Source organism: Pseudomonas sp. Mn2068 (assembly GCF_049319725.1).
GTDB classification, from domain to species: domain Bacteria; phylum Pseudomonadota; class Gammaproteobacteria; order Pseudomonadales; family Pseudomonadaceae; genus Aquipseudomonas; species Aquipseudomonas gingeri.
Genome location: NZ_JBMOUG010000005.1, coordinates 113,302 through 168,751 on the forward strand (window position 1 = coordinate 113,302; position 55,450 = coordinate 168,751).

The window sequence follows — 55,450 nt, forward strand, 5'->3', positions numbered from 1 at the left end:
GGAGATCAGCGCCATGGCGCCCTCGTAACTGACGTAGGATTTGTATTCCTCGAACTTGGCCTTGGCCTTGGCGTCGGTTTCGCCGAGGATCACGGTCTGCAGGTTGAAAATCAGGATGCTGTGGGGATCCCGGCCCGCCTCGGCCGCGCGCCGACGGATATCGGCCACGACCTTCTTCAGCAGCACCTTGGACGGCGCGGCGACGAACACGCATTCGGCATGCTCGGCGGCGAACTGCTTGCCCCGGCTCGACGCACCGGCCTGGTAGAGCACCGGTGTACGCTGCGGCGACGGCTCGCACAGGTGAATGCCGGGCACCTGGAAGTGTTTGCCCAAGTGCTGGATCTCGTGGATCTTGCTCGGATCGCTGAACAGCTTGCGCTCGCGATCGCGCAGGATCGCGCCGTCTTCCCAACTGCCTTCCCAGAGCTTGTAGCAGACCTCCAGGTACTCTTCGGCGTAGTCATAACGCGCGTCATGTTCGGTCTGGGCGCGCTGGCCGAGGTTCTTCGCCCCGCTCTCCAGGTAGGAGGTGACGATATTCCAGCCGGCACGGCCCTTGGTCAGGTGGTCGAGGGTCGACAGGCGACGGGCGAACGGATACGGATGCTCGAACGACAACGAAGCGGTCAGGCCGAACCCCAGGTGCTCGGTCACCAGCGCCATCGGCGGGATCAGTTGCAGCGGGTCGTTGACCGGCACCTGCGCCGCCTGGCGGATCGCCGCGTCACCGTTGCCGTTGTAGACGTCGTAGATACCCAGCACATCGGCAATGAACAGGCCGTCGAACTTGCCGCGCTCGAGGATTTTCGCCAGGTCGGTCCAGTACTCCAGGTCCTTGTACTGCCAGGAGCGATCCCGTGGATGGGCCCACAACCCCGGGGACTGGTGCCCCACGCAGTTCATGTCGAAGGCATTGAGACGGATTTCACGGGACATCGACAGCACTCCTGGAACGGTCAGGCACCACGCCGTTGAGGCGGAAGTTGCCAATCAGCGTGTATTTCAGATGCAGGGGGTCTTGCAGCGGATCATGGCCGGGCGTCAGTTGCGCCCGCTGCCCGGTCAGCGCCCATTCGACATTGCCGACCTGCTGCAGGGCATCGGCACTGGCAATCGCCGCTTCGGTGGCGGCAATGATCTTCTCGGCGTCGTCCTGCGGGCCGACGGCAAAGCGCTCGGCGCGCTCGATCAGCGCGGTGGCCACCTCGATGCGAATCTGCAGGTCGCCGAACTGGCCGATCACCTGCGGGTCTTGTGCCTGCCGCGGCTGGGCACGCACGGCGGCGAGGGTACGCTCGAGCCCGGCGCGGGCCGCCAGCAGGTCATCGCCGGCACGGGTCAGCGATGCATCATGGGCAATCGAATGATTCAATGCGTTCATCACGAACTCCTAGTTCCAGGCATGCCGGGCCGGCTTGACGCCGTTGAGCAGGTAGTTGCCGATCAGGTGGTATTTCCAGCGCGCCGGATCATGCAGGGTGTGGGTCCGGGCGTTGCGCCAGTGGCGATCGAGGTTGTGCTTGCCGAGCACCGAGCGGGTCCCGGCCAGTTCGAACAGCTTGCTGCTGGCGAGCAAGGCGGTTTCGGCCGAGAGCACCTTGGCCTGGGCCACCACCACGGAAGCCTGCGCCACACTGTCCGCACTCGGCTGTGCGAGCGCGTGGTCCACCGCCCGCCCGGCCTTTTCCAGGATCGCTTCGGTGCCGTGCACCCGCCATTCCAGGTCGCCGATGGCCGCGAGGCTGAACGGATCCTGCCAGCCATGCTCCTGCTGGCTGTCGATCCAGGGCCGGGCCTGGCGGGCGTGACGCTTGGTTTCTTCGAGGGCACCGAGGGCGATGCCGGTGTCGACGGCGGCCTGGATGATCTGCGAGATCGGGCCGTTGGCGGTCGGCTGGTCAAAGGCCTGATGGGCCGGGATGACGCTGCTGCGCGGCACCCTGACGTTGACGAACAAGGCATTGCCGCTGGCGGTGGTGCGTTGGCCGAAACCGTCCCAGTTGTCGACGATGGTCAGGCCCGGGGCATTGCGTTCGACAAAGGCGATCTGTGCGTTGCCCGCTTCGTCCAGACCGACCACCGGGACGATATGGGCGAACAAGGCGCCGGTGCAGTAGAACTTCTCGCCATCGATATAGGCCGTGTCGCCCTCGAAGCGGATACGGGTATCGAAGGTCCCGGCATTCTTGCTCTTGGCTTCGGAGAAGGCATTGCCGAAGCGGTAGCCCTCCAGCACCTTGGCGAAGTAGTGACGCTTCTGCTGCTCGCTGGCGGTCTGCAACAGGATGTCGAGTACGCCGAGGTGGTTCTGCGGGATCTGGCCGAGGGACGAGTCGGCTGCCGAAATGATCTTGATCACTTCGGCCACCGTTACATAGGACACCCCGGCACCACCGTAGGCCTTGGGCACGGTGATGGCCCACAGGCCGCTGGCGGCGAATTCATCGAGTTCGGCAGCGGGCAGGCGTCGTTCACGGTCGCGTACGCCCGCCTCGACGGCGAAACGCGCGGCGAGGGTCCTGGCGGCGGCAATCGCCTCTTCATCCGAACGGATGACATGGGCGGTGTAGGTGGGTTTGGCGGCAGTTGTCATAGACCGACTCCAGAGTCCTGGTGAGTGCGAAAAACGCATGCACAGGACATAGCAGGAGCCATGCCATAACAAATAATCAATAAAAATCAGCTAGTTACAATTAAAACCTAGAAACCACTACAAGCAAAAAACAGCAAACTGTCCATCAACTGTTGCTGGGCCAACAGCACCCGCGGTCTAGATCACCACATTGCGCACAAACCGCGCTGCCACCTCGCTATCGTTGCGATAGCCATGGGGTTGGTTGCTGGCGAACATGAAGAACTCGCCGGCATGGATCTGCTGCTCCTGTTCGCCGAGCAACAGTGTCAGGCATCCCTCGAAAACGTACAGTTGCTCGCTCCAACCATCGCCGTCGGGCTCGGAGTGGTAGCGTTCGCCCGGTTCCAGGCGCCACTCCCAGAGTTCCACCTCGCGACTGGCCACCGCCTTCGCCAGCAGTACCGCCTTGCTCCCGGGAATCAGTCCGGCCCACGCCAGTTCGTTGATGCGGCTCGGGTCACGGGCCTCCGGGGCCTGGATCAGGTCGCTGAAGGCCACGTCGAGGGCTTCGGCCACCCGGTCGAGGGTGGTCAGGCTGACGTTCTTTTCCCCGGCCTCGATGGCCACCAGCATCCGCCGGCTGACCCCGGATTTCTCCGACAGCGCGGTCTGGCTCAACTGGGCCTCATGCCGCAGGCGTCGCACATTCTGACTGACGTGCTGCAGGACCGAGGCGCGTTGCGAAGTTTCTTTGTGCACTATATTGCTCACTTAGTGGGTTTGCGCAGTATACTGCCCAGCTCCGGCGCATTGTGCGTCTCACCCAGGTAGCGCGCAAGGCCATGACTCCGGTGAAATCCAACAGCTTGTTACCTTCGACCCTGCGGTTCAGCAAAGCCGAGTGCGTGCTGATCCTGATCACCATGATCTGGGGCGGCACTTTCCTCCTGGTACAGAACGCCATGACCGTCAGCGGGCCGATGTTTTTCGTCGGCCTGCGGTTTGCCGCGGCGGCCTGCATCGTCGCCCTGTTTTCGGCGCGCAGCCTGCGGGGCATGACCGCTTTCGAGATGAAGGCCGGGATCTTTATCGGCACCGCGATCATGCTCGGCTATGGCTTGCAAACCGTGGGCCTGCAGAGCATTCCCAGCAGCCAGTCGGCGTTTATCACCGCGCTCTACGTGCCTTTCGTGCCGCTGCTGCAATGGCTGGTGCTGGGCAAGCGACCGGGGCTGATGCCGAGCATCGGCATCATGCTGGCCTTTACCGGGCTGATGTTGCTGTCCGGGCCGAACGGCGCCCAGCTGAAGTTCAGCCCGGGGGAAATCGCCACCATCATCAGCGCCATCGCCATTGCCGCCGAGATCATCCTGATCAGCAACTATGCGGGCAAGGTCGATGTGCGTCGCGTCACCGTGGTGCAACTGGGCACCGCCTCGGTGCTGGCGTTCCTGATGATCGTCCCGACCCAGGAGCAGTTGCCGCAGTTTTCCTGGCTGCTGCTGGTCAGCGCGGTCGGCCTGGGCGCGGCCAGCGCGGCGATCCAGGTGGCGATGAACTGGGCACAGAAGAGTGTTTCGCCGACCCGCGCGACCTTGATCTATGCCGGCGAGCCGGTCTGGGCCGGGATCGCCGGGCGCCTGGCGGGCGAGCGCCTGCCGGGGCTGGCGCTGGTCGGGGCGGCCCTGATCGTCGCAGCGGTGATTGTCAGCGAGCTGAAGACCAAGGGCAAAGCGGCCGAGCCAGCCGAGGACGAGGTCGAGAGCGAGGCGCTGGACTCGAACAACCCCTAGTGTTTGATCGTTCCCACGTCGAGGCGTTGGCGTGGGAATGCCTCACTGGACGCTCCGCGTCCGCCCTTGAGGTGACGCAGAGCGTCACAGGCTGCATTCCCCCGCAGCGCGTGGGAACGATCAGTTGCATGTAAGTGATTTCGACCATGCATATCAGGCATTTACCGCCTACCTTGTAGGATTCTGCGACAGCTTGTGGGTTGGTGATCCGGAGCCAGCCACGTATGATCCTTCGCAAACTCCTGCAGATTAGAAGCCTATGTCCCTGATAGTTCTACTGCTTCTGCCTTTTGTCGGCAGCTGTCTGGCGGCCTTGCTGCCGCATAACGCACGCAACAGTGAATCGATCCTGGCCGGTGTGGTTGCCCTGGTCGGCACGATTCAGATGGCCTTGTACTACCCGCAGATCGCCCATGGCGGCGTGATCCACGAGACCGTCACCTGGCTGCCCAGCCTGGGCCTGAACCTGGTCCTGCGCCTGGACGGTTTCGCCTGGCTGTTCTCCATGCTGGTGCTGGGCATCGGCACGCTGGTGTCGCTGTACGCCCGCTACTACATGTCGCCGGAAGACCCGGTGCCGCGCTTCTTCGCGTTTTTCCTGGCGTTCATGGGCGCGATGCTCGGCCTGGTGCTCTCGGGCAACCTGATCCAGATCGTGTTTTTCTGGGAACTGACCAGCCTGTTCTCGTTCCTGCTGATCGGCTACTGGCACCACCGCTCCGACGCCCGCCGCGGCGCCTACATGGCGCTGACGGTCACCGGTGCCGGCGGCTTGTGCCTGCTGGCGGGGGTACTGATCCTCGGCCATGTGGTCGGCAGCTATGATCTGGACGCCGTGCTGGCAGCGGGCGACCTGATCCGTGCCCACACCCTGTACCCGATCCTGCTGCCCCTGATCCTGATCGGCGCCCTGAGCAAGAGCGCGCAGTTCCCCTTCCACTTCTGGCTGCCCCATGCCATGGCGGCACCCACCCCGGTTTCGGCGTACCTGCACTCGGCGACCATGGTCAAGGCCGGGGTGTTTCTCCTGGCCCGGCTGTGGCCGTCGCTGTCCGGCAGCGAAGAGTGGTTCTGGATCGTCGGCGGCGCCGGTGCCGCGACCCTGTTGCTCGGCGCCTACTGCGCCATGTTCCAGAACGACCTCAAGGGCCTGCTGGCCTATTCGACCATCAGCCACCTGGGCCTGATCACCCTGCTGCTAGGCCTGAACAGCCCCCTGGCCGCCGTCGCCGCGGTGTTCCATATCCTCAACCACGCGACCTTCAAGGCCTCGCTGTTCATGGCCGCCGGCATCATCGACCATGAAAGTGGCACCCGCGATATCCGCAAGCTCAGCGGCCTGATCAGGCTGATCCCGTTCACCGCTACCCTGGCGATGGTCGCCAGCGCCTCGATGGCTGGTGTACCGCTGCTCAACGGTTTCCTGTCCAAGGAAATGTTCTTCGCCGAAACCGTGTTCATCAACTCCACCGCCTGGGTCGAGATGGCCCTGCCGATCATCGCCACCATCGCCGGGACCTTCAGCGTCGCCTACTCCCTGCGCTTCACCGTCGATGTGTTCTTCGGTCCGCCGGCCACCGACCTGCCCCACACGCCCCACGAACCGCCGCGCTGGATGCGCGCGCCGGTGGAGCTGCTGGTGTTTACCTGCCTGCTGGTGGGGATCTTCCCTGCCCAGGTGGTCGGCTCGATCCTCGCCAGCGCCGCCCTGCCGGTGGTGGGCGGAACCCTGCCGGAGTACAGCCTGGCGATCTGGCACGGCCTCAACGCGCCGATGATCATGAGCCTGATCGCCATGTCCGGCGGCGTGCTGCTCTACCTGCTGCTGCGCAACCAGCTCAAGCGCGGCCGCTTCAGTCGCCCGCCGCTGATCGGCCGTTTCAACGGCAAGCGCCTGTTCGAACGCAGCCTGGTGATCATGATGCGTTGTGCCCGGCGCCTGGAGCGCCGCATCAGCACCCAGCGCCTGCAACCGCAGCTGTTCCTGCTGGTGCTGGCGGCCGTGGTGGCCGGGATGATTCCGATGCTGCACAGCAGCCTGAGCTGGGGCGACCGGCCGAAGATCCCCGGCTCCATCGTCTTCGTCACTCTCTGGCTGCTGGCGATCGCCTGCGCCCTGGGCGCCGCCTGGCAAGCCAAGTACCACCGGCTGGCGGCCCTGACCATGGTCAGCGTCTGCGGCCTGATGACCTGCATCACCTTCGTCTGGTTCTCCGCGCCGGACCTGGCCCTGACACAACTGGTGGTCGAAGTGGTGACCACCGTGCTGATCCTGCTCGGCCTGCGCTGGCTGCCCCGGCGGATCGAAGAGGTCTCGCCGCTGCCCAACAGCCTGCGCAAGGCACGCATCCGCCGCCTGCGCGACCTGTTGCTGTCGGTCCTGGTCGGTGGCGGCATGGCATTGCTGTCCTACGCCATGCTGACGCGCCAGACGCCCAACGACATTTCCTCGTTCTACCTCAGCCGCGCCCTGCCCGAAGGTGGCGGCAGCAACGTGGTGAACGTGATGCTGGTGGACTTCCGCGGCTTCGACACCCTCGGCGAAATCACCGTGCTGGTGGCCACGGCGCTGGCGATCTTCGCCCTGCTGCGTCGCTTCCGCCCACCCAAGGAAAGCCTGCAGTTGCCCAACCAGCAGCGCCAACTGGCCAGCGACGTGGTCACCGACCTGGTCAACCCGCGCAGCGCCAGCGACACCGCGCTGGGCTTCATGATGGTTCCGGCGGTCCTGGTGCGGCTGTTGCTGCCGATCGCCTTCATGGTCTCGATGTACCTGTTCATGCGCGGCCATAACCAGCCCGGCGGCGGCTTTGTCGCCGGCCTGGTGATGTCGGTGGCGTTCATCCTGCAATACATGGTCGCCGGCACCCAGTGGGTCGAGGCCCAGATGAGCCTGCGACCGCTGCGCTGGATGGGCACCGGGTTGCTGTTCGCCACGGTCACGGGGCTTGGGGCCATGGCTTTCGGTTATCCGTTCCTGACCACCCACACCGCGCACCTGCACCTGCCGCTGCTGGGCGATATCCATGTCGCCAGCGCGCTGTTCTTCGATATCGGCGTGTACGCGGTGGTGGTCGGTTCGACCCTGCTGATCCTCACGGCCCTGGCGCACCAGTCGGTCCGCGCCCATCGGCCAAGCCAGCTGGCCCTGCCGCACGCCAGGCCACAGCCGCAACCCACGCCAGGAGCCGCCTGATGGAAGAAGTCATTGCAATTGCCATCGGCGTGCTCGCCGCCTCCGGTGTCTGGCTGATCCTGCGGCCACGGACCTTCCAGGTGGTGATGGGCCTGTGCCTGCTGTCCTATGGGGTCAACCTGTTCATCTTCAGCATGGGCAGCCTGTTTATCGGCAAGGAGCCGATCATCAAGGACGGCGTGCCCCAGGACCTGCTCAACTACACCGACCCGCTGCCCCAGGCCCTGGTGCTGACGGCGATTGTCATCAGCTTCGCCATGACCGCGCTGTTCCTCGTGGTGCTGCTGGCCTCGCGCGGTTTGACCGGTACCGACCATGTCGACGGCCGGGAGCCCAAGGAATGAACCTGATGCCGCACCTGATCGTCGCCCCCATCCTGCTGCCGCTGCTGACGGCGGCCGTGATGTTGATGCTCGGCGAGAAACACCGCCCGCTCAAGGCCCGCATCAACCTGGTGTCGAGCCTGCTCGGCCTGGGTATTTCCGTGCTGTTGCTGATCGGCGCGCAACAAACCTCGGAGCCGGCCTCCATCGGCGTGTACCTGCCGGGCAACTGGCAGGCACCGTTCGGCATCGTGCTGGTGGCCGACCGCCTGTCAGCATTGATGCTGGTGCTCACCGGGATCATCGGCGTCAGCGCCCTGCTGTTCGCCATGGCCCGCTGGGACCGCGCCGGCGTCAGCTTCCACGCGCTGTTCCAGATCCAGCTGATGGGCCTCTACGGGGCCTTCCTGACCGCCGACCTGTTCAACCTGTTCGTGTTCTTCGAAGTGCTGCTGGCGGCTTCCTATGGCCTGATCCTGCACGGTTCCGGCCGGGCACGGGTGTCTTCGGGCCTGCACTACATCGCGATCAACCTGCTGGCCTCGTCGCTGTTCCTGATCGGCGCGGCGATGGTCTATGGCGTCACCGGCACCCTGAACATGGCCGACCTGGCTCTGAAGATCCCGCTGGTGCCGGAAGCCGATCGCGGCCTGCTGCATGCCGGCGCGGCGATTCTTGCCGTGGCGTTCCTGGCCAAGGCCGGAATGTGGCCGCTGAACTTCTGGCTGGTGCCGGCCTATTCCTCGGCCAGCGCGCCAGTGGCGGCGATGTTCGCGATCATGACCAAGGTTGGCGTCTATACCCTGCTGCGCCTGTGGACCCTGCTGTTCTCCGGCCAGGCCGGGGCCTCGGCGTATTTCGGCGGCGACTGGCTGATCTACGGAGGCATGGCGACCATCGCCTGCGCCGCCGTGGCGATCCTCGCCGCCCAGCGCCTGGAACGCATGGCCAGCCTGAGCATCCTGGTATCGGCGGGAATCCTGCTGTCGGCGGTCGGTTTCGCCCAGCCGAGCCTGACCGCGGGCGCGCTGTTCTACCTGGTCAGCTCGACCCTGGCGCTGAGTGCGCTGTTCCTCCTGGCCGAACTGATCGAGCGCTCGCGCTCGGCCAACGAGCTACCGCTGGACGAGGATATCGACCCGCTGCCGCGGCCACTGGAGTCCCTGCATCCACGCCCCGGCACCAACCTCGACGACGAACAGAACGTGGTGGTCGGCCAGGTGATTCCGTGGACCATGGCCTTTCTCGGCTTGAGTTTCATCGCCTGCGCGCTGCTGATCATCGGTATGCCGCCGCTGTCCGGCTTCATCGCCAAGCTGAGCCTGCTCAGCGCCCTGCTCAACCCGCTGGGCCTGGGTCATGAGGCGCCGATCTCGCCAGCAGCCTGGGGCCTGCTGGCGCTGCTGGTGTTGTCCGGCCTGGCCTCGCTGGTGGCCTTCTCGCGCATGGGCGTGCAACGTTTCTGGACTCCGGCGGATCGTCCGTCGCCGACGCTGCGACGCTTCGAGTGCCTGCCCATCGTCGCCCTGCTCGGTCTGTGCATCCTGCTGACGGTCAAGGCTGAACCCCTGTTGCGCTACACCCAGGCCGCCGCCGACAGCCTGAACAACCCCGAGCAGTATGTCATGGCGGTACTGGCGACCCGTGCGGTGCCCAGTCCGCAAAGCCAGGCCGCGACGCTGGAGGTGCAGCCATGAAACGCCTGTTCCCCGCGCCCTGGCTGTCCCTGGCGCTGTGGCTGCTGTGGCTGGTGCTGAACCTGTCGATCAGCCCCGGCAACCTGCTGCTCGGCGCCGCCCTGGGCTTCTGTGCGCCACTGATGATGGCGCCGCTGCGACCGCTGCCGATCCGTATTCGCCGGCCCTGGGTGATCCTGCGCCTGTTCCTGCGGGTGGGAGTCGATGTGATCGCCTCCAACCTGGCCGTCGGCTGGGGCGTGCTGAATGCCGGACGGCGTCCGCCACGCTCGGCCTTCATCAAGGTGCCGCTGGACCTGCGCGATGCCAACGGCCTGGCCGCGCTGTCGATGATCTGCACGGTGATTCCCGGCACGGTGTGGTCCGAACTGGCGCTGGACCGCAGCGTCCTGCTGCTGCATGTGTTCGACCTGGACGAAGAGACGGCGTTTATCCGGCACTTCAAGGCCACCTACGAACGCCCCCTGATGGAGATCTTCGAATGAGTGACTTGCTCGCCAACGCGATCCTGTTCAGCCTGTTCATCTTCAGCGTGGCCCTGGTCCTGACCGTGGTCCGGCTGTTCAAGGGGCCCTCGGCGCAAGACCGGGTCCTGGCCCTCGACTACCTGTACCTCATCGCCATGCTGATGATGCTGGTGCTGGGCATCCGCTATGCCAGTGACACCTACTTCGAAGCGGCGCTGCTGATTGCCCTGTTCGGCTTTGTCGGCTCCTTTGCCCTGGCCAAATTCCTCCTGCGCGGCGAGGTGATCGAATGAACGAATTGTCCCTGTGGATCGAGATTCCGGTGGCCGTGCTGCTGGTGCTCAGCAGCCTGTTCGCCCTGTGCGGGGCCATCGGCCTGCTGCGCATGAAGGACTTCTTCCAGCGCATGCATCCGCCGGCCCTGGCCTCGACCATCGGCGCCTGGTGCGTGGCCCTGGCCTCGATCCTGTACTTTTCGGCGCTCAAGTCGGAACCAGTGATCCACGCCTGGTTGATCCCGATCCTGCTGTCGATCACGGTGCCGGTGACCACCTTGCTGCTGGCCCGTACCGGACTGTTCCGCAAGCGCATGGCCGGCGACGATGTGCCAGCGGAAGTCAGCAGCGGCCGTACCGAAGGCGGCAGCTGATTTGTCGACTCCCTCCCTCTTCCCTGCGGCACCTGGGTTATCGATGCAACACCTGCCCCTGTGGGAGCGGGCTTGCCTCCCACAATAAGGTCGATGCAAAGAACCATCGACCTTCGAACTTTACTCCGCAGAGCCATAGATATTTACCGCGCAGTTCTCGCAATGCTCTACCGCACGGGCGCCGGCGGGATCGGAAGTGGCGGGAACACGCCCGCCTTCCAGCAGACGCCGCCGATGGGACTCGGCATAGGCCGCGCCCCGCGCCAGCAGCAGCGGATCGTTGGACGGCTCGATGCCGGGCGGCAGCATCAGCGGGTTGAAATCGACGTCACGACAGGCACCGTCGACCTGGGACTCGACCTTGTCGATCACCAGCACGCCCGCTTCGATATGCGTGCGCCGGGCCGGCCACTGGCGGGTGGCATCATCGGTCGGATCGCCCGGCTCGGCCAGGGTGATGATCAGGTGCCAGCGCACCGGCCCCTGGGCCAGCCGGGTAGACAGGCCGTAGGAAAGAAAGTCGGGGTCGCCGCCGCCGGCCTGCTCGGCACTGACGGGCTGGTAGGTCGACTCCGGGACCATGGCCCAGCGCACCGCGCGAACCTGCTGGTGGCGGTCGATGAAATGAAAGGCATTGACGCTATAGAAGGTGCTGTTATCAAACCCCGAGGACGGCGGGTGGTTCGCCAGCCAGCGGGCAAAGGCCCGGTCTTCCGGATGCGCCTGTCGGAAAGCCTCGACCTTTTGCGGATCGACATGGCCCGTGGACTTGTCCGGCATGAAGGCCTGCATCTGTTCGAACAGGGCCCGGGGCGTGCGTACCGGAAACACTGGCGTCGAGTTCATCGCCAGGCGCCAGAGTTCCCCGTTCTCGGTCTGCAGGCTCAGGGACAGGCTACGTACATCGCCCCGCGCATCGTTCAGCGTCGGGTTACCCCCGGCGATCGACAGACGGCCGATCACCGGCACCACGCCCGGCCTGAAGGCGCTGGCCAGCGATAACTCGCTGACATTGCCATTGCCCTGGAAGTAACCACTGATGCAGGTGCCCTTGGCGTGGTTGCGGCGAAATCCCGGATGCGGGCCGGCGGACGCCTCGAACTCGTCAACCATCTGCGCGGCCGTCGGCGGCGCCGAGGAGGATGACGCGGTAGAGGCGAAGTCACGGGCTTGAAAGAGCAAGGTGCCGACGCAAACGATTGCGACGACAAGGGGAGCGATACGCCAGCGATGGTGGTAATTCATTGAGCCTACCCGGAATGACGAGGCATCGGTTTCGCAATGCCTGCCCGCTCCCGCCTGATTATTGCTGGAGAGCGGCGATCCACAGCGGCGCGGGGGATCCGGCGAACAACTGACCGGTGCTACGGTTGGCGACCAGCCGCGCAACGGCATTCAAGTCCACGCCCTTGGGCTCGCCGATCAGCGCGTAGCCCAACTCGGACTGTCGCCAGGTCACAACGTTCATCCCCGACACCTGCTGTTGCGCAGTCGATTGATCGGGCATCAGTTCCTTCATCACGCACAGGGCGACGGGTGCCCCGTTTGCGGGCAGGTAGACCAACTGGATCAGCGCTTTGTCATTGAAACGCAGGCGCTGCACTCTTTTGAACGTCAGGCCGACGGATGTCAAGTCGGGAATACGCAACGACAGGCCATCTTCCGAACGTATATCGGCGAGGGTCTTTTTCACCACTTCCGAATCCGGCGTGATGTAACTCACCGTATCGCGGGTATACAACTGCTGATAATTGGCCGCCTGCCGAACCCAGGGAGATGCCTGTACAACTGTTGGGCCACGCAACTCGGTTTCGCCATGTAACAAGACGGTGACAATTCCACTCTCTGCAACCAGGCCATAACACACTGCGCCCGCGGCAAATGTTGTTATCATCCAGGCAAACCTGGGTCGACCCTGACCGAACACACGGGTAAAAAAACTGTCTGCTCCAGGCACCGGCTGAGCCTTGAATGCCTGGGACGGATTCGCCGCACCAGCAGCGGCACGCTGTCCGGTCAACGCTTCGATCTTGTGCACGAGACTCTCGGGCACCGGCGGCAGGCTTTGACGAGCAAAGGCCTGATCGTAGGGGAGGCAGGAAGCCATCAAGTGCGAGACGCGCTCGGCCAGGTCCGGCGATGCGTCCATGAGACGCTCCAGTTCCTGGCACTGCTGCGGTGACAACTCACCGTCAACGTAGGCCATCAGCAGGGCATCATCCACCACCATGGAATCGAGTCTCCTTTAAAGATTCATTGTGCACTTTGGGGAACAGGCCTTGTGGGCCAGAGGGGCGACTTGAGCGGGTAGAAAAGCTGCCACTATATTGACATTATCGCATTCATTAAAACAGCCATAACATACTGATGCTGAAGCAATACCGAAATCAATTCAGATACATTATAAGTCTTTTTTTCAGTGCAGTATCACCGTAGGTTTTTATCGACTCGAGTGGCACAATACTTGTCTGCGCCATTGTATCCATTCTGCTACAACGGAATATGAAGTACGTAATACATCCCAGGGATTGGCACCGGTCACGGGATGACCTCGCAACTCGACGCTGTATTTCAGGCTGGCATGTTAATAAAAAGAGGGAATATGTCGATCACCGGTGCAGATTTACCCGCACTGCTTCCTGGGCTGCTACCGCGCCTGTGGGCATTTGCGCTGCGGATTTCGGGCGACAGGCACGACGCCGAGGACCTCGTGCAACTGGCCTGCGTGCGCGCCCTGGAGCGAGCCCATCAGTTGCAGCCGGATACTTCGGTGCTGAGCTGGATGTTTTCCATTGTCCATTCCACCTGGATCAACGAGCTGCGTTCACGCAATGTGCGCAGCCGCTCGCGCCAGGACTGGAACGACGAACTTCTCGAGACCGTCAGCGACCCGAACGCACAGACGCCGGAAACCGACCTGCTGCACCATCAGATCCTCACGGCAGTCGAGCAGTTGCCCGACACCCAGCGTGAAGTGATGCTGCTGGTGGGCGTGGAACGCTTCAGCTACAAGGAAGCCGCGGAGATTCTCGACCTGCCCATCGGCACGGTGATGAGTCGCCTGTCACGTGCCCGCCAGGCCATCGGCGCCCTCTTCGGCGCGGAAAAATCCGCCGCGGCCAAACGCAGCGCTCCCCCACTGCGCACACGCCCCGTGCCGCAACCGCAGTTCAGTCACCCCGGCAGCACCTCGATCTCCTGACACGGACAGACACGCGACCGCTCCCGGATGGATGGATCTGAAGGTATTCAGGCCCCGACCCAGGCCCCGCGCAGTCGATTGTGTTGCTGCTCCGCGAGCAACTTCGCTTCAGGCAGTGGCTGGACGCACCAGCGGCCGCCGCACGACATACAGCAGCAGGCTGACCGCCACCACTTCGCAACAGGCCGCCACCCAGCCCAGGTCAGCCGAGGTCCCGGTCACCAGGGTAAAGGAACCCAGCGCGGCCCCCAGGGAGATCCCCAGGTTGAGAAACGAAGCATTCAGCGACAGCGCCACCGGTGCCACCCGCGGACCAGCCGCCTCCACCAGGCGCGACAGCTGCGACGGGAAGAACGCCCAGCCGGCCAGTCCCCAGCACATGAGCACCAGCAACACTGGCACCAGGGCCTCGCCCGGTGGCAGCCAATGGGCGATCAGCGACAGGCTCGCGAAGCTGGCGACCAGGACCAGCAAGGCCGCCACACCGACCTTGCGATGCCCCAGCCGATCGGTCAGGTAGCCGCCACCGAACATGCCGATGGCCGCCGAGATCCCCCAGACAAACAGCACCTCGCTGATGCTCGAACCGGAAATCCCGGTGGTCCTGGTCAGGTAGGACGCTAGGTAGGTGTAGTTGCAGAACGCGCCGGTGGTCCACAAGGTGGTGACCAGGATGATGCGCAACACTGCCGGATCCTTCGCCACGGCGATGCGTTCCGCGAGGCTGGCGGTGGGCATGCCCCGCCCGACATGCTGGTGCAGCCCCAGCAGCAAGCCGCCGAGTGCGATCACCGCCAGGACCGCGACGCCGGCAAAGGTCATGCGCCAGCCCAGCTGGTTGCCGATCAGGGCGCCCAGCGGCACGCCGATCACCAGGGCCAGGGTGGTCCCGCCGTTGACCACCGCGAGCGCCGAACCGCGTTTTTCCGGCGGCACCAGCGCGGCCGCCAGGGCATTGGCATTCGGCGCATACAACCCGGCGGCGAAGGCCAGCAGCAGCCGTGCCCCCAACAGCGTCCAGTAACCCTGGGCCTCGAAGGCCAGGAGATTGGCAAAGACAAACGCCAGCATCGAGCAGATCAGCACTTTTCGCTTGTCAAAGTGACCGGTCAGCGTAGTCAGTATCGGCGAACTGATGGCATAGGCCAGGGCAAAGAAGGTCACCAGTTGCCCGGCCTGCTCGATACTCACCGAAACATCACTGGCGATGCCTGGCAGCAACCCGGCGATCATGAAGCCTTCGGTGCCGATGGCAAAGGTGCCAAGCGCCAACCAGAACAGGGAGGAATAGCCGGGTGTTCCAACAGACGCAGAAGTCATGGCGGGGTTCCGAACGAGAGCAGGAGGAAATCTCGGAACCAATATGACCAGTTGGTTTAAAGCAGTCAATTAGCTTTAAGAGAATCAGAAAAACGATTCGGTCATCAGGTTGAATTTCGCACGGGCCATCGAGGCGTTCGAGCGGGCGACGGACAAGAGCCAGGCGATGAAAGTGCTGCTGGATTTCGGCGCCCCGGACTGAATCCGCGCCCCGCAAAAAATATATACATATGACTTAATGGTATTTATAACTTTCTATTCGCAACGATAAAGTTATAACCACATTCCAGACACGCCATGGCAGGCAGGCTCCCCGTCGGGATCGCGCCTGTCGTGCGCGCTTGCGTCACCCCCGATGCAGCCGCCGACCTCATACCCTCTTTGATACCAGGCTTACTTGATGAACGTCCTCAAATCGCTGTCGCTTCCGGCCGTGCTGTGCTCTGCCGCCTTGTTGAACGTCGCCCTGTCCTCCAGCGCCATGGCCGCCGGCCTGCTGGAAAAAGGCCGTACCGAGGGCCTCAGCGCCGGGATCGCCAATGAACAGCCGTACGCCTACATCGGCACCGACGGCAAGGTCACCGGTGCCTATGTCGATGTGCTCAAGGCGATTCTCGAACCCCTGGGCATCCACAAGCTGGAGACCCCGATCACCGACTTCGGCTCGCTGGTGCCCGGTGTCACCGCCAAGCGTTTCGACCTGATCGGCGAAGGCCTGTTCATCAATACCAACCGCTGCAAGGTCATCGGTTTCTCCAACCCGATCACCCGCTCCGGTGGCGCCTTTATCGTCAAGGCCGGCAACCCGCTGAACCTGCACAGCCTCAAGGACGTGGCCAGCAATGGCAAGGCACGCCTGGCCACCCAGGCCGGCACCAACCAGGTCCAGGAAGCCAAGGACAGCGGCATCGCCACGGCCAACGTGGTGCTGTTCGACAAGGACACCGAGGCCCTGTCGGCCCTGGAAGCCGGACGCATCGACGTGGTGTATTTCCCCGATGCCGAGATCATCGGCCTGCTGAAGAAAGCCGCCAACCCGGCCATCGAACGCGCCCTGCCCTTCGCCCAGATACCGGATGCCCAGGGCAAGCCGAGCTGGAACTACCAGGCCTATGGCCTGCCGAAAAACGATCCGGCCTTCGCCCAGGCGTTCAATGACCAACTGGCCAAATTGCGGGCTTCCGGCGAGCTGCTGAAGATCCTGCAGAAATACGACTACACCGAAAACGAACTGCCCGACGCGGACGTCACCGCCGCGCAACGTTGCAGCCAGTAAGCCCTGCCCACGCTTTCGCTGAAACGGCCTCAAACCCACACGAGTACAGGCCATGCCAATCGATACCCCGGCCGTGGATACGGCCCTGTTCATCGCGCGCCAGCTGGCCCATGGCGCGTGGGTGACCCTGCAGATCACCTTCCTCGCCGAAGTGCTGGTGCTGGTGCTGTCCCTGGTGATCGCGCTGATGCGCCTGTCACCCTGGCGCGCCCTGCGCTGGTTCGCCACCGCCTATGTCGAATTGCTGCGCGGCATCTCGGCACTGGTGCTGCTGTTCTACCTGTTCTTTATCCTGCCGCTGTTCGGCATCAGCCTGTCGCCGATGACCACCGGGGTGATCGGCCTCGGCCTGACCTTCTCGGCCTACGGTTCGGAGATCGTCCGGGCGGCGCTGGTCAATGTCAGCGCCGGGCAACGCGATGCCTTGCGGGCACTGGATTTCGGCCCGCTCGCCGCCTTGCGCCGGATCATCCTGCCCCAGGCCCTGCCGTTCATGTTGCCGCCACTGGGCAACCAGTTGGTGGAGCTGATGAAGACCACTTCGCTGGTGTCGCTGATCACCCTCAGCGACCTGACCTTTGCCGGCAACCAGTTGGTCACCACCCTGGGCCAGCAGACGCTGATCTGGAGCATCGTGCTGGTCTGCTATTTCGTCATGGCCTGGCCACTGACCTGGCTGGTGCGGCGCTACGAACAACACAGCTCGGCCTGGCGCCGGCTCTCGAAATAGCTAACGCGGGAACAACATGGAATTCGATATCGAGTTTGCCTGGTCGATCCTGCCCGACCTCCTGCGCGGCCTGCTGGTCACCGTGCAGGTGGTGGTGCTGGGTTTTCTCCTGGCGGTGCTGCTCGGACTGATCCTGGCGATTGCCCAGCGCTCGCCCTTCGCCGCGCCGAGGCGTTTCTGCCAGGGCTACCTGAGCTTCTTTCGCAACACGCCGCTGATGGTCCAGCTCTATGTGCTGTTTTTCGCCCTGCCTTCGGCGGGCATTACCCTGCCGGCGATTTCCACCGGGGTGATCGGCCTCGGGCTCTACTACAGCGCCTACATCGCCGAGGCCTATCGCGGCGCCATCGACGGCGTGCCGGCGGGCCAGTGGGAAGCCGCCCGTGCGCTGGACTTCGACACGACCACCACCTGGCGCCGGATCATCCTGCCCCAGGCCCTGAAACCGATGTTACCGGTGCTGGGCAACTACCTGATCGGCATGTTCAAGGAAACCCCGCTGCTGGCGGTGATCACCATTCCGGAACTGTTCCAGGCCGCCAAGCAAGTGGCCGGGATGACCTATCGCTACACCGAACCCTACACGCTGATGGCTGTGCTGTTCCTGATCATCAGCGTTCCGACTTCCCTGCTGTTCAAGTACCTGGAAAGGCGCAGCCATGTCTGATATCGCACACCTCCCGAGCACCGCGCCGGCGCAGATCCGTCTCACTCAGGTGGTCAAGCATTTTGGTGCGACGCGGGTGATCGACCACCTTGACCTGAGCATTCCCCAAGGCCAGAAAGTCGCGCTGATCGGTCCCAGCGGCTCGGGCAAATCCACTGTCCTGCGCCTGATCAAGGGCCTGGAGCCCTACCAGCAGGGACGTGTCGAAGTCGACGGCGTGGCCGTCACCGCCAAGGCCTCGGGCTGGCGCTGGCCCGGTACGAAAAAGCCGGCGGTGGAACATCGGGTCGGCATGGTGTTCCAGCAGTTCAATCTGTTCCCGCACCTGACCGTGCGGGAGAACATCACCGAAGCACCGCTGCAGGTGCTCAAGGTCAGCCGCGAGGAAGCCCTGGAGCGCGCCCATGCCTACCTGGCGATGGTTGGCCTGGGTCACAAGGCCGATGCCTATCCCGCCCAGTTGTCCGGCGGCCAGCAGCAGCGGGTAGCCATCGCCCGGGCCCTGGCGATGCGGCCGAAGGTGATGCTGTTTGACGAAGTGACCTCGGCCCTTGATCCGGAACTGGTGGGCGAAGTGCTGGCGGTGATCCGCTCGATCGCCCACGAACACCAGATGACCATGTTGCTGGTGACCCACGAAATGAAGTTCGCCCAGGACATCGCCGACCGCGTGCTGTTCATGGAAGCCGGACGGATCGTCGCCGACGGCACGCCACGGCAGATCCTGGTCGAACCGGATAACGAGCGTACGCGGCGCTTTCTCAATCGGGTGGAGCAGCGTTGACCGCGCCCTTTCAGGCCGCGACCAACCGACCAACCGCTGGCTGCTCGCGGTGTTCAGCTTGCCACAGGTCATAGTTCATTTGCAGGCCCAGCCAGAAACGAGCAGTGCTCAAACCGGAGCGCTCCAGGCGCACAGCCAGATCAGGGCTGATGGGTGCCCGACCATTGATCACCCGTGAAAGCATTTCACGGGAAAAATGCAGGCGCCGAGCCATCTCAGCGATCGTTATGTTCAGTTCCGGCAGCATCTCCTGAATCATGAAGCCAGGATGCGGAGGATTATGCATGGCCATGAATGGCCTCCTTTCAGTGATAGTCGAGGTAATCGACCAGCTCGACGTCCACCCCGACAAACTGGAAAATCACACGCCAGTTACCGCTGACGGTCATTGACCAATACCCGGCCAACCGCCCCTTGAGCAAATGCAGGCGATAACCCGGAAGATCGAGCTCGCCTGGACTCGCGGCCATATCAAGAGCAGCGAGGATGAGCCCCAGTCGCCTGGCATGACCGGCCTGAATCCCCCGGGTGGTCCCGGATTCAAAATAGGCCTTCAGGCCCTTGTGTCGGAAAGTCTTGATCATGACTATAGCGTGAACCGATGGTTCACGGAACACAATATTCTGGATCGTAGGCGGATTCGGCGATTAAGTGGTCAGACAAGAACACATCGCGTAGGAATTCCCGCTGTCAACGCTCACTGAAAAACGCCCGGCCATCGCGCTTGAGCAGATCGAGCATGGTCTGCGCGGCCGGCGACAGATAGCCGCCGGCCCGTACGGAAACCACCAGGGTGCGCTTCATGGTGGTTTCCTTGAGGCGTACTTCACGCAGGTGCATCGCGCCCCGCACGTCCTCCAGGGTCTCGCGTGCGAGGAAGCTCAGCAGCCGGGTCTGACCGATCAGGCGCGGCAGCAGGGAAATCGTGTTGGTCTCGATCTGCACCGAAGGCAGCGGCAGGTCGTGAGCAAGGAACACATTGTCGATCCAGCGCCGCGATGACACGCCGGCCGCCGGCAGCACCCAGCGATAGCGCCCCAGCTCGCTCAGACGAATCGGCCCGTCGAAGATCGGATGATTGCGACTGGCGACCACTACCGCCTCGTCGTCGAACAACGGGTGGGACAGCAACTGCGAGTCGTCGAACAGCGGACAGATCACCATGTCCAGGCGCCCGGAACGCAGGGATTCGCGCAGCATGTCGTCCTGGCCGATCGCCAGGTTCAGGGTGATCTCCGGGGCCCGTTCGAGCAAGGCCGCAGTCAGTTGCGGCAGCAGGTATTCGGCCATGCTCGCCGCACAGCCCAAGCGGATATTGCCCAGCACGCCACTGGCGAAGTCGCGTACCTCCCGATGGGTCTCGGCAATGCTCTGCTGCAACTGCCGGCCGCGCTGCTGCAACAGCATGCCGACCGGTGTCAACTTGATCCGCCGCCCCTCGCGCTCGAACAGTTTGGTGCCGAACGACTCCTCAAGGCGCTGGATGCTCTTGGTCAGTGCCGGCTGGCTGCGATTGAGCTTTTCGGCCGCCCGCCCCAGGTGCCCCAGTTCGGCAATCGTTTCGAAATAGGTGAGATCCCGCAGATCCATAATTGATCAACCAAAGTTATCGTTTCATCACAATTAGAGTCTGGACTTGATCGATTGCGTTATCAATAATTTATCTGCCGCGCCGATCCCAACGCCCTGCAACAGGCGCGTCCAGCGCTCTGGAGTGTGTTTCTTGCCTGCATCATCCTCGTCATCACGGTTCTCCCTGACCACCTGGCCCCGCCCATTGCAATGGCTGGCCCTGATCATCCTCGCCGGCACCGCCGGACAACTGCTCAAGCACGCCAGCCTGCCGGCCGGGCAATTTATCGGGCCAATGCTGGTGGCCATCGGCTTTGGCGTCAGTGGCGCCAACATCCGCATTCACCGGCAGGCGTTTCGCTTCGGCCAGGGCTGCATCGGCCTGCTCGCCGCCCACTCCATGACCCTGGCGGTACTGACGTCGATGGCCGAATCCTGGCACCTGATGCTGTTCGCCACGGTGCTGACGGTGTGCCTGAGCTCGCTGGTGGGCCTGGCGATGGTGCGTTTCGGCGGGATCCAGGCCAGCACCGCCGCCTGGGGCACCTCACCGGGCGCGGCATCGGCCATGGTCCTGATGGCCGATGATTTCGGTGCCGATGGCAGGGTCGTGGCAACCATGCAATATGTCCGCGTGGTTTGCGTGGTGGTGATCGGGGCGCTGGTGAGCCATGTGCTGGAGGCCCCCGCCAATGGCACCGGACTGCATGCCACAGAGGCCGTCCTGCACGGTTTCAGTCTGGTCGACCTGGGGCTGACCCTGGCGACCGCGGTGCTCGGCGTAGTCCTCGGTGCGCGCATTCCCGCCGGCGCCCTGCTGGTGCCGCTGCTGATCGGCGGGGCCCTGCAGCTTTCCGGACTGCTGCATATCACCCTGCCCGCCGGACTGCTGGCGGTCGCGTACGGAGCCATCGGCTGTTTCGTCGGCCTGCGGTTCGACCGACCCACCGTGCTGTATGTGTGGAAACGCCTGCCGACGATGATCCTCGGCGCCATCAGCCTGATCGCCCTCTGCGCCGCCTCGGCCTGGGTCCTGGCGAAGTGGCTCGGCCTGGATTTCCTCTCGGTCTACCTGGCCACCAGCCCCGGCGGGCTGGATACCATGGCGATCATCGCGGTCGACACCCATTCCGATATCGGCCTGGTCCTGGCAATGCAGACCCTGCGCCTGCTGGCGGTGATCTTCACCGGTGCCTTCTTCGCCCGACTGGTGATCCGTTTCGCCGGGCAAGACGCTCAGACCAAGCCGCGACTGCCGGCATAGGCCACCACCACCTCATTCAGGGCAGCGGCGATCAGGCCGCTGTCGGCGGTGCGCAAGGCTTCGTCAAGACTGTCCATGTAACCCAGCAACTGCGCCTGGATCTGCTGGGCAAACTCCGGACGAACTTCCTGATCTTCATAGAACAGCACATAGGCCCGGCAGAACTCGCCGATGACAAAACAGATGGCCGCCTGCTCGGGCAGCGTGCGGATGATCTGTTCGCATTGCACCCGTACGCGCTTGAAGGAATCGGTGCCCGGCAAGGCATTGCGGAACTCCTGGACAACAGCTGAAAAATTCATGGTTCGTTCCTTATGGTCATTGAATACAAGGCAGGCTTCAGCGATCGAATGCCAGGCGCTGTCCGTGAATGTCAGGAACAATGGCGCTACCGTCCCAGACCCGCTGGCCGTTGACGAAGGTGCCGACAATCCGCGACGAAAAGGTCGTGCCCTCGAACGGGCTCCAGCCACATTTGGACAAGACCTGGGAGCGCTCGACCCGATGCGGCGAATGCGGATCCACCAGGACCAGGTCCGCCGCGTAGCCCTCGCGCAGAAAGCCGCGTCCGACCACGTCGAACAACCGGGCTGGCGCATGGCTGGTGACCTCGACCACCCGTTCCAGGCTCAACTCCCCGGCGAACACCCGCTCCAGCGCTGCCTGAAGTGCAAACTGCACCAGCGGCAGACCCGAGGGTGCCTTGGTGTAGAGCGCCTGCTTTTCTTCCAGCAGGTGCGGTGCATGGTCGGTGGCCAGCACGTCGATACGCCCATCGGCCAGCGCCCGGACAATGGCCTGGCGGTCCGTCTCGCTCTTCACCGCCGGGTTGCACTTGAGCAGGAACCCCAGCCGCTCGTAGTCCAGGTCATTGAAATGGAGGAAATGCACGCAGGTTTCGGCGGTGATGCGCTTGCTCGCCAATGGCCCCGGTTCGAACAGCTCCAGCTCTTCGGCAGTGGAGATATGCAGCACATGCAAGCGGCTGCCATGCTTGCGAGCCAGGTCGATGGCCAGCCGGGTGGACTGGATGCACGCCTCGCGAGAACGGATCAGCGGATGCTCGCGGGCCGGGATGGCCTCGCCATATTCGAGCGTGGCCCGGGCCAGGTTGGCGTCGATCATCGGTGTGTCTTCGCAATGGGTGATGATCATCACCGGTGTGTCGCGGAAAATCCCGTCCAGCACCTGCGGATCGTCCACCAGCATATTGCCGGTCGAGGCCCCCATGAACACCTTCACCCCCGGCGTGCTGCGCGGGTCGATGCGGCGAATGGCCTCCAGGTTGTCGTTGCTGGCCCCCAGATAAAAGGCGTAGTTGACCACCGAGGACCCGGCGGCGATCGCGTACTTCGCTTCCAGGGACGCCTGGTCCAGCGCCGGCGGCCGGGTGTTGGGCATTTCCATGAAGCTGGTGATGCCGCCCGCGGCGCAGGCTCGCGACTCGCTGGCGATATCCGCCTTGTGGGTCAGTCCCGGCTCGCGAAAATGCACCTGGTCGTCAATCATCCCGGGCAGCAACCACAGGCCGCCTGCCTCGATCACCGGGGTATCGGCAGGCACCTCGATGACCGGAGCGATCCGTGCGATGCGGCCGTCGCGGACCCACAGGTCGCTGATAAAACGCTGCCCTTCATTGATCAAGGTGGCGTTGCGGATCAACCACGAATTGCCTTGCTGTGTCATGGATTCAACTCCTGGCTGGCGAGATAAAGTACTTCGGTCGCCCTGACGAAATCGTCGACGTCCATCGCTTCATGGGGGTTATGGGAGCCATGCTGGTTCCGGATAAACAACATCGCGCTGGGAATCCCTGCGTTGGCGAACACCGCCGCGTCGTGTCCCGCGCCACTGGGCGTCTGCATACCGGCCCAGCCCTGCTCGCGGGTCAGGCGGCTGAACAGTTCGACCCAAGGTTGATGCATGGCGGCCGGCGCGGTGTCGACACGCTCGTCGAACTCGAAGATCACCCGGCGCCGCGCTTCGATCAACCGCACCTCATGCAGGATCAATGCATGGAAACGCTCCAGCGTCGGCTGTTGCAGGCTGCGGATCTCCAGACTGAAACTGACTTCGCCGGGGATTCGCGACACCGCATGATGAGCGCTGTTGGTGCCCAAGGTGCCGACCGTCACCACCAGGTCCTGTCCGGCGGCCAGCCATTGCTCCCAGCATTCATCGATCCGCGCCACCAGCTCGCTGACGGCGAACACCGAATCGTGACGATCCTCGCGGGACACCGCCCCGGAATGGCCGTCTTCGCCCAGGCAACGGACCCGGTTGTGGCGCAGGTTGCCGCGAATGCCGGGGACAATGCCGATGGCCTGGCCGGCTTTCTCCAGGGACTCGGCCTGTTCGATATGCACTTCCAGGTAGCCGGCGAACTGCTCGCGCTCGATCAACCATTGCTGGCGGCGGATCGCGTCGAGGTCAGCGCCGACCGACTGCAGGGCATCGCCCAGGCTTTTTTGGCTGAAGCGGTTAACCCGCTGCAAGTCTTCCCCGGTGAGTCCGCCCATCACCGCCCGCGAACCGATATAGGACTTGCCATACCAGGCACTCTCCTCGCCCCGCAAGCCGAGGACGCGAAAAGGCCATGCGGTGCGCACCTGCTCCTGGTCCAGCCGACACAGGCACAACAGACCAGCCACTACCCCGGCCAGACCATCGTAGTTACCACCTTGGGGGACCGAGTCCAGGTGCGACCCATACCAGATGGCCGGCAAGCCGGAATCGTCACGACGCTGAAAGATCACATTGCCGGCGCGGTCGCGATTGACCTCAAGCCCGCGCGCCAGGGCGTAGTCGCACAGGTAGGCAATCGCCGCGCTTTCGCCGGGGCCGTAGCTTTCCCGGGTAATACCCTCCTTGGGATCGCGTGACAACTCGGCGATATCGGCAAAGATCCTGCTGGCCTGGGCCTGCCACAGTGAGTTCATGGCAGTGCTCCAAACGGCTCGGCCGGCGCATCGTCGAGACTGCCGATCAAGCTGCTCAGGCGACTGACCCCCTTGCGCCGGCAATACACGTCCAGTTCGTCGACCATCAGGTTCATGGTCCGGGGATGGATGAAAGTCGCGGTGCCGACCTGCACTGCAGTGGCACCGGCAAGGATGAACTCCAGGGCATCGTCGGCGGTGGAGATACCGCCGCAACCGATCACCGGGATGCGCAGGGCCTGCGCACACTGATAGGTCAGACGGACCATCAGCGGCTTGATCATGGCGCCGGAAATCCCGCCCATGAAATTGCCCAGGCGGGCACGACCTTTCTCGATATCGATGGACAGGCCCAGCAGGGTATTGCCGACCACCACTGCGTCGGCACCCTCCTCTTCGGCCGCCAGGGCGATCTCGACGATCTCGCCGCTGTTGGGGGTCAACTTGACCCACAGTGGCAATGCCGTTGCCTTGCGCATCAACCGGACCACCTGCCGCGTGCTGTCGGCCTGCATGCCAAATGACTGGCCGTGGGCCTCCAGGTTCGGACAGGAAATATTCGCTTCGATCCCGGCGATGCCCGGCACATCGCCCAGGCGCGCGGCGAGGTCGGCGAAGCCTTGGGCGGTGGGCGCGGAAATGCTGACAATCAACGGCGTGTCGTAGTCGCGATAGAACGGCACCACCTTGTCGATAAAACTGTCGGCGCCTTTGCTGGGAATACCGATGGCATTCATCATCCCATCGGCCAGTTCGCAGACCCGCGGCATCGGGTTTCCACTGCGCTTTTCAGTGGTGATGGTCTTCGTCACCAGCGCCCCCAGGGCGTTGAAATCCAGCAGGTGGCTGAGTTCCTCGGCGAAGGTGCCCGAGGCCGGCATCACCGGATTGCGCAGGTGCAAACCGCCGATCTTCACGCTCAAATCAATCATTCCACCACCTCCGCCAGGTCGAACACCGGCCCTTCCAGGCAAACGCGCTTACCGATCTTCAACCCTGCGACTTCAAATACATCGACGCAGCACTGGCACATGCCCAGGCCGCAGACCATCTGCTGCTCCAGGGCCACCTGGCCGCTCAGGTGCAACTCGCCGCACAGGCGCTTGAGCAGACGCGTCAGGCGTCTGGAGCCACAGGTGAACAGGGCATTGCTGCCCTCGCGAGCGATGACGCGGCGCAGCAACGCTTCGATGTGCTCCAGCCCGCTACTGCCATCTTCATCGAGGACGCTGATGACCTCGGCTCCCAGCGAAGCGAAACGCTCGCGGGACAACAGGCTTTTTTCGCTGCGGGCACTGAGCACCGCCGTCAGGCTGATGCCCAGGGCATGGGCTGCTTCCGCCAGCGGTGCGAGCGTCGCCAGGCCCACGCCACGGGCGACGATGATCATGTGACGCCAGTCCGGGTCGAGGTCGAAGCCTTTGCCCAGGGGCCCGAGGATCTCCAGGGTCTGTTGCGGTCGCAGCGTATCCAGGCCATAGGTGCCCTTGCCGGTCACCTTGTAGAGAAACTCCACCTCGCCACTCAGCGGATCGGCCTTGTAGGTGCTCATGGGACGACGGAAGAACGGCTTGTACTCGCCGTCGCTCGGACACAGCAGATTGAAGAACTGTCCGGGCCGGGATTCACTGGCGGCACCGCCGGCCTGGAGCACCAGGCGCTTGTACTCGTCATTGACCCATTCGTTGGACAGCACCACCGCCAGCGTGTCGTTGGGCGGTGTGACGGCGATAGCCTGGCAGCAGCTGGAGACCACAGTCATTGGAAGGACCTCTTCTTGTCTAATTTTTGATACACAACAATCAAAAGAATGCGACACTTCCTCTGATCAAGGCGGTATCCGCTGTTTTTTCACTGTTCTTCTGAGCTGACTTTACGCCAGCTCGTCATGCATGTCTAATTTTTGATACGGTACTTTCGCAAATATCCGGGCGTCCTTGCCCTTACCGGCTATTGCTCCTGCGGCGAGAGCGGCGCGGCCGGCGCCTGCCCCTCATCCCCCTGACTGCGTGGCAACAGGAACAGGGTCGCCGCCATCGCCAGCAGATAGATCGAGGCCAGCAGCATGATCGCCGCCGAGAACGAATACGCCAGGGCAATCGCGCCGACCACCAGCGGCCCGAAACCACCGACACCGCGTCCGACGTTGAACAGCACGTTCTGCGCGGTGGCACGCACCTGGGCCGGGTACAGGTCGGAGATCAGGGCGCCGTAGCCGCCAATCATGCCGTTGACGAAGATGCCCATCACCACCCCGGCGAACAGCATCGTCAGCGGATCGGTGAGGTTGGCGTACAGCAGCACCATCAAGGCGGCGCTGCCCTGGTAGAGCAGAAAGATCTTCCAGCGCCCGAAACGGTCGGCCAACTGGCCGAACAACCAGATACCGAAGGCCATGCCCACTACCGTCGCGGCGGTCCAGGTCCCCGAGGCCGTCAGGGAAAAACCGAACTGCCGGGACAGATAACTGGGCATCCAGATCATGATGCCGTAGTAGCCGAAGTTCTGTACCGAGGTCAGCACGATGACCCCGAGGCTGGCCTTGGTGGTCTGAACGTCCTTGAACAGTTCGGCAAAGCGACGGGTAAAGGAAATCGGATTGCTTGCCGCCTTGAGAAACGCCTGCGGCTCGCCCATGGTATGGCGGATGCAGAACGACAACAGCGCCGGCACCAGCCCCACCAGGAACATGCCACGCCAGCCAATGTGCGGCAGCAGCAACGGCGTCAGCAACGCCGCGGCCAGGACCCCGGCCTGCCACCCCATGCCGACATAGGACGAAGCCCGATTGCGCTGGCTGGTCGGCCAGGTCTCGGCGATCAGCGCCATGCCGATACCGAACTCGCCGCCCAGGCCGAAACCGGCCAGCGTGCGATACGCCAGCAGATCCCAATAACCCTGGGCCAATGCGCACAGTCCGGTAAACACGGAGAACACCAGGATGCAGGCACTGAGCATCTTGACCCGTCCATAGCGGTCACTCAACTGACCGAAGACCAGGCCACCGATCACCGCGCCAAGCAGGGTCCAGGTCACCAGCGAACCGGCTTCGGAACTGCTCAGGCCCAGGGCCAGGGTGATGGTCGGCAACATGAAACCGAGGATCAGCAGGTCGAAACCATCCATCGCGTATCCCGTTACACTGGCAACCAGGGCCTTGCGTGGTGATGCAGCCGCGTTTGCGGCAGTCGAATCGTTTTGCGCCGTCACGATCATAACCTCTTGTTTTTCTGGATGTTGTTGGCAGTACGCCGATAGAGGCGAGCTTGCCGTTACCCCGACTCATCCTTACTGGCATCACGCACGCTTCATGAAGCAAGCGCCGTGCCGCAGTCTACGAACAAATGAGACGAGATGTCTAATTTTTGATACTGATTCATCAAAAAAAATCACAAGTGCCACTCGATATTGACCGAGAGCGCATCGGTACCCACACCAGGCCGGTCATGATTACCGAATTTGTTTCGCCAGTATTCGTAGCCCGGACCGATCCACAGCACATTGCTGGCGCCCCAGCCAAGTCGGCCGACATCCAGCATCAGCGAGGCGCGCATCAGTTGCTCGGGCGCCGTGGACTGCTGCTGGTAATCGTCTCCCTTGCTGCCGTTGAGCAGGTAATAACCCTGGAACTTGAGCGGTAACCCGGCCACGGCAAAGGGCACGCCCCAGTTCACATTGAACTGGTAATACGGGGCGAACAGGATCTCGTTGTGATTCCCCGGCCTGTCGCACGCATCCAGGCCGCAATGATTCCATTCCCTGGCGTAGTAGAGGCTGGCGTCGACAAACCCGGCCGGCAGGGCGAACTTGACGGTCGGACCGAACACCAGCATGCGCTTGTTGGGGCCGAAGGCGTTGTCCTTGTCGTTGTAGTCAAAGCCGGCCGTCAGGGCCAGGTCCCGCACCGGACCGAACGCCAGTGGCGTGCCGAAGACCTTTCCATACTGCATCTGGTTACGGTAAGTCACGTAGACCTCGGTGGCGCCGCTGCCGCCACCCTTTGCCGGATCGCTGCGATCGGACTTGAACACATCCAGGTTGACGAAATTCTGCCCCAGCGAATAACCGCTCACATGGGACACCTGCAGAATCTGCTTGGCGACATCTCCGCCATTGCCCGGCTCTGTGTAATGGGCGCTGTAGCGATAGCCGACCAACGTATCGCCCCAGGCCAGCGGAGCCAGCAGGCAAATCGAGGGGACAAGGGACAAAATCGAGACGAACGAAGGCACTGCGAATACATGACGCATGGGGTGAGCTCCGATTTCTTATAGTTATGGGCACAGCGCGACGAGCCAATCAGATAGACATGGCCAAGCCTTTTTTGTATTTTTTAGACGAGTAAATTTATCTCGTCTAAATATTGATACAGACAAGCCCGATACAGGTCAAGAAATTTCCTTGTGCGTGCCGCGACCTTTTCCTTGACGGTCGCCACCGCAACAGATGGAGCTATTGGCTGCCACCCACGGACGCGTTCAGACTTTCGGAGCCACAGTGAGCCAAATCGACTACCAAGCCATCGGCGAGCGCCTCAGGGCCTACCGGATCGGACGCCAGATGAATGCCGACCAGGTGGCGGAAAAACTGGATATTTCCAGGGCGGCGGTGTATCGCCTGGAACTGGGCAAGATCGTCAAGCTCGAAACCCTGGAGCGGTTGGCCGAACTGCTGAACGTCTCGTTCAACAGCCTGCTGGGTTCGGATACCGAGTACTTCGACAACGCCCTGGGCTACTTCGAACGGATGCGCCAGCTCGAAGCTCGCTCCACCCGCATCCAGTCCTACTTCGACCCCTTCTCCTATCTGCTGACCACACCCGAGTACTCCGAGCTGTTCAGGACCATGCTCGATGAAGCGCGCCCCAACGACTTCGATGCCCGCCAGGACGCCATGCAGACGCAGATCCTCGATATTCTCAACGAGCGCAAGGCAACCTTCTCCAAACAGAATTTCGAGGTCCACTCGATCATCAGCCTGCGCCAGATAGAACGCTACCTGCACATCGGCCTGGTGGGCCGGCTGGACCTGCCCACCAGTGTGAGAATGGAAAGAGCCCTGCTGGCCCGTCGTGAGATAGAGCACCTGATCGAGAAGATCGGCAGCGACGGCGGCCGCGTGAATATCTACCTGATCGATGAAACCCTGCCCAGTGCGACCTTCCAGATTTTCCAGCAGGCACACACCAGCTATGTCGCCGTCAGCCCCTATCGGCTGGGCGAACTGCCCAATATTCATACCGGAATCGCCAGCGTCACCTCTTCCCCAGAAGCTGTGGCGATGTACAAGAACATGACTCAGGGCCTGCTCAAGCGCGCCCACAGCGGTGACGCCGCGAAAAACCAGTTGAGCCGGCTGCTGGCCAAGCTCTGAGTCTCAATCAAAATACAAACGACATCGATTAACGGTTTATTTGACGTTTTTTTCTCATCTCGCGCTCTACATTCCCGCCCGGACAAACATGCGAATGATTCCTATTGTTTAACTGGACCGGCGAATCGGGCGCAAACGCACCTGCCAACGCCTGCCACACATTCAACAAGACCGCAGGAGCTTCCTCCCAATGATTTCCCGTCTCCCCTCGTTTCTCAAGACCGCCCTGGTGGCCACCGCGTTGCTGAACGCAGGCCACGTCTACGCGGCGCCCAGTGCCGATGGCATCGTGGTCTACAACGCCCAGCACGAAAGCCTGACCAAGGCCTGGATCGATGGCTTCACCAAGGAAACCGGGATCAAGGTGACCCTGCGCAACGGCGATGACACCGAGATGGGCAACCAGCTGGTGCAGGAAGGCGACAAGTCTCCGGCGGACGTGTTCCTCACCGAGAACTCCCCGGCCATGGTCCTGGTGGACAACGCCAAGCTGTTCGCCCCGGTCGCGCCGACCACCCTGGAACAGATCGGTGCGGCCTACCGTCCGGCCCACGGCAACTGGGTCGGCATCGCCGCCCGCTCCACCGTGTTCGTCTACAACAAGAGCAAGCTGACCGAAGCGCAATTGCCCAAGTCCCTGCTCGACCTCGCCTCGCCCCAGTGGAAAGGCCGCTGGGCCGCGTCACCGGCCGGTGCCGACTTCCAGGCCATCGTCGCCGCCGTGCTGGAGCTCAAGGGTGAAGCCGCGACCCTGGACTGGCTCAAGGCAATGAAGACCAATGCCTCGATCTATCGCGGCAACAGCGCCGTGCTCAAGGCGGTCAATGCCGGGCAGGTCGAAAGCGGCGTGATCTATCACTACTACAGCTTCGGCGACCAGGCCAAGACCGGCGAGAACAGCAAGAACACCTCCCTGCACTACTTCAAGCACCAGGACCCGGGCGCCTTTGTCAGCACCTCGGGCGGCGGCGTGCTCAAGTCCAGCAAGCACCCGGAAGAAGCCCAGGCATTCCTCAAGTGGGTCACCGGCAAAGGTGGCCAGGCAGTCCTCAAGAACGGCAACTCGTTCGAATACGCGGTGGGCGTCGACGCCGAGTCCAACGCGAAACTGGTGCCGCTCAAGGATCTCGATGCGCCGAAGGTCGATGCCTCGAAGCTCGACAGCAAGAAGGCCGTGGAACTGATGACCCAGGCCGGAATCCTGTAATTGATCCAGGAGTCCATTCCCCCTCTGGACCCCGCCGCAGTCGCTCACGCGCCTGCGGCGCTTTCGCGTCTGCGCTCCAGAAAACGCTTCGGGCACCAGGGCAATCCCTGGATCATCGGGCTGTCGCTGCTGGTGTCTTTGCTGGCGTTACTGCCCATCGCCTTCGTGATCCTCTCCACCTGGCAAACCGGCTGGGCCACACTCGAAGCACTGGTCTGGCGCCCGCGAGTGGCCGAGTTACTGGTCAACACCCTGTTGCTGATGGTCATCACCATCCCCCTGTGCGTGGCGCTGGGACTGGCCCTGGCCTGGTTGACCGAACGCACCGACCTGCCCGGCCGCCGCGCCTGGTCGTTGCTGGCAACCGCACCGCTGGCCGTGCCGGCGTTCGTCCACAGCTACGCCTGGGTCAGCCTGGTGCCACCGATCCATGGCTTGTTCGCCGGTGTGCTGGTCTCGGTGATCGCCTATTTCCCGTTTCTCTACTTGCCTATTGCCACCACCCTGCGCCGTCTCGACCCGGCCATCGAGGATGTCGGCGAGTCCCTGGGACTCAAGCCCCGGGCGGTGTTTTTCCGCATCGTCCTGCCGCAACTGCGCCTGGCGATCTGCGGCGGCGCGCTGCTGGTGGGCCTGCACCTGCTGGCCGAATACGGCCTCTATGCGATGATCCGCTTCGACACGTTCACCACGGCGATCTTCGACCAGTTCAAGTCGACCTTCAGCGGCCCGGCAGCCCATACCCTGGCCGGTATCCTGGCGCTGTGCTGCCTGTTGCTGCTGACCGTCGAATCCGCCGCCCGGGGCAAGGCGCGTTATGCCCGGGTCGGCTCCGGCAGCGCGCGACAGCAACGCACGGTACGGCTCGACCGCACCACCACCGTACTGGCCATGAGCATTCCACTGATCAGCAGCGTGCTCGCCCTCGGCGTGCCCTTGATCACCCTTGGCAACTGGCTGATCGCCGGGGGGCGTGAGGTCTGGCAACTGGACGAATTGCTGCCGGCCCTGGAACAGACGCTGCTGCTCGGTGCCGCCGGGGCGCTGCTGACCACCTGTGCGGCGGTGCCCGTGGCCTGGTTGTCGATCCGCTCGCCGGGGCGCCTGTACCGCCTGCTGGAAAGCTGCAACTACATCACCAGCTCCCTGCCCGGCATCGTGGTCGCGCTGGCCCTGGTCACGGTGACCATCAGCTTTGCCCGGCCGATCTACCAGACCTCGCTCACCGTGCTGCTGGCCTACCTGCTGATGTTCATGCCCCGCGCCCTGGTGAGCTTGCGCGCCGGTATCGCCCAGGCGCCGGTAGAGCTGGAAAACATCGCCCGCAGCCTGGGGCGTTCGCCGGCCCGGGCCCTGTGGTCGATCACCCTGCGCCTGGCCGCGCCCGGCGCCGCCGCCGGAGCGGCACTGGTGTTCCTGGCGATCACCAACGAACTGACCGCCACCCTGCTGCTCGCGCCCAACGGCACGCGCACCCTGGCTACCGGCTTCTGGGCACTGACCAGCGAGATCGACTACGCCGGGGCCGCGCCCTACGCCTTGATCATGATCCTGCTGTCACTGCCGCTGACCGGGCTTCTCTACTACCAATCCAAACGCACGGCGGGCCGATGAACGCTCTGGAACTCCATTCCCTCTACAAATCCTTCGGGACGCAGTCGGCCCTGGAAGACATCAACCTGTCGATCGCCACCGGCAGCCGCACGGCCATTGTCGGGCCTTCCGGCTCGGGCAAGACCACCCTGCTGCGGATGATCGCCGGTTTCGAATTTCCCGATGCCGGCAGCATCCTCCTCGACGGCCAGCCGCTGGTGGACGCCAGGACCCAGGTTCCGGCCCACCAGCGCCTGATCGGCTATGTCCCGCAGGACGGCGCGCTGTTCCCGCACATGACGGTGGCCGACAATATCGGCTTCGGTCTTTCCGGCAAGCCGGCCACGAAACAGCCGCGTGTCGCCGAACTGATGGAACAGGTGTCCCTGGACGCGCAGATGGCCGGACGCTGGCCTCACGAGCTGTCCGGCGGCCAGCAGCAACGGGTCGCCCTGGCCCGGGCACTGGCGCAACGACCACGGCTGATGCTGCTGGACGAGCCCTTCTCCGCCCTCGATACCGGGCTGCGCGCGGCGATGCGCAAGATGGTCGCGCGACTGCTGTCGGACGCCGGTGTGACCACCATCCTGGTCACCCACGACCAGGCCGAAGCGCTGTCCTTTGCCGACCAGTTGGCGGTGATGCGCAAGGGTCGGCTGGTGCAGGCCGGGCCACCGATGGATCTCTACCTGCGCCCCGACGATGCGGACACCGCGCTGTTCCTCGGCGATGCGGTGATCCTGCCCGCGCGGGTCGATAACGGCTGGGCAGACTGCGACCTGGGACGGATTGCAGTGAATGACGAAGGCAGCCACGGCGAGGCACGGATCATGTTGCGCCCCGAGCAGTTGCAACTGAGCACGCCGGGAGCGGGCCAGGTCGATGGCAATGCCTGTGCCGCCGTGGTGACCGACTGCGATTTCGGCGGCAACACCTGCACCTTGACGGTGGAACTGCGGAGTCCGGACAAGCGCGCGCTGCTGGTGCGCAGCACGGGCATACAGGCCCCGAGGGTCGGCAGCCAGGTGCTGGTGTCGACCCTCGGGCATGCCCATGTGCTAGGGGCCGGTTAACAGATCAGCACCCCGCTCGCCGCCCGGGCCGGCCGGGCCCAGGGCGCAATCAGGCGCTCGGGAGTGTCGCAGGCTCTGCGTTTGAGCACGAAGTTGCGGCACTTCTCGGCGAAGTGGTGACGGTCCTGCACCATGTCCTGCTGCATCTGTGCCAGCTCCAGGTCACGGCAGAACTCCATCGATTCCAGGTCCGGTGCGAGCTTGTCTTCCCGCGCCAGTTGCGGCTTGTCGACCAGGCCCTGGGCCTCGGCCATCAACCACTCGCCAAAGGCCCGCGGACAACGCGGTCCGACGCCCTGGACCAGGCCCATCGCCAGCGCCTGGGCGGTGCCGAGCGGCAGGCATTCCTGGGTCAGTTGCAGGGCGCGCTCGCTGCCCACCGCGCGCGGCAGGCTGTAGGTCCAGTATTCGGAGCCGTAGAGGCCCATGGTCTTGTAGTGCGGATTGAGCACGATGCCGTCGCGGGCCAGCACCACATCCGCCGCCAGCGCCAGCATCACCCCGCCGGCCCCGGCACTGCCGGTCAGGCCACTGATCACCAGTTGCCGGGCCCCCAGCAGTTCACGGCAGACATCGTTGATCGCGCGGATATTGGCCCAGGCCTCGAGCCCCGGCACCACGGCCGCCTGGATCACGTTCAGGTGCACGCCATTGGAGAAACTGCCGTGGCCGCCGCGAAACACCAGGACCCGGGTGTCCTGCGCCTTGGCCCAGCGCAATGCGCTGACCAGCCGGCGACATTGCTCGGTGCTCATGGCGCCGTTGTAGAACTCGAAGGTCAGCTCGCCGACCGCGCCGACCCGGCGATAACGAATCGGCTGGTAGGCCTCGACGCACTGCGGATCGCTGGCGATCGACCAGTCCAGGGTCGGCACCTGGTCCAGGCGTCCGGCCAGCACATGCCGGGCCGGGCGCTTGAAAGTCTCCTCGCCGGCAGCCGGTTTGCGCCGCAACGCGCCGATCCACAGGCTGCGATCACCGGTGGCGACCAGCACGGCGTCATCATGCACCGCCAGCAATTGGCCCGGCGTGCCGCAGCGGCGGTCCAGGTGAGCGTCATACAGGTAGTACTGTTCGCCCTGAAGGCTGGCAAGCACGCCCGGCTGACCATCGGCGGCGTCGATGCGGCGCTTGATGAAGGTGGCGCTGTCATGCCAGTTGAAGCTGCGATCGCTCTGTTTCATGTTCGGCTGCAGGCGCCCGAATACCCGCGGCGAGCCGTAGTCCAGCGGGGTCGGCACAAAGTCCGTTGCATGCTTCGCCACCACCTCGTGTATGCATGCCAGGGCGGCATCGGCCACGGGGCCGTTGTACAACTGCGACTTGCGCACTTCCTCGGGCATGTCGAACTCGCGAGTCGCCCAGATCGCGCCGCTGTCCATCTCCTCGGCGGCCTGCAAGGCGGTTACGCCCCAGCGCGGCAACTGCCGGGTGATGGCCCAGTCCAGGGCACTGGCCCCCCGATCGCCGACGATTCCCGGGTGGATGATCACCACCGGACGCGTGGCGTCGCGCCACAGGCGTTCGGGGACGCGATCCTTGAGAAACGGACAGATCACCAGGTCCGCCCCGGTGTGTTCGATCTGCCGGCACACCTCATCCCCATGGGTGAACAACACCACGCTGGGTTCATGACCGGCCTCACGCAGCGACAGCCAGGCACGCTGGGTAAGACCGTTGAACGCCGACGCCAACAGAATGATTTTCAATGAACGCATGACTACCTCCTCCTTGAGCGTGTACCGGGCCCCTTGCTCCCACGAGCAATCCCTGGCCCGGCTGGAGTGGCTACAGTAGCGCTGTCACGGGAGTCGGCCTTGATCGAGGTCAAGGCCAGGGGTTCAGCGATGGCGGGCGCGGGCCTCGCTGGCGGTATGGCCGAAGAAGTCGCGGAAACAGCGGCTGAAGTGCGCCGAGCTGACAAAGCCGCAGGCAGTGGCGATGGTGATCACCGATTCGTTGGTCTGCAGCAACAGTTGCCGTCCCCGGGTCAGGCGCAGTTCCAGGTAATAGCGCTTGGGCGAGCTCTGCATGAACTGCTGGAACAGCCGGTCCACCTGGCGCCGCGACAGATTGACGTAGGCGGCGAGCTGGTCGAGTTCCAGCGGATCCTCGATATTGTTTTCCATCAGGTCCAGCAGTCCTTGCAGGGCCACCGGCAGGCGCGGATCGCGGGACACCCGGGCCAGCGGCATGTTGTCGGTCTGCTCGCTGCGGTCGCAACTGAGGATGGCCTCGATACCGCGCACCAGCTCATCGCCCTGCTGCGCGCGAATCACATTGAGGATCAGGCCAAGGGCACTGTTGGCCCCCGCGCAACTGATCAACCCGGCGTCGACGACATAGGGCTGCGGCAACAGTCGCACGGTGGGGCAGATTTCCATCAGTCCGGCGCGGTTCTCCGGATGCACGGTGCAGGCCCGGTCGTCCAGCAGGCCGGCATGGGCCAGCTGGAAGCAACCGTTCCACAGACTGCCCAGTTGCATGGAACGCTGGGCACACTGGCGCAGCTTCTCCACCAGCCTGCCAGCCGGCTGCAACGGGCTGCGCAAGCCGCCGCAGACGATCAGCAGGTCCGCGCCATCGGGACGCAGGTCGGCAATACAGCCATCGGCGGCAATGGTGATGCCCAGGTCGCAGGTGATCTGCGGGTGATCGATACCGAAGGTCTTCACTTCATACAACGCCGCCCGCCCCAGCAGATTGGCGGTGACCAGGCCATCCAACGCACCGGTGAAGGCCATCATCGAGAAGTTGTCCAGCAGCACAAAGGCAATCCGCCGACCGAGAACCGGCGCGACCTTTTCCTGGCCCGCCTCGTTCAGATAGGCGAGATTCAGCGTCTTGAGGCTGCGACTGAATTGGCGATGCCCCGTCGGGGGTGATTCGGACATGAATGAAGGCGCTCAGGGAAGACCGGGGAAACTGGCATCGGCCAGAATATCGCGTTCGCCCCGTGGGATGAAAGCCGTCCGGAAAACGCTCATCCCGTCCACCTGCAGTTTTTTTTGACAGCCGCCGTCGCGAAGAAAACAATGGCCGTCGGCACGCACCCCCTCGTGCCCACCGGAGACTGTATGAGCAAGATGATGTCAGTGTTGTCGGGCCTGGTGCTTGGCCTGATGCTGACCGGTTTCACCAGGCCGTCTGTCGATGCCCCGCTCAAGCTGGACGACTACACCCTGGGCAAGATCAAGCTGATCGAATCGCGGTTGGGCCGGGACACCCACACCGATCCCGGCGAGAGAATCAACGAGATCTCCGCCAGCTTCCTCGGCACCCCCTATGTGCCGCACATGCTGGTCGGCTCGGCGACCTCGGCGGAACAGCTGGTGATCGACTTCCGCGGGCTGGACTGCTTCACCTACCTCGATTACGTCGAAGCGCTGCGCAAGTCCGACAGCGTGCCGCGCTTCATCGAAAACGTGGTCCGCACCCGTTATGAGCAGGGCGATATCAGCTACCTCAAGCGCAAGCACTTCTTTACCGACTGGGCCCACGCCACGCCCCTCAATGCCCGCGACGTGACCAGCGAAACCAGCCCGGCCGCCACCACCGTCACCAAGGTCCTCAAGACCCCGCTGGACAATGGCCAGTCCGGCCAGTCGGCGGCGCAGGTGACGCGGGCGATCAGCTACATCCCCAGCGAATTCGTCGACGACGCGGTGATCAGCCGCTTGAAGACCGGTGACTACATCGGCATCTACACCCCGGCCGATGGCCTGGACGTGACCCATACCGGGATCTTCATCATGACCGACAAGGGCCCGGTACTGCGCAACGCCTCCGCACGGTCGAGCAGCTACAAGGTGGTGGATTCGCCGTTCCTCGCCTACGTGAAGAAAACCCCGGGGATCGTCGTGCTGCGGGCGTTGTAGACACAGCGCCCCCGGCCTTTTTCTGCCTGCCCCGCGACCCGGCTGCACCTGTCCCCTGCGCCGCGATCGACGCCAGCCCTGCCCTCGGGCACACCCCGCCCCCGCCCCACTGCTCCTTCTGACCGGTCGGTGATCTGGATTGAACTCCTGAATCGGCGACCTTTCACAATGCTTGGAAGGGGCAGGCTTTATCCGCCAGCCCGGTATCGAATCGGCACCCTCGCGTGTCGGGTTCCGGAGACGCGCCATGGGCAGATCCTTGCAGACCTATCAGGACAAACGTGATTTCGCTGCCACGCCGGAGCCCAGTGGCGATGCCCGTGAACAGGCGCGTCAGGCGGCCCATGCCCTGAGCTTCTGCATCCAGAAACACGATGCCAGTCATCTGCATTACGACTTTCGCCTGGAACTCGATGGCGTGCTGAAAAGCTGGGCGATTCCCAAGGGGCCGTGCCTGGACCCGACAGTGCGCCGGCTGGCCGTGCACGTCGAGGACCATCCACTGGACTACGCCGACTTCGAGGGCAGCATTCCGCCAGGACACTACGGTGCCGGCGAGGTGATTGTCTGGGACCGTGGCCTGTGGCTTCCCGAGGGCGACCCGCACCAGGGTTATGCCCAGGGCAGACTGAATTTCACCCTGCAAGGCGAGAAACTCGGCGGTCGCTGGACCCTGTTCCGCACACAACTGCCGGGCAGGAAGGAACAGTGGCTGCTGGTGAAATCCCAGGACTCGACCGCCCGTTCCCAGGACCAATACGACGTGCTGAAGGCGCGGCCGGACAGCGTCCTCAGCCAACGCACGCTGGTCGAACGGCCCCATGGCAAGCCGCGCCAGAACCCGAACGCGGTAACGGACAAACCCTCGGCACTGAAATAGTCGCCACCTCCAGGAGCATGACCATGACGGTTTTCAAGGATGAGCTGGCGGCGTCCGGCGAATGGCTCGAAGCCTTCGGTGAGCGCAAGCAGCCCCTGCAACTCGACACCCACCTGCAAGAGATCATGCAACGTTGCCTGGCTTCAGGCGAGGCCGACCTGCCCTTGCCGGGCAGCGGGCATACCCTGCAACGCTGGCGTTCATTGGCGCGAGTCGCCGGTATCGACCTGGCCCTGGCCAAGCTTTACGAAGGCCATACGGATGCCACGGCGATCCTCGCCGAACTGGGTGCGCAGGCTCTGGACCGCGGCGGTATCTGGGGCGTCTGGGCCGCCGAACCGCCCACGGCACGAGCACGCATCGTCTCGCGCGATGACACCGGGGTACGGCTCGCCGGCAGCAAGGCCTGGTGCTCCGGCGCCCTGCAGATCGACCATGCACTGATCACCGCCTGGGATGAAGATGACCAGCCTCAACTGGTGGCCCTGTCCCTGGAGCAACCGCAGTTGCGCTTCCAGCGCGAGGACTGGCAGGCCTGTGGCATGGGCCTCACGGCCAGCATCACGGTGGAGCTGGAACAGAGCCTCGGCCGCTGCGTCGGCCCCCGCAACGGCTACCTCGAGCGGCCGGGTTTCTGGCAAGGCGGTGCCGGGATCGCCGCCTGCTGGTATGGCGCCGCCCGGACCCTGGCCGACTACCTGCGGGCCCACTGCGCCGGACCGCGCGAAGATCCTCACGCGCTGGCTCATCTCGGCGCCGTGGAGGCGGCCCTGCAAGGCGCCGCGGCGACCCTGCGCGAATGCGCCAGCTGGATCGACGGGCATCCGCATGCGGATGCCGAGTTTCGCGTACGGCAGACCAGGGCCACCGTGGAAGCCGCCGTGGAGCAAGTGCAGTGGCATGTCGGCCGGGCGTTGGGAGCCACGCCGTTCTGCCGCAGCCCACGCTTTGCCCGACTGAGTGCCGATCTGCCGGTGTTCATTCGCCAGAGTCACGCGGAGCGGGACCTGGCGCAACTCGGCCGCCTGGCGGCGCAAGGCGCGCCACGGGACTGGCAGCTATGAACCGGCCGGCACCGCTCGTGCCCAATCCCATCCAGGCCCCCGGCACGTCGCTGCAGCAATGGCAGGGATCGCGGCGCTTGCGCTCGGTCCCGACGATCACCCGGGAAGCATTGCTGGAACCGGGTCGGCGCCTGGTGATTGTCGCCCCGCATCCGGATGACGAAGTGCTGATGTGCGGCGGGCTGCTGGCCAGCCTCGCCAGCAGCCCAGCCGACCTGTTGCTGATCTCGGTCACCGATGGCGAAGGCAGCCATCCACACTCGACGCTCTGGCCTGCCGCTCGCCTGCGGGCGGTGCGTCCTCGCGAAAGTACCGAGGCCCTGGCGCGGCTCGGTATCGATTGTCGGCACCTGCCGTGGCTACGACTGGGCCTGGCCGACGCGCAGGTCGCGGCCAGCGAAACCAGCCTGGTGCGCCAACTGCGAGACATCCTGCGGCCCGGCGACCAACTGCTGACGACCTGGCGCCACGATGCCCACTGCGACCATGAAGCCGTCGGCCGGGCGTGCGCGGCAGCGGCGCAGGATTGCCACGCGACGCTATTGGAAGTCCCGGTCTGGGCGTGGCACTGGGCAAGCCCGGAGGATCCACGGCTGCCCTGGGCACGGGCCCGCAAACTCCCCCTGGCCCCCCACGCCATCGCCGCCAAGAGGCGGGCCATCGAGGCGCATGCCAGCCAACTCGCCGCCGACCCCAGTACCGGCGCCACGGCCATCCTGCCACCGGCAGTGCTGGAACGCCTGCTGCAACCCTTCGAGTTGTTTTTCCGATGAGCCTGCCCGCCGATTACTTCGAACAGCTCTTCAGCGCCAGCCAGGACCCCTGGGCCTTTCGTACGCGCTGGTACGAGACCCGCAAGCGCCAGTTGACCCTGGCGACGTTGCATCACCAACGCTACGCCCGGGTCTTCGAACCGGCCTGCGCCAACGGCGAACTGAGCGTCGCCCTGGCGCCGCGCAGTGACCACCTGCTGTGCATGGACGCCAGCCCCACGGCCACCGAACTGGCGCGGCAGCGCCTGCAAGGCCAGGCCAACGTCGAAGTCCGCCACGGCTACCTGCCCCGCGACTGGCCCGAAGGCCGCTTCGACCTGATCGTCCTCAGTGAAATCGGCTACTACCTTGATCCGGCTGACTGGCAGCACGTCATTGCCAAGGCCTGCGACAGCCTCCGCGTCGGCGGTTCGATAGTCGCCTGTCACTGGTTGAACCCCATCGCCGGCTGCCCCCAGGACGGACGACAGGTACATCGCCTGCTGGAATCGCATCCGGCCCTGCATCGCTCGGTACGCCATGAAGAAGCGGACTTCCTGCTCGAACACTGGTGTACCGAACCCTATGTCATCGACCTCGAAGAGGAAACCTTATGATCGGTGTTGTCATCCCCGTGCACAACGAACAAGCCCTGCTGCAGGCCTGCCTGGAGTCATTGGCCGCGGCCGCGCGGGAGGCACGGGATGCCGGTGAAAAAGTCGAGATCCTGGTAGTCCTGGATACCTGTAGCGACGACTCCGGACTGATCGCCCAGGCCTGCGGGGTACGCACCCTTGAGGTCAGGCAGGGCAATGTCGGCTTCGCCCGGCGCGCGGGCGCGGCCTACATGCTGGAGCGCGGCGCCCGCTGGCTGGCCTGCACCGATGCCGACAGCACCGTGCCGCAGAACTGGCTGCTGCGCCAATTGGCGTTCGACGCCGACGCGGTCTGCGGTACGGTCAGGGTCGACGACTGGGCGGCAGAACACAGCCCCGCGGTGCGCCAGCGCTACCAGCACCTGTATCACGCCGAAGAAGGCCACCGGCATATCCACGGGGCCAATCTGGGCATCCGCGCCGACGCCTATCGACGTGCCGGCGGCTTCAAACCCCTGCCCGCCCATGAAGACGTGCACCTGGTGCAAGACCTGCAACGCAGCGGCGCCCATATCGTCTGGACCGCCCTCAACAGCGTGAAGACCAGCAGCCGCCTGGACAGCCGCGCCCGCGGCGGCTTCGGCGATTACCTGAAGTCACTGGGCGAAGACAGCTCGCTACCGTCGCACTCATGACACCGACACTCACCTGCCCACCCGACTTCATCGGAAGTCTCCCACCTGACGCCGGTGCCCCTTGCCGGCAAGGCGCACGGCCTGGTTGAGCCCGGCACACACCACCAGCAACGCCCCGGTGACGAAAAACACCGCGTGCAAACCGATATGCGCGCCCACCTGCCCTCCCAGCAAAGGCCCGACCACCTGCCCGGTGAACTGCGCCGATTGCAGGTAACCGAGCATTTTCCCGGACTCGCGCTCGTCGACGGACTGGCGCACCAGCTTGGCGATCGACGGCAGCAGCCCGGCGAGGGTCATCCCCATCAGTCCGCGCAACAGCGCCAGTTGCCACCACTGGCTGACAAAGGCCTGCGGCACCATCACCAGGCCCGTCGCCAACAGGCAGCCGATGATCACGGGCCAGGCCCCTACCCGGTCCGCCAGGGCGCCCAACCGTGCGGCGGTGAGTACGCTGCCCAGGGCCGAGGACGCCATCACCACGCCCGCCACCCGGGTCAGTTGCTCGGCCGGCACATCCAGTTGCGCGATAAACACGGTGATGATCGGCTCGATGGACATGTTCGCCAGCAGCACCATCATGGCCGTCAGCAGCAACGCCACGATGACTGAACGCCGGGTCGTCGATACACCGTCGCCGCTCGCCTGGAGCTTGCGGCCATCGACGCCGCGCTGGAAGTCCTCGCGCACCAGCAGGATCACCAGCAACGCCGTCACGGCGATCAATCCGCCACCGACAAAGAAGGTCCCGCGAATGCCGACCCAGATCGGCAGGAAACCGCCCACCAGCGGCCCGACCAGATTGCCCGCCAGCGCCCCGGTAGAGAGGATGCCCAGGGCCCAGCCGGCGCGCTCGCGAGGTGCCTGGGTGCCGACCATCACGATCGATGCCGAGGCAAAGCCACCGATCAATCCGGCAATCAGGCGCAGCACCACCAGCTCGACGACGCTGTGGGCGACACCGATCAGCGACATCACGATCGCCATGCCGATCGCCGCCCGTACCAGCATCGCCTTGCGTCCGTAACGATCAGCCAGCCGCCCCCAGAGCGGCGCGGTCACCGCCGTGCCGAGAAAGGTCGCGCTGAAGGCGATCCCCGACCATTGCACCACCGCGGCGGGCGACTCTGCCCCGAGCTGCTGCACATACAACGGCAGGAACGGCAGCAGCATGCTCAGGCTGACCAGCGTGGTGAAGGAGCCGAATACACAGATCGCCAGGTTACGCCGCCAGTACGGGGCATTTCGTTGTGCGTAGGAGGATGACGGGGAAGGGTTCTCGGTGGTGGGTCGAACGCTGTTTTCAGATCGGTTCATGGCAAGGATTCGCAGGTCCGGAGTCGGGCCAAGGGCAGCGACTCGAGGCGAGTCCCACACCTCCAGCGGGTGCCGGACAGCGCCGGCAAACCACTGTATTGGCTGTTCCGATGCGGATAAACGGCCATGGTGGATTTTGAGTCATTCCTCGATGTAATCAATGGTTACTCATTTATCAGCCGGAAAAAGACCCGTCCGATTGCCGCCACACGGCGCCTGACACCCCGGTCATCGCGCCTGCAAATATCGAGAAATACCTGAGATGACGCAGCCCGTCCTGAGCCCTCTAGCCTCAAGGAGGCCGGCAAAGAACATCAACCCAAAGCTGCCGTACATCGGTTACTTTTTAAAAACCCAAACGGATAGGTTAATCTCGAATCATGGTCACAACAGCTCGATTTGAAGACATACGGATAGTGATCTACTCCAACGACCACCGACCTTGCCATGTGCATGTCATGACCCGGGAAGATGAGGCGGTGTTCTACCTCAGATGCCCGGAAGGTCCGCCGGAACTGAGAGAAAATCACGGGTTTTCGTACAAGCGACTGAAGCTGTTGAGTGCCCGGTTGGCCGCCGATCTGGCCTATCAATGCAAGCAGTGGAGGGAGATCCATGGTGACTTTGACTGAACTCGAGTTTCAACAAGCGAACCGATCCGCAAAAGCGTTCCAGGCAAAAGCTCCACGCGCGGAAAAAGCCGGCTACGACACCGAAACCGGTTGCGTCGTCATCGGCCTCGATTCCGGGGTCAGCCTGTCGTTCCCGCCGCGACTGGTCGAGGGCCTGGCCGATGCCAAGGCTGCGGACCTGGTTCAGATAGAAATCAGCCCGACGGGCCAGGGATTGCACTTTCCGGTCCTGGACATCGATATCCATCTGCCCTCGCTGATTCAGGGCGTGCTCGGCAGTGCCTCGTGGATGGCCAGCCAACTGGGCAGCAAAGGCGGCTCGAAATCGACGCAAGCCAAGGCCCGCGCCGCCCGGGAAAACGGCAAGCTGGGCGGACGTCCACGGAAAACCTCGCTCCTGTGATGCAGATGGGGCGCCTTGCGCAGGCGCCCCCGCCATCGCGTCACTGCCCGGCCCATTTGCGACATCGGCGCGTGCGTCTGCATCGAAGACAGGAAAACAAAACGTTTTTTGTATACCATATCCCTTTCTTCCCTTTCGAATGACCGCGCCGTGACCCTACCCAAGCTCAACCTCCCGGACCTGGGCAATGCTCCTTCGACCTCGGAGATCATTACCCGGCACCTGCGCGATGCCATCGTCGCCGGCAATTTCGCCGAGGACGAACCGATTCGCCAGGACGAAATCGCCCGCCAGTTCAACGTCAGCAAGATTCCCGTGCGCGAGGCGCTCAAGCGCCTGGAAGCCGAGGGCCTGGTGATGTTCCAGCGCAACCGCGGGGCGATGGTCACGCGCCTCTCCGAACCCGAACTGGCGCAGATGTTCGAAGTGCGCATGCTGCTCGAAGACAAGGTGCTGCGCCTGGCCATCCCGAACATGACCGAAGAGACCTTCACCCGCGCCGAACGCATCTGCCAGGAATTCGTCGGCGAGAATGACATCGGGCGCTGGGCCGAACTCAACTGGGAACTCCACGCCTGCCTCTACGAACCGGCGCGACGACCATTCCTGGTCAGCCTGATCCGTTCGGTCAACGACAAGCTGGAACGCTACCTGCGCCTGCAGATGAGCCTTTCCGCCGGCAAGGAACGCGCCGACCACGAGCACCGCGATATCATCGAAGCCTGTCGCGCCCGTGATGTGGAACAGGCAGTGAAACTGCTCGACGAGCACATCGCCGGGGTTTGCGCGACGCTGCTGGAGCACCTGCCGCGCGCCCACTGATCCCGCCATCACTGTGCTGATTTCGTCATGAGGGTCCGGTAAAAGCATCAAGCCGGACACCCCTCCCACAGGCCACTCTGCGAACTCCTTCATTCGACAGTGGCCTGCCATGCAACGAATCAGCGTGATCGACTCTCATACCGGCGGCGAACCCACCCGCCTGGTGACCGCCGGTTTTCCCGACCTGGGCCGTGGCAGCATGGCCGAGCGCCGCCAGCGCCTGGCCGAAGAATACGATGCCTGGCGCGCCGCCTGTGTCCTCGAACCACGCGGCAGCGATGTGCTGGTCGGCGCGCTGTTGTGCGAGCCGGTGAACCCGGCAGCCACCGCCGGGGTGATCTTCTTCAACAACACCGGCTACCTCGGCATGTGCGGCCACGGCACCATCGGCCTGGTCGCCTCGCTGGCGCATCTGGGCCGGATCGAACCGGGCATCCACGCCATCGAAACCCCGGTGGGCACGGTGCATGCCACCCTTCACGAAGACCGTTCGGTCAGTGTGCGCAATGTCCCGTCCTACCGTTATCTGCGAGCGCTGGCCCTGCAGGTGCCGGGCCTCGGCGAGGTAGTCGGCGATGTCGCCTGGGGCGGCAACTGGTTCTTCCTGATCGCCGACCATGGCCTGGACGTCACCAGCGACAACCTGGAGGCGTTGACCGCCTACACCTTCGCCGTGCAGCAGGCCCTGGAACAACAAGGCATCCGTGGCGAAGACGGCGGCCTGATCGACCATGTCGAACTGTTCGCCGACGACGCCCGGGCCGACAGCCGCAACTTCGTGCTCTGCCCTGGCAAGGCCTACGACCGCTCGCCCTGCGGCACCGGCACCAGCGCCAAGCTGGCGTGCCTGGCGGCCGATGGCAAGCTGCAGCCGGGACAGGTCTGGCGCCAGGCCAGTGTGATCGGCAGCGAATTCGAAGGTTCCTATGAGGCCGACGGCGAACGCATCGTGCCGACCATTCGCGGGCGCGCCCATATCAGTGCCGAAACGACCCTGATCCTCGAACAGGACGATCCGTTCGCCTGGGGCATCCGCCTGTGAACGAAGGCACGGCAGCCGACATTATCGTGATCGGTGCCGGGATCGTCGGCGCCGCCTGTGCCCAGGCCCTGGCGAAGCGGGGCCTGAGCGTGCTGGTGCTGGATGCCGGCCTGCCCAATGCCACGGCGGCGGGCATGGGCCACCTGCTGGTACTCGACGACAACCCGGCGGAGTTGGCCCTGTGCCAATACTCCGTGCAACGCTGGCGCGAGGTCGCTGCCGAGCTTCCCGAAGGCTGCGCCTACCGCAACAACGGCACGCTGTGGATCGCCGCCAACGCCGAGGAAATGGCCGTGGCCCAGGCCAAGCACGCCAACCTCCAGGCCCATGGCATCGCCTGTGAACTGCTCGGCAACCAGGCCCTGCGCGAACGCGAACCGCAGCTGCGCGAAGGCCTTGAAGGCGGCCTGCTGATCCATGGCGACGGCATTCTCTATGCCCCGGCCACGGCTCGCTGGATGCTCGAAACCGCCGGTATCCGTCAGCGCCGGGCACGGGTCAGCGAAGTCGACGGCAACCGCGTACGGCTCGACAACGGTCATTGGCTCAGCGCCGGGGCGGTGGTCCTGGCCAATGGCGTGCAGGCCAACGAACTGTGCCCGGAACTGCCCATCGAGCCGAAGAAAGGCCACCTGCTGATCACCGACCGTTATCCCGGCAGCGTCACCCATACCCTGGTGGAACTGGGTTATGTCACCAGCGCCCACAACGCCAAGGGCCCCTCCGTCGCCTGCAATATCCAGCCGCGGCCCACCGGCCAGTTGTTTATCGGCGCTTCACGTCAGTTCGGCACCCGCGACCTGCAGGTCGAAGGCTGGATGCTGGCGAAGATGCTCAAGCGTGCCGTCGAATACCTGCCCGGGTTGGCCCGGCTGAATGCGATCCGCGCCTGGACCGGCCTGCGTGCCGCCAGCCCGGACGGCCTGCCGCTGGTGGGCCAGCACCCGCAACGCGAGGGCTTGTGGCTGGCTGTCGGTCATGAAGGCCTGGGCGTGACCACCGCCCCCGGCACCGCCGACCTGCTGGTCGCCCAGTTGCTCAACGAAACGCCGCCCCTGGCTGCCGCCGCCTATCTGCCGCAACGCTTTCTCGGAGCGCCAATCCATGCCTGAACTGACACTGGACGGTCGCGCCCTGCGCGTCGCCGAAGGCACCACCGTAGCAGCGGCCCTGGCCCTGGGCGGTGACGGTTGCAGCCGTACCTCGGTCAGCGGCCGGCGTCGTGCGCCGCTGTGCGGCATGGGCATCTGCCAGGAATGCCGGGTCAGCATCAATGGCGATCGACGCCTGGCCTGCCAGACCCTCTGCCAGGACGGCATGCACGTGGAGACCCGACCATGATGGCGTTTGCCGACCTGCTGATCATCGGCGCCGGGCCGTCGGGCATCGCCGCCGCCCTGGCCGCCGCCCCCAGCGGCGCGCGCATCGCCATCATCGACGACAACCCGCTGGCCGGCGGACAGATCTGGCGCGACGGCCCGCAGGCCAAGTTGCCGCCCCAGGCCCGAGCACTGCGCCAGCGCCTGCAGGCCTGTGACAATGTGCGGCATTACCCCGGCACCCGGGTGATCGCCAGCACCGGCCCGAAACACCTGCTGCTGGAAGACTCGCAACGGGGCTGGCAGATCGGCTACGACAAGCTGATCCTCTGCACCGGCGCCCGCGAACTGCTGCTGCCCTTCCCCGGCTGGACGCTGCCCGGGGTTACCGGTGCCGGCGGCCTGCAAGCGCTGATCAAGGGCGGCCTGCCGGTTGACGGTGAGCGCCTGGTGATCGCCGGCAGCGGACCGTTGCTGCTGGCCAGCGCCGCCACCGCCCGCCAGGCCGGGGCACAGATCCTGCGAGTTGCCGAGCAGGCCTCACTCACCTGCGTCGGTACTTTTGCCGCGCAGTTGCCACGCTGGCCCCACAAGGGGTTGCAAGCCTTCGGCCTGTTCGACCGGCATTACCGCACCGACAGCCACGTGCTTGCCGCCCTGGGCAGCGAGCGCCTGGAAGGTGTGCGCCTGCAACAACGGGGCAAGATCGTCGAGCTGGCCTGTGAGCGCCTGGCCTGCGGCTTCGGCCTGATCCCCAACACCCAGCTCGGCGAGGCCCTGGGCTATGCCCTCGACGGCCACGCCCTGGCCGTCGACACCTGGCAGACCAGCAGCCTCGCCGATCATTACGCAGCCGGTGAATGCACCGGTTTCGGCGGCAGCGAACTGGCCCTGGTGGAAGGTGCGATTGCCGGCCATGCGGCGGTCGGCGAGCGCGACGCGGCGCGGCGCCTGTGGCCGGTCCGGGCACGCTGGCAGGGTTTCGCCGACACCCTGAACAAGGCCTTTGCCCTCGACCCGCGACTCAAGGCCCTGGCCGAACCCGACACCCTGGTATGCCGTTGCGAGGATGTCACTTATGCCGCCCTGCAAGGTCATCGCGACTGGCGCGAAGCGAAGCTCGCTAGCCGTTGCGGCATGGGCGCCTGCCAGGGCCGGGTATGTGGCGGCGCGGTCCGGCACCTGTTCGGCTGGCAACTTCCAGCACCGCGCCCACCGTTCAGTCCGGCGCGGATCGACACACTGTCGTGTCTCGACGACACCCCGCCGGCATGAATAGCGGCACGGGGGTTTCGGCGACGCCGGAGGATCTCTATGATCCCGAGAGTTGCCGCCAGACGCCCGACGCCATGCATGCCTCGCTTACCCGTTTCAAGCCCTGCGACCTGCCGATCCTGCTGGACAGCCTGAGTGCCATCGCCCCCCTGCTCGATACCCTGGCGGACGTGGTGTTTTTCATCAAGGACAGCGAGGCGCGCTACGCCTTCGTCAACCAGACCCTGGCCCGGCGCTGTGGTTTCAAGCAGCCCGGCGAGCTGCTGGGACTGACCGCCGACCGGGTCTTTCCGGAACGTTTCGGTGCCTCCTATACCGAGCAGGATCGGCGAGTGCTGAGCAGCGGGCGCGAGCTGGCCGACCAGTTGGAACTGCACCTTTATTACGGCAACCAGCCGATCTGGTGCCTGACCCACAAGGTCCCCCTGCGCGACCCGCAAGGGCGGGTCGTCGGCCTGGCGGGGATTTCCCGCGACCTGCAACTGCCGCAATCGAACCACCCGTCCTTCCAGAAGGTCGCCGCGGTGGACGCGCACATCCGCGAGCACTTCGCCCAGCCCATCAGCCTCGCCGAACTGACGCGGATCGCCGGCCTGTCGGTGGCCCAGCTGGAACGTCACTGCAAGCGGATCTTCCAGCTCACCCCACGACAGATGATCCACAAGGCCCGCCTGGAAGAAGCCGCGCAATTGCTGTTGCACACCGACCTGCCGATCACCGAGATCGCCCTGCGCTGCGGTTACACCGACCACAGCGCCTTCAGCCGCCAGTTCCGCGCCCTCACCGGCCTGTCGCCAAGCCATTACCGCGAAACCCATCGCTGATCGCCGTGTTCCTGCGCCGTGTTCCTTTAAGGGGCGCGCGCAGCGAAACGTGCTCCCTTCTGTAACACCCCACACCCCGATAAAAGCGGGCATCTACGCCCTTATCAGCCGACAAACCCTCTAACCCGTGGGCCGGTGAAGAATTCATGTTCTAACGTGGAAACAGGCACAGTCATTGCTAATATAATATCGTATACGAAATTCATAATACGAAAGCCAACACCACTTACCGATAACGAGGCATCCATGAAAAATCCCGTTTTTGCCGTAGCGCTCAGTGTGGTTCTCAGTTCGTCCTTTATCGCCACGGCCCAGGCCGACAAGCTCGATGACATCATCGGCTCCGGCAAGCTGCGCTGCGCGGTGACCCTGGACTTCCCGCCGATGGGTTCGCGCGATGCCAGCAACAAGCCGGTGGGCTTCGACGTCGACTATTGCAACGACCTGGCCAAGGTCCTCGGGGTCGATGCCGAGATCGTCGAGACGCCATTCCCGGATCGTATTCCCGCGCTGGTCTCGGGCCGTGCCGACGTGATCGTCGCCTCCACTTCCGACACCCTCGAACGGGCCAAGACCGTCGGCCTGACCATTCCCTACTTCGCCTTCCAGATGGTGGTGCTGACCCGCGAAGACACCGGTATCAGCAAATACGAAGACCTCAAGGGTCGCCCTGTCGGCAACACCAGCGGCACCTATGAAGCCATCGCCCTGGAAAAAGACCAGAAGAGCTGGGGCACCGGCAGCTTCCGCGCCTACCAGTCGCAGAACGACACCATCCTGGCCGTCGCCCAGGGCCATATCGATGCCACTGTCGTCACCAACACCGTGGCCGCGGCTACGCTTAAGTCAGGCAAGTACAAGGGCCTGAAGGTCGCCGGCAACGCCCCCTACGTGATCGACTACGTCTCGCTGGGTGCCAAGCGCAACGAGTACGGCCTGATCAACTACCTCAACCTGTTCATCAACCAGCAGGTTCGTACCGGACGTTACAACGAGCTGTTCACCAAGTGGGTCGGGACCGATATCCCATCGGCCGACCTGACCGTGCCACACGTCTACTACTGAGGAAACCCGCATGCCCAGCACGCCCACTTCCCTCACCGGACGCAGCCTGGTCGAGGGAGCCGCCCAAGGTTCCCTGCTGTTCGCCGATATCGGCCTGAGTTTCTGGGGCGGTGTCGATCCGTTCAGTGGCGAAGTGATCGACCGCCATCACCCCTTGAGCGGCGAGCACCTGGCCGGCCGCGTGCTGGCGCTGCCCAGCGGCCGCGGTTCCTGTACCGGCAGCAGCGTGATGATGGAGCTGATCAGCAATGGTCATGCCCCGGCTGCGCTGGTACTGGCCGAAGCCGATGAGATCCTGACCCTGGGCGTGCTGGTGGCCCGGGTGATTTTCGAACGTTCCCTGCCGGTGCTGTGCATCGGCCGGGAGGCCTTTGCCGCCCTGCGCGGCCAGGCCTTTGCCCGGATCGAGGGCAACAGCCTGACACTCTTCGACGAAACGCCCGCCGACGCCTGGCAGGCACCGACCACGCCGGTGCCAGTGCGGCCGGCGACCGGTAGCGTCGAACTCAGCGAACATGACCTGGCCCTGCTCGAGGGTCAGTACGGCAAGGCGGCCCAGGTGGCCATGCAGATCGTCCTGCAGATGGCCGAGCTGCAAGGTGCGCCCAGCCTGCTGGACGTGACCCAGGCGCATATCGACGGCTGCATCTACACAGGGCCGGCGAGCCTGCGCTTTGCCGAACAACTGGTGCAATGGGGGGCGCGCGTGCGCGTCCCGACCACCCTCAATTCGATTTCCGTGGACCAGCGCCGCTGGCGTGAACTGGGGGTCGATCCGGCCCTCGGCGAACCCGCCAGTGCCCTGGGCACGACCTACATGGCGATGGGCGCGCAACTCAGCTACACCTGCGCGCCCTACCTGCTCGACAGTGCGCCGAAAGCCGGCGAACAGATCGTCTGGGCCGAATCCAACGCCGTGGTCTATGCCAACAGCGTGCTCGGTGCCTGGACCCAGAAATACCCCGACTACCTGGATATCTGCATCGCCCTGACCGGCCGTGCACCACTGACCGGCTGCCACCTGGCCGAACAGCGCAAGGCGCGCCTGGAGATCGAAGTACCGCCCATGGGCGAACTGGACGATGCCTTCTACCCGCTGCTCGGCTATCACATCGGCGCGCTGTCCGGCAGCCGTATCCCACTGGTGCGCGGCCTGGAGCTGGCCAACCCCAGCCTCGACGACCTGAAGGCTTTCGGCGCGGCCTTCGCCACCACTTCGGCGGCACCGCTGTTCCATATCGCCGGGGTCACCCCGGAAGCCCTCGACCCGCTGCAGGTGCTGGAGCCGGGTCAGTCGCTGCCCCTGCAACGCATCAGCCCGCAAGACCTGCTGGGCAGCTGGCGCGAACTCAACAGCGCCCGCGAACCGCGAGTGGATGTGGTTTCCCTGGGCAACCCGCACTTCTCCCTCAGCGAGTTCGCCCACCTCGCGCGCCTGTGCCGTGGCCGCCACAAGCATCCGGACGTGGTGCTGGCGATCACCTGCGGCAGGGCCGTGCTGGAACAGGCCCGTACCGCCGGTCATATCGCCGCGATCGAAGCCTTCGGCGCGACCCTGATCACCGATACCTGCTGGTGCATGGTCGGTGAGCCGGTGATTCCGCCGGCCGCCCGGACACTGATGACCAACTCCGGCAAATACGCCCACTACGCTCCCGGCCTGGTCGGACGCACGGTGCACTTCGCCAGCCTGGCCGAGTGTGTCGACAGCGCCTGCAGCGCCCAGGCCAGCGGGAATCTGCCGGCCTGGCTGCCACAGGAGGAAGCGGTGCATGTTTGACTATACGTTCCAGTGGCATTCGGCCTTCCGTGCCCTGCCCGACATGCTCAACGGCGCCTGGGTGACCTTCGAAACCGCCGCCCTGTCGATGATCTTCGGCGTGCTGATCGCCCTGACCCTGACCGTGATGCGCGAGGCGAAACAGCCGGTGCTCAGCGGCATCGCCAACGGCTGGGTGTCCATCGCCCGCAACACGCCGTCGCTGTTCCAGATCTACATCCTCTACTTCGGCCTCGGCTCCCTGGGGCTGCATGTCAGCTCCTGGCTGGCATTGCTGGCCGGGATCACCTTCAACAACGCCGGCTACCTGGCGGAAAACTTCCGTGGCGGCCTCAAGGCCGTGCCCGTCACCCAGATGCGCGCGGCACGTTCGCTGGGCATGAGCGCCTTCCAGGCCTACCGGATGATCATCGTTCCGCAATTGCTGCGGGTGGTGTTCTACCCGCTGACCAACCAGATGGTCTGGGCAGTGCTGATGACCTCGCTGGGGGTGATCGTCGGCCTCAACAACGACCTGACCGGGGTGACCCAGGACTACAACGTCAAGACGTTCCGCACCTTCGAATACTTCGCCATCGCGGCGGTGCTGTATTACCTGATCGCCAAGGCGATCGTCGCGGTAGCCCGGCTCTTGTCCTGGCGGCTGTTCCGTTACTGAGGGGTCTGCTCCATGTTTTCCACCAGTCTTACCCTGAATGACCTGCTGTTCCTGCTCAGCGGGGCCTGGGTCACGCTGCAACTGACGGTCTGGTCGATCCTGCTCGGCACCGTCGCCGGCCTGGTGTTCGGCCTGCTGCGCGCCCTGCTGCCACGGCTCAGCCTGCCGCTGGCCTGGGTCCTGGACGTGTTCCGCAGCGTACCGCTGCTGATCCAGTTCGTGCTGTTCAACTCGCTCAAGAGCATCGTCGGCCTGAACATCAGTGCCTTCACCGTCGGCTGCATCGTGCTCGGGATCTACGCCGCCGCGTACTTCACCGAGATCGTCCGCGGCGGCGTGCTCTCGGTGCCGCTGAGCGTGCGCCGGGCCAGCCGCTCGCTGGGCCTGAGCTACCTGCAGGACCTGCGCTGGATCGTCCTGCCGATGGCCTCGCGGGTCGCGTTCCCCGGCTGGCTGAACCTGGTGCTCAGCGTCATGAAAGACACCGCGCTGGTGATGTGGATCGGCATCGTCGAACTGCTGCGCGCCTCGCAAACCATCGTCACCCGCATCCAGGAACCGCTGCTGGTGCTGTGCATCGCGGGCCTTATCTACTACGTCATGAGCCTGGTGGTCGCACGCCTGGGCGCTCGTCTGGAAAGAAGGTGGCAAGAAAATGATTGAGATCGACAACGTACACAAATCCTTCGGCGACCTGGAAGTGGTCAAGGGCGTCAGCCTGACGGTGAACAAGGGTGAGGTGGTGTCGATCATCGGCGGCTCCGGCTCCGGCAAATCGACCCTGCTGATGTGCATCAACGGCCTGGAATCGATCCACAAGGGCAGCATCCGCGTCGACGGTATCGAAGTCCACGACAAGGCCACCGACCTCAACCGCCTGCGGCAGAAGATCGGCATCGTGTTCCAGCAGTGGAACGCCTTCCCGCACCTGACCGTGCTGGAGAACGTCATGCTGGCGCCGCGCAAGGTACTCGGCCGGAGCAAGCAGGAGGCCGAGGAACTGGCGGTGCGCCAGCTCACCCATGTGGGCCTGGGCGACAAGCTCAAGACGTTCCCCGGCAAGCTCTCGGGCGGCCAGCAACAGCGCATGGCCATCGCCCGGGCCCTGGCCATGTCGCCGGACTACATGCTCTTCGACGAAGCCACCTCGGCCCTCGATCCGCAACTGGTGGGCGAGGTGCTGGACACCATGCGCATGCTCGCCGAAGACGGCATGACCATGGTCCTGGTCACCCATGAGATCCGCTTCGCCCGGGATGTCTCCGACCGCGTGGCGTTCTTTCGCAACGGCCTGGTGCATGAGATCGGCTCGCCCGACCAGGTCATCGGCAATCCCGTGCAACCGGAAACGGCGGCGTTCCTCAAATCCGTGAAATAACCGCTCCCCCGTAGGAGCCGGCTCCTACAGAGTGAACAGACAGGAGGTGTATCAATGCGTTCATCGAAAATCGTTCATGTGGTCAGCTGCCACGCCGAAGGTGAGGTCGGCGATGTGATTGTCGGCGGCGTCGCCCCGCCGCCGGGTGCCACGGTGTGGGAACAGTCGCGCTGGATCGCCCAGGATGAAACCCTGCGCAATTTCGTGCTCAACGAACCGCGCGGCGGGGTGTTCCGTCACGTCAACCTGCTGGTCCCGGCCAAGGACCCGCGGGCGCAGATGGCCTGGATCATCATGGAACCGGCCGATACCCCGCCGATGTCCGGTTCCAACTCGCTGTGCGTGTCCACCGTGCTGCTCGACAGCGGCATCCTGCCAATGACCGAACCGCAGACCCGGCTGGTGCTCGAGGCCCCGGGCGGCCTGATCGAAGCCGTGGCCGATTGCAAGGACGGCAAGGTCCAGCGGGTGGAAATCAAGAACGTGCCGTCGTTCGCCGACCGCCTCGATGCCTGGATCGAAGTCGAGGGCCTGGGTTCGATCCAGGTCGACACCGCCTATGGCGGCGACAGTTTCGCCATCGTCGACGCACAGACCCTGGGCTTCCAGATTCGCCCCGACGAGGCCAGGGACATGGTCGAGATCGGCCTGAAGATCACCCGCGCCGCCAACGAGCAACTGGGCTTCGTCCATCCGCTGAACCCCGACTGGTCGCACATTTCCTTCTGCCAGATCGCCGCACCGGTGGTCTACGAGAACGGTGTCGCCACCGGTGCCAACGCCGTGGTGATCCGCCCCGGCAAGATCGATCGCTCGCCCTGCGGCACCGGTTGCTCGGCACGCATGTCGGTGTTGCAGGCCAAGGGCGTGCTGAAGGTCGGCGACCGTTTTATCGGCCGCTCGATCATCGGTTCGGAGTTCCACTGCCGCATCGACTCCATGACCGAACTGGCCGGTCGCACGGCGATCTATCCGTGCCTGTCCGGTCGGGCCTGGATCACCGGGACCCACCAATTGCTGCTCGACCCCGCCGATCCGTGGCCGCAGGGCTACCGGCTGTCGGACACCTGGCCCGGCGCCTGAACCACAACCCATTGCCTGACGGCCGATTGCAACAACGCGGTGGCGCCAGCACGGCGCCCGGCGAAAAAACACTGGCTGAATTTTTTCACTTAAAATATCGTATACGAAATACTTTTAACCACTGGAGTTAATCATGAGCAAGCGCATCAACTGGAGCGGCGTCTTCCCGGCGGTCACCACTCAATTCAACGACGACTTCTCCATCAACCTGGAAAAGACCCATCAAGTGATCTCCAACGTGATCCGTGACGGCGTCTCGGGTCTGGTGGTGTGTGGTTCGGTGG

General features: G+C 64.2%; 56 protein-coding genes and 2 pseudogenes (2 of these 58 running past the window's edge). 38 read left to right on the forward strand and 20 right to left on the reverse strand.

Annotation, left to right across the window (positions count from 1 at the left end):
• From ACL9RJ_RS13620 to ACL9RJ_RS13635, 4 genes are all read right to left on the reverse strand, one after another.
• Positions 1-939: the 5' portion of an LLM class flavin-dependent oxidoreductase gene (locus ACL9RJ_RS13620; protein ID WP_103033125.1), read on the reverse strand. 459 nt of this gene lie to the left of the window's left edge; the window shows 939 of its 1,398 coding nt (coding positions 1-939); its start codon is at positions 937-939; its stop codon lies off the left edge, out of view.
• A complete protein-coding gene (locus ACL9RJ_RS13625) occupies positions 929-1,384 on the reverse strand; it encodes a hypothetical protein (protein ID WP_017129112.1) in 456 nt (151 codons plus the stop codon). Before ACL9RJ_RS13625 ends, ACL9RJ_RS13620 begins: the two co-directional genes overlap by 11 nt.
• Positions 1,385-1,393: 9 nt before the next feature.
• Entirely contained in the window at positions 1,394-2,596 is a 1,203-nt protein-coding gene (locus ACL9RJ_RS13630; RefSeq protein WP_422765343.1) for an SfnB family sulfur acquisition oxidoreductase, read from the reverse strand.
• A gap of 177 nt (positions 2,597-2,773) precedes the next feature.
• Positions 2,774-3,337, reverse strand: coding sequence for a helix-turn-helix domain-containing protein (locus ACL9RJ_RS13635; RefSeq protein ID WP_017129110.1), 564 nt, complete (start codon positions 3,335-3,337; stop codon positions 2,774-2,776).
• Between ACL9RJ_RS13635 and ACL9RJ_RS13640 the strand changes: the two are divergent.
• The 7 genes and pseudogenes from ACL9RJ_RS13640 to ACL9RJ_RS13670 all read left to right on the forward strand — a co-directional run bounded on the left by ACL9RJ_RS13640 (position 3,332) and on the right by ACL9RJ_RS13670 (position 10,703).
• Positions 3,332-4,371: pseudogene (locus tag ACL9RJ_RS13640) on the forward strand (DMT family transporter). The gene ACL9RJ_RS13635 and the pseudogene ACL9RJ_RS13640 sit on opposite strands and share 6 nt — an antisense overlap.
• A gap of 259 nt (positions 4,372-4,630) precedes the next feature.
• Positions 4,631-7,567 carry a monovalent cation/H+ antiporter subunit A gene (locus ACL9RJ_RS13645; protein WP_017129108.1) on the forward strand — a complete coding sequence of 979 codons (2,937 nt, stop codon included), beginning with the start codon at positions 4,631-4,633 and terminating at the stop codon, positions 7,565-7,567.
• Positions 7,567-7,911, forward strand: a complete 345-nt coding sequence (locus ACL9RJ_RS13650; protein ID WP_003192163.1) for a Na+/H+ antiporter subunit C — start codon at positions 7,567-7,569, stop codon at positions 7,909-7,911. Before ACL9RJ_RS13645 ends, ACL9RJ_RS13650 begins: the two co-directional genes overlap by 1 nt.
• Entirely contained in the window at positions 7,908-9,587 is a 1,680-nt protein-coding gene (locus tag ACL9RJ_RS13655) for a monovalent cation/H+ antiporter subunit D (RefSeq protein ID WP_017129107.1), read from the forward strand. Before ACL9RJ_RS13650 ends, ACL9RJ_RS13655 begins: the two co-directional genes overlap by 4 nt.
• Complete coding sequence (locus ACL9RJ_RS13660) at positions 9,584-10,072, forward strand: Na+/H+ antiporter subunit E (RefSeq protein WP_017129106.1); 489 nt, start codon at positions 9,584-9,586, stop codon at positions 10,070-10,072. The genes ACL9RJ_RS13655 and ACL9RJ_RS13660 overlap by 4 nt, the downstream gene beginning before the upstream one ends.
• On the forward strand, positions 10,069-10,347 hold the full coding sequence (locus ACL9RJ_RS13665; RefSeq protein ID WP_017129105.1) for a K+/H+ antiporter subunit F: 279 nt from the start codon (positions 10,069-10,071) through the stop codon (positions 10,345-10,347). The genes ACL9RJ_RS13660 and ACL9RJ_RS13665 overlap by 4 nt, the downstream gene beginning before the upstream one ends.
• The gene (locus ACL9RJ_RS13670; protein ID WP_177086074.1) at positions 10,344-10,703 is read left to right on the forward strand and encodes a Na+/H+ antiporter subunit G; all 360 of its coding nucleotides are present in this window, start codon (positions 10,344-10,346) and stop codon (positions 10,701-10,703) included. Before ACL9RJ_RS13665 ends, ACL9RJ_RS13670 begins: the two co-directional genes overlap by 4 nt.
• Before the next feature lie 120 nt (positions 10,704-10,823).
• On the opposite strand, the gene ACL9RJ_RS13675 is transcribed toward ACL9RJ_RS13670, so the two are convergent.
• Positions 10,824-11,948, reverse strand: coding sequence for a catalase family peroxidase (locus ACL9RJ_RS13675; protein WP_083875475.1), 1,125 nt, complete (start codon positions 11,946-11,948; stop codon positions 10,824-10,826).
• 58 nt (positions 11,949-12,006) lie between these two features.
• On the reverse strand, positions 12,007-12,933 hold the full coding sequence (locus ACL9RJ_RS13680) for an anti-sigma factor family protein (RefSeq protein WP_017129102.1): 927 nt from the start codon (positions 12,931-12,933) through the stop codon (positions 12,007-12,009).
• A 372-nt stretch (positions 12,934-13,305) separates the two neighbouring features.
• On the opposite strand from ACL9RJ_RS13680, the gene ACL9RJ_RS13685 reads away from it, so the two are divergent.
• The gene (locus ACL9RJ_RS13685; RefSeq protein ID WP_017129101.1) at positions 13,306-13,905 is read left to right on the forward strand and encodes an RNA polymerase sigma factor; all 600 of its coding nucleotides are present in this window, start codon (positions 13,306-13,308) and stop codon (positions 13,903-13,905) included.
• A 108-nt stretch (positions 13,906-14,013) separates the two neighbouring features.
• Here ACL9RJ_RS13685 and ACL9RJ_RS13690 read toward each other — a convergent pair whose 3' ends face one another.
• On the reverse strand, positions 14,014-15,225 hold the full coding sequence (locus tag ACL9RJ_RS13690; RefSeq protein WP_177086079.1) for an MFS transporter: 1,212 nt from the start codon (positions 15,223-15,225) through the stop codon (positions 14,014-14,016).
• A gap of 400 nt (positions 15,226-15,625) precedes the next feature.
• Between ACL9RJ_RS13690 and ehuB the strand changes: the two genes are divergently transcribed.
• Genes ehuB through ACL9RJ_RS13710 form a run of 4 tightly spaced genes read left to right on the forward strand, consistent with a single transcriptional unit; the run spans position 15,626 to position 18,682 of the window.
• Positions 15,626-16,501, forward strand: coding sequence for an ectoine/hydroxyectoine ABC transporter substrate-binding protein EhuB (gene ehuB / locus ACL9RJ_RS13695; protein ID WP_017129098.1), 876 nt, complete (start codon positions 15,626-15,628; stop codon positions 16,499-16,501).
• A gap of 52 nt (positions 16,502-16,553) precedes the next feature.
• Positions 16,554-17,231, forward strand: coding sequence for an ectoine/hydroxyectoine ABC transporter permease subunit EhuC (gene ehuC / locus ACL9RJ_RS13700; RefSeq protein ID WP_103033124.1), 678 nt, complete (start codon positions 16,554-16,556; stop codon positions 17,229-17,231).
• 16 nt (positions 17,232-17,247) lie between these two features.
• Positions 17,248-17,898 carry an ectoine/hydroxyectoine ABC transporter permease subunit EhuD gene (ehuD, locus tag ACL9RJ_RS13705; RefSeq protein ID WP_017129095.1) on the forward strand — a complete coding sequence of 217 codons (651 nt, stop codon included), beginning with the start codon at positions 17,248-17,250 and terminating at the stop codon, positions 17,896-17,898.
• Complete coding sequence (locus ACL9RJ_RS13710) at positions 17,891-18,682, forward strand: amino acid ABC transporter ATP-binding protein (RefSeq protein WP_103033123.1); 792 nt, start codon at positions 17,891-17,893, stop codon at positions 18,680-18,682. Before ehuD ends, ACL9RJ_RS13710 begins: the two co-directional genes overlap by 8 nt.
• A gap of 10 nt (positions 18,683-18,692) precedes the next feature.
• Here the strand turns inward: ACL9RJ_RS13710 and ACL9RJ_RS13715 are convergent, their stop codons facing one another.
• The 3 genes from ACL9RJ_RS13715 to ACL9RJ_RS13725 all read right to left on the reverse strand — a co-directional run bounded on the left by ACL9RJ_RS13715 (position 18,693) and on the right by ACL9RJ_RS13725 (position 20,272).
• Positions 18,693-18,974, reverse strand: a complete 282-nt coding sequence (locus tag ACL9RJ_RS13715; protein ID WP_017129093.1) for a HigA family addiction module antitoxin — start codon at positions 18,972-18,974, stop codon at positions 18,693-18,695.
• 13 nt (positions 18,975-18,987) lie between these two features.
• Positions 18,988-19,266 carry a type II toxin-antitoxin system RelE/ParE family toxin gene (locus ACL9RJ_RS13720; RefSeq protein WP_017129092.1) on the reverse strand — a complete coding sequence of 93 codons (279 nt, stop codon included), beginning with the start codon at positions 19,264-19,266 and terminating at the stop codon, positions 18,988-18,990.
• A 106-nt stretch (positions 19,267-19,372) separates the two neighbouring features.
• Positions 19,373-20,272, reverse strand: a complete 900-nt coding sequence (locus ACL9RJ_RS13725) for a LysR family transcriptional regulator (RefSeq protein WP_017129091.1) — start codon at positions 20,270-20,272, stop codon at positions 19,373-19,375.
• A gap of 133 nt (positions 20,273-20,405) precedes the next feature.
• On the opposite strand from ACL9RJ_RS13725, the gene ACL9RJ_RS13730 reads away from it, so the two are divergent.
• Positions 20,406-21,518, forward strand: a complete 1,113-nt coding sequence (locus ACL9RJ_RS13730; protein ID WP_042936827.1) for an AbrB family transcriptional regulator — start codon at positions 20,406-20,408, stop codon at positions 21,516-21,518.
• Here ACL9RJ_RS13730 and ACL9RJ_RS13735 read toward each other — a convergent pair.
• The 7 genes from ACL9RJ_RS13735 to ACL9RJ_RS13765 form a co-directional block, all read right to left on the reverse strand.
• Entirely contained in the window at positions 21,491-21,820 is a 330-nt protein-coding gene (locus ACL9RJ_RS13735) for a hypothetical protein (protein WP_017129089.1), read from the reverse strand. The two genes, ACL9RJ_RS13730 and ACL9RJ_RS13735, sit on opposite strands and share 28 nt — an antisense overlap.
• 37 nt (positions 21,821-21,857) lie before the next feature.
• Positions 21,858-23,204 (reverse strand): dihydroorotase, encoded by a 1,347-nt coding sequence (locus ACL9RJ_RS13740; RefSeq protein WP_017129088.1) that lies wholly within the window; start codon positions 23,202-23,204, stop codon positions 21,858-21,860.
• Positions 23,201-24,457, reverse strand: a complete 1,257-nt coding sequence (locus ACL9RJ_RS13745) for a Zn-dependent hydrolase (RefSeq protein WP_017129087.1) — start codon at positions 24,455-24,457, stop codon at positions 23,201-23,203. Before ACL9RJ_RS13745 ends, ACL9RJ_RS13740 begins: the two co-directional genes overlap by 4 nt.
• The gene (locus ACL9RJ_RS13750) at positions 24,454-25,389 is read right to left on the reverse strand and encodes a dihydroorotate dehydrogenase (protein WP_103033122.1); all 936 of its coding nucleotides are present in this window, start codon (positions 25,387-25,389) and stop codon (positions 24,454-24,456) included. Before ACL9RJ_RS13750 ends, ACL9RJ_RS13745 begins: the two co-directional genes overlap by 4 nt.
• A complete protein-coding gene (locus tag ACL9RJ_RS13755; RefSeq protein ID WP_017129086.1) occupies positions 25,386-26,219 on the reverse strand; it encodes a dihydroorotate dehydrogenase electron transfer subunit in 834 nt (277 codons plus the stop codon). The genes ACL9RJ_RS13750 and ACL9RJ_RS13755 overlap by 4 nt, the downstream gene beginning before the upstream one ends.
• Positions 26,220-26,407: 188 nt before the next feature.
• Positions 26,408-27,673 (reverse strand): MFS transporter, encoded by a 1,266-nt coding sequence (locus ACL9RJ_RS13760; protein WP_042936822.1) that lies wholly within the window; start codon positions 27,671-27,673, stop codon positions 26,408-26,410.
• A gap of 173 nt (positions 27,674-27,846) precedes the next feature.
• The gene (locus tag ACL9RJ_RS13765) at positions 27,847-28,707 is read right to left on the reverse strand and encodes a hypothetical protein (protein WP_017129084.1); all 861 of its coding nucleotides are present in this window, start codon (positions 28,705-28,707) and stop codon (positions 27,847-27,849) included.
• 247 nt (positions 28,708-28,954) lie between these two features.
• Here ACL9RJ_RS13765 and ACL9RJ_RS13770 point away from each other — a divergent pair, with 247 nt between their 5' ends.
• The 4 genes from ACL9RJ_RS13770 to ACL9RJ_RS13785 all read left to right on the forward strand — a co-directional run bounded on the left by ACL9RJ_RS13770 (position 28,955) and on the right by ACL9RJ_RS13785 (position 33,703).
• A complete protein-coding gene (locus tag ACL9RJ_RS13770) occupies positions 28,955-29,830 on the forward strand; it encodes a helix-turn-helix domain-containing protein (protein ID WP_017129083.1) in 876 nt (291 codons plus the stop codon).
• 190 nt (positions 29,831-30,020) lie between these two features.
• Positions 30,021-31,037 carry an iron ABC transporter substrate-binding protein gene (locus tag ACL9RJ_RS13775; RefSeq protein WP_422765344.1) on the forward strand — a complete coding sequence of 339 codons (1,017 nt, stop codon included), beginning with the start codon at positions 30,021-30,023 and terminating at the stop codon, positions 31,035-31,037.
• A 69-nt stretch (positions 31,038-31,106) separates the two neighbouring features.
• Positions 31,107-32,651 carry an ABC transporter permease gene (locus ACL9RJ_RS13780; protein WP_422765427.1) on the forward strand — a complete coding sequence of 515 codons (1,545 nt, stop codon included), beginning with the start codon at positions 31,107-31,109 and terminating at the stop codon, positions 32,649-32,651.
• Complete coding sequence (locus ACL9RJ_RS13785) at positions 32,648-33,703, forward strand: ABC transporter ATP-binding protein (RefSeq protein ID WP_212810909.1); 1,056 nt, start codon at positions 32,648-32,650, stop codon at positions 33,701-33,703. Before ACL9RJ_RS13780 ends, ACL9RJ_RS13785 begins: the two co-directional genes overlap by 4 nt.
• On the opposite strand, the gene ACL9RJ_RS13790 is transcribed toward ACL9RJ_RS13785, so the two are convergent.
• Together ACL9RJ_RS13790 and ACL9RJ_RS13795 are read right to left on the reverse strand one after the other, a co-directional pair.
• Entirely contained in the window at positions 33,700-35,421 is a 1,722-nt protein-coding gene (locus ACL9RJ_RS13790) for a hydrogenase maturation protein (protein WP_422765345.1), read from the reverse strand. The two genes, ACL9RJ_RS13785 and ACL9RJ_RS13790, sit on opposite strands and share 4 nt — an antisense overlap.
• Before the next feature lie 123 nt (positions 35,422-35,544).
• On the reverse strand, positions 35,545-36,597 hold the full coding sequence (locus ACL9RJ_RS13795; protein ID WP_017129078.1) for a GlxA family transcriptional regulator: 1,053 nt from the start codon (positions 36,595-36,597) through the stop codon (positions 35,545-35,547).
• Positions 36,598-36,780: 183 nt separating this feature from the next.
• On the opposite strand from ACL9RJ_RS13795, the gene ACL9RJ_RS13800 reads away from it, so the two are divergent.
• The 6 genes and pseudogenes from ACL9RJ_RS13800 to ACL9RJ_RS13825 all read left to right on the forward strand — a co-directional run bounded on the left by ACL9RJ_RS13800 (position 36,781) and on the right by ACL9RJ_RS13825 (position 41,568).
• The gene (locus ACL9RJ_RS13800; protein ID WP_017129077.1) at positions 36,781-37,581 is read left to right on the forward strand and encodes a DUF1460 domain-containing protein; all 801 of its coding nucleotides are present in this window, start codon (positions 36,781-36,783) and stop codon (positions 37,579-37,581) included.
• 247 nt (positions 37,582-37,828) lie between these two features.
• Positions 37,829-38,398, forward strand: a pseudogene (locus tag ACL9RJ_RS13805) (DNA polymerase ligase N-terminal domain-containing protein); the annotation flags it as partial.
• Positions 38,399-38,484: 86 nt separating this feature from the next.
• Positions 38,485-39,525, forward strand: a complete 1,041-nt coding sequence (locus ACL9RJ_RS13810) for a hypothetical protein (RefSeq protein ID WP_017129075.1) — start codon at positions 38,485-38,487, stop codon at positions 39,523-39,525.
• A 17-nt stretch (positions 39,526-39,542) separates the two neighbouring features.
• Positions 39,543-40,298: a PIG-L deacetylase family protein gene (locus ACL9RJ_RS13815; RefSeq protein WP_377651098.1), complete on the forward strand. Its 756-nt coding sequence runs from the start codon at positions 39,543-39,545 to the stop codon at positions 40,296-40,298.
• On the forward strand, positions 40,295-40,894 hold the full coding sequence (locus tag ACL9RJ_RS13820) for a class I SAM-dependent methyltransferase (protein ID WP_017129073.1): 600 nt from the start codon (positions 40,295-40,297) through the stop codon (positions 40,892-40,894). The genes ACL9RJ_RS13815 and ACL9RJ_RS13820 overlap by 4 nt, the downstream gene beginning before the upstream one ends.
• The gene (locus ACL9RJ_RS13825) at positions 40,891-41,568 is read left to right on the forward strand and encodes a glycosyltransferase (RefSeq protein ID WP_017129072.1); all 678 of its coding nucleotides are present in this window, start codon (positions 40,891-40,893) and stop codon (positions 41,566-41,568) included. Before ACL9RJ_RS13820 ends, ACL9RJ_RS13825 begins: the two co-directional genes overlap by 4 nt.
• 27 nt (positions 41,569-41,595) lie before the next feature.
• Here ACL9RJ_RS13825 and ACL9RJ_RS13830 read toward each other — a convergent pair whose 3' ends face one another.
• Positions 41,596-42,885: an MFS transporter gene (locus ACL9RJ_RS13830; RefSeq protein ID WP_042936816.1), complete on the reverse strand. Its 1,290-nt coding sequence runs from the start codon at positions 42,883-42,885 to the stop codon at positions 41,596-41,598.
• 380 nt (positions 42,886-43,265) lie between these two features.
• On the opposite strand from ACL9RJ_RS13830, the gene ACL9RJ_RS13835 reads away from it, so the two are divergent.
• The 15 genes from ACL9RJ_RS13835 to ACL9RJ_RS13905 all read left to right on the forward strand — a co-directional run.
• A complete protein-coding gene (locus tag ACL9RJ_RS13835; protein ID WP_042936813.1) occupies positions 43,266-43,517 on the forward strand; it encodes a DUF4160 domain-containing protein in 252 nt (83 codons plus the stop codon).
• Complete coding sequence (locus tag ACL9RJ_RS13840; protein ID WP_017129069.1) at positions 43,501-43,920, forward strand: DUF2442 domain-containing protein; 420 nt, start codon at positions 43,501-43,503, stop codon at positions 43,918-43,920. Before ACL9RJ_RS13835 ends, ACL9RJ_RS13840 begins: the two co-directional genes overlap by 17 nt.
• 150 nt (positions 43,921-44,070) lie before the next feature.
• On the forward strand, positions 44,071-44,742 hold the full coding sequence (locus ACL9RJ_RS13845) for a GntR family transcriptional regulator (protein WP_017129068.1): 672 nt from the start codon (positions 44,071-44,073) through the stop codon (positions 44,740-44,742).
• Between the two features lie 109 nt (positions 44,743-44,851).
• On the forward strand, positions 44,852-45,784 hold the full coding sequence (locus ACL9RJ_RS13850; protein ID WP_042936810.1) for a 4-hydroxyproline epimerase: 933 nt from the start codon (positions 44,852-44,854) through the stop codon (positions 45,782-45,784).
• On the forward strand, positions 45,781-46,896 hold the full coding sequence (locus ACL9RJ_RS13855) for an NAD(P)/FAD-dependent oxidoreductase (RefSeq protein ID WP_017129066.1): 1,116 nt from the start codon (positions 45,781-45,783) through the stop codon (positions 46,894-46,896). The genes ACL9RJ_RS13850 and ACL9RJ_RS13855 overlap by 4 nt, the downstream gene beginning before the upstream one ends.
• Positions 46,889-47,125: a (2Fe-2S)-binding protein gene (locus ACL9RJ_RS13860; protein ID WP_017129065.1), complete on the forward strand. Its 237-nt coding sequence runs from the start codon at positions 46,889-46,891 to the stop codon at positions 47,123-47,125. The genes ACL9RJ_RS13855 and ACL9RJ_RS13860 overlap by 8 nt, the downstream gene beginning before the upstream one ends.
• Positions 47,122-48,378 (forward strand): NAD(P)/FAD-dependent oxidoreductase, encoded by a 1,257-nt coding sequence (locus ACL9RJ_RS13865; protein ID WP_017129064.1) that lies wholly within the window; start codon positions 47,122-47,124, stop codon positions 48,376-48,378. Before ACL9RJ_RS13860 ends, ACL9RJ_RS13865 begins: the two co-directional genes overlap by 4 nt.
• A 74-nt stretch (positions 48,379-48,452) precedes the next feature.
• The gene (locus tag ACL9RJ_RS13870; RefSeq protein ID WP_017129063.1) at positions 48,453-49,202 is read left to right on the forward strand and encodes an AraC family transcriptional regulator; all 750 of its coding nucleotides are present in this window, start codon (positions 48,453-48,455) and stop codon (positions 49,200-49,202) included.
• Between the two features lie 246 nt (positions 49,203-49,448).
• Entirely contained in the window at positions 49,449-50,267 is an 819-nt protein-coding gene (locus tag ACL9RJ_RS13875; protein ID WP_422765350.1) for a transporter substrate-binding domain-containing protein, read from the forward strand.
• Positions 50,268-50,277: 10 nt separating this feature from the next.
• Positions 50,278-52,047: an aconitase X gene (locus tag ACL9RJ_RS13880; RefSeq protein ID WP_017129061.1), complete on the forward strand. Its 1,770-nt coding sequence runs from the start codon at positions 50,278-50,280 to the stop codon at positions 52,045-52,047.
• Positions 52,040-52,705, forward strand: a complete 666-nt coding sequence (locus ACL9RJ_RS13885) for an amino acid ABC transporter permease (protein ID WP_422765351.1) — start codon at positions 52,040-52,042, stop codon at positions 52,703-52,705. The genes ACL9RJ_RS13880 and ACL9RJ_RS13885 overlap by 8 nt, the downstream gene beginning before the upstream one ends.
• A 12-nt stretch (positions 52,706-52,717) precedes the next feature.
• Positions 52,718-53,368, forward strand: a complete 651-nt coding sequence (locus ACL9RJ_RS13890; RefSeq protein ID WP_017129059.1) for an amino acid ABC transporter permease — start codon at positions 52,718-52,720, stop codon at positions 53,366-53,368.
• A complete protein-coding gene (locus ACL9RJ_RS13895) occupies positions 53,361-54,083 on the forward strand; it encodes an amino acid ABC transporter ATP-binding protein (RefSeq protein WP_017129058.1) in 723 nt (240 codons plus the stop codon). Before ACL9RJ_RS13890 ends, ACL9RJ_RS13895 begins: the two co-directional genes overlap by 8 nt.
• A gap of 54 nt (positions 54,084-54,137) precedes the next feature.
• Positions 54,138-55,166, forward strand: a complete 1,029-nt coding sequence (locus ACL9RJ_RS13900; RefSeq protein WP_103033121.1) for a trans-3-hydroxy-L-proline dehydratase — start codon at positions 54,138-54,140, stop codon at positions 55,164-55,166.
• 133 nt (positions 55,167-55,299) lie between these two features.
• On the forward strand, positions 55,300-55,450 hold the 5' portion of the coding sequence (locus tag ACL9RJ_RS13905) for a dihydrodipicolinate synthase family protein (protein WP_017129056.1). The gene runs 767 nt beyond the window's last position; 151 of the gene's 918 nt are visible here — the first part of the coding sequence; it begins with the start codon at positions 55,300-55,302; the stop codon falls past the right edge of the window.

Coding starts and splice junctions, on each gene's coding strand:
- ACL9RJ_RS13625 (WP_017129112.1), bottom strand. CDS start 1,384: ATGAACGCATTGAATCATTCGATTGCCCATGATGCATCGCTGACCCGT.
- ACL9RJ_RS13630 (WP_422765343.1), bottom strand. CDS start 2,596: ATGACAACTGCCGCCAAACCCACCTACACCGCCCATGTCATCCGTTCG.
- ACL9RJ_RS13645 (WP_017129108.1), top strand. CDS start 4,631: ATGTCCCTGATAGTTCTACTGCTTCTGCCTTTTGTCGGCAGCTGTCTG.
- ACL9RJ_RS13650 (WP_003192163.1), top strand. CDS start 7,567: ATGGAAGAAGTCATTGCAATTGCCATCGGCGTGCTCGCCGCCTCCGGT.
- ACL9RJ_RS13655 (WP_017129107.1), top strand. CDS start 7,908: ATGAACCTGATGCCGCACCTGATCGTCGCCCCCATCCTGCTGCCGCTG.
- ACL9RJ_RS13660 (WP_017129106.1), top strand. CDS start 9,584: ATGAAACGCCTGTTCCCCGCGCCCTGGCTGTCCCTGGCGCTGTGGCTG.
- ACL9RJ_RS13665 (WP_017129105.1), top strand. CDS start 10,069: ATGAGTGACTTGCTCGCCAACGCGATCCTGTTCAGCCTGTTCATCTTC.
- ACL9RJ_RS13670 (WP_177086074.1), top strand. CDS start 10,344: ATGAACGAATTGTCCCTGTGGATCGAGATTCCGGTGGCCGTGCTGCTG.
- ACL9RJ_RS13675 (WP_083875475.1), bottom strand. CDS start 11,948: ATGAATTACCACCATCGCTGGCGTATCGCTCCCCTTGTCGTCGCAATC.
- ACL9RJ_RS13680 (WP_017129102.1), bottom strand. CDS start 12,933: ATGGTGGTGGATGATGCCCTGCTGATGGCCTACGTTGACGGTGAGTTG.
- ACL9RJ_RS13685 (WP_017129101.1), top strand. CDS start 13,306: ATGTCGATCACCGGTGCAGATTTACCCGCACTGCTTCCTGGGCTGCTA.
- ACL9RJ_RS13690 (WP_177086079.1), bottom strand. CDS start 15,225: ATGACTTCTGCGTCTGTTGGAACACCCGGCTATTCCTCCCTGTTCTGG.
- ehuB (WP_017129098.1), top strand. CDS start 15,626: ATGAACGTCCTCAAATCGCTGTCGCTTCCGGCCGTGCTGTGCTCTGCC.
- ehuC (WP_103033124.1), top strand. CDS start 16,554: ATGCCAATCGATACCCCGGCCGTGGATACGGCCCTGTTCATCGCGCGC.
- ehuD (WP_017129095.1), top strand. CDS start 17,248: ATGGAATTCGATATCGAGTTTGCCTGGTCGATCCTGCCCGACCTCCTG.
- ACL9RJ_RS13710 (WP_103033123.1), top strand. CDS start 17,891: ATGTCTGATATCGCACACCTCCCGAGCACCGCGCCGGCGCAGATCCGT.
- ACL9RJ_RS13715 (WP_017129093.1), bottom strand. CDS start 18,974: ATGGCCATGCATAATCCTCCGCATCCTGGCTTCATGATTCAGGAGATG.
- ACL9RJ_RS13720 (WP_017129092.1), bottom strand. CDS start 19,266: ATGATCAAGACTTTCCGACACAAGGGCCTGAAGGCCTATTTTGAATCC.
- ACL9RJ_RS13725 (WP_017129091.1), bottom strand. CDS start 20,272: ATGGATCTGCGGGATCTCACCTATTTCGAAACGATTGCCGAACTGGGG.
- ACL9RJ_RS13735 (WP_017129089.1), bottom strand. CDS start 21,820: ATGAATTTTTCAGCTGTTGTCCAGGAGTTCCGCAATGCCTTGCCGGGC.
- ACL9RJ_RS13740 (WP_017129088.1), bottom strand. CDS start 23,204: ATGACACAGCAAGGCAATTCGTGGTTGATCCGCAACGCCACCTTGATC.
- ACL9RJ_RS13745 (WP_017129087.1), bottom strand. CDS start 24,457: ATGAACTCACTGTGGCAGGCCCAGGCCAGCAGGATCTTTGCCGATATC.
- ACL9RJ_RS13750 (WP_103033122.1), bottom strand. CDS start 25,389: ATGATTGATTTGAGCGTGAAGATCGGCGGTTTGCACCTGCGCAATCCG.
- ACL9RJ_RS13755 (WP_017129086.1), bottom strand. CDS start 26,219: ATGACTGTGGTCTCCAGCTGCTGCCAGGCTATCGCCGTCACACCGCCC.
- ACL9RJ_RS13760 (WP_042936822.1), bottom strand. CDS start 27,673: ATGATCGTGACGGCGCAAAACGATTCGACTGCCGCAAACGCGGCTGCA.
- ACL9RJ_RS13765 (WP_017129084.1), bottom strand. CDS start 28,707: ATGCGTCATGTATTCGCAGTGCCTTCGTTCGTCTCGATTTTGTCCCTT.
- ACL9RJ_RS13775 (WP_422765344.1), top strand. CDS start 30,021: ATGATTTCCCGTCTCCCCTCGTTTCTCAAGACCGCCCTGGTGGCCACC.
- ACL9RJ_RS13785 (WP_212810909.1), top strand. CDS start 32,648: ATGAACGCTCTGGAACTCCATTCCCTCTACAAATCCTTCGGGACGCAG.
- ACL9RJ_RS13790 (WP_422765345.1), bottom strand. CDS start 35,421: ATGCGTTCATTGAAAATCATTCTGTTGGCGTCGGCGTTCAACGGTCTT.
- ACL9RJ_RS13795 (WP_017129078.1), bottom strand. CDS start 36,597: ATGTCCGAATCACCCCCGACGGGGCATCGCCAATTCAGTCGCAGCCTC.
- ACL9RJ_RS13800 (WP_017129077.1), top strand. CDS start 36,781: ATGAGCAAGATGATGTCAGTGTTGTCGGGCCTGGTGCTTGGCCTGATG.
- ACL9RJ_RS13810 (WP_017129075.1), top strand. CDS start 38,485: ATGACGGTTTTCAAGGATGAGCTGGCGGCGTCCGGCGAATGGCTCGAA.
- ACL9RJ_RS13820 (WP_017129073.1), top strand. CDS start 40,295: ATGAGCCTGCCCGCCGATTACTTCGAACAGCTCTTCAGCGCCAGCCAG.
- ACL9RJ_RS13825 (WP_017129072.1), top strand. CDS start 40,891: ATGATCGGTGTTGTCATCCCCGTGCACAACGAACAAGCCCTGCTGCAG.
- ACL9RJ_RS13830 (WP_042936816.1), bottom strand. CDS start 42,885: ATGAACCGATCTGAAAACAGCGTTCGACCCACCACCGAGAACCCTTCC.
- ACL9RJ_RS13835 (WP_042936813.1), top strand. CDS start 43,266: ATGGTCACAACAGCTCGATTTGAAGACATACGGATAGTGATCTACTCC.
- ACL9RJ_RS13840 (WP_017129069.1), top strand. CDS start 43,501: ATGGTGACTTTGACTGAACTCGAGTTTCAACAAGCGAACCGATCCGCA.
- ACL9RJ_RS13850 (WP_042936810.1), top strand. CDS start 44,852: ATGCAACGAATCAGCGTGATCGACTCTCATACCGGCGGCGAACCCACC.
- ACL9RJ_RS13860 (WP_017129065.1), top strand. CDS start 46,889: ATGCCTGAACTGACACTGGACGGTCGCGCCCTGCGCGTCGCCGAAGGC.
- ACL9RJ_RS13865 (WP_017129064.1), top strand. CDS start 47,122: ATGATGGCGTTTGCCGACCTGCTGATCATCGGCGCCGGGCCGTCGGGC.
- ACL9RJ_RS13870 (WP_017129063.1), top strand. CDS start 48,453: ATGCATGCCTCGCTTACCCGTTTCAAGCCCTGCGACCTGCCGATCCTG.
- ACL9RJ_RS13875 (WP_422765350.1), top strand. CDS start 49,449: ATGAAAAATCCCGTTTTTGCCGTAGCGCTCAGTGTGGTTCTCAGTTCG.
- ACL9RJ_RS13880 (WP_017129061.1), top strand. CDS start 50,278: ATGCCCAGCACGCCCACTTCCCTCACCGGACGCAGCCTGGTCGAGGGA.
- ACL9RJ_RS13885 (WP_422765351.1), top strand. CDS start 52,040: ATGTTTGACTATACGTTCCAGTGGCATTCGGCCTTCCGTGCCCTGCCC.
- ACL9RJ_RS13890 (WP_017129059.1), top strand. CDS start 52,718: ATGTTTTCCACCAGTCTTACCCTGAATGACCTGCTGTTCCTGCTCAGC.
- ACL9RJ_RS13895 (WP_017129058.1), top strand. CDS start 53,361: ATGATTGAGATCGACAACGTACACAAATCCTTCGGCGACCTGGAAGTG.
- ACL9RJ_RS13900 (WP_103033121.1), top strand. CDS start 54,138: ATGCGTTCATCGAAAATCGTTCATGTGGTCAGCTGCCACGCCGAAGGT.